This is a genomic window from Pseudoalteromonas sp. NFXS39 (genome assembly GCF_040148775.1).
Classification (GTDB): domain Bacteria; phylum Pseudomonadota; class Gammaproteobacteria; order Enterobacterales; family Alteromonadaceae; genus Pseudoalteromonas; species Pseudoalteromonas apostichopi.
Map to the genome: position 1 here is coordinate 1 of NZ_JAGDEC010000007.1, position 57,671 is coordinate 57,671.

At 41.9% G+C, this 57,671-nt stretch carries 58 protein-coding genes, 1 tRNA gene and 1 rRNA gene (1 of these 60 running past the window's edge); 24 read left to right on the forward strand and 36 right to left on the reverse strand.

The genetic code is table 11. From position 1 onward, the window contains the following. From J3455_RS13695 to rph, 3 genes are all read right to left on the reverse strand, one after another. Window positions 1-85 (reverse strand): 16S ribosomal RNA (locus J3455_RS13695); the annotation flags it as partial. Between the two features lie 605 nt (window positions 86-690). Beyond that, the gene (gene pyrE, locus J3455_RS13700) at window positions 691-1,335 is read right to left on the reverse strand and encodes an orotate phosphoribosyltransferase (protein WP_054554229.1); all 645 of its coding nucleotides are present in this window, start codon (window positions 1,333-1,335) and stop codon (window positions 691-693) included. Window positions 1,336-1,357: 22 nt separating this feature from the next. Then, window positions 1,358-2,071, reverse strand: a complete 714-nt coding sequence (gene rph, locus J3455_RS13705; RefSeq protein ID WP_130049721.1) for a ribonuclease PH — start codon at window positions 2,069-2,071, stop codon at window positions 1,358-1,360. Between the two features lie 181 nt (window positions 2,072-2,252). Between rph and J3455_RS13710 the strand changes: the two genes are divergently transcribed. From J3455_RS13710 to J3455_RS13735, 6 genes are all read left to right on the forward strand, one after another. After that, entirely contained in the window at window positions 2,253-3,113 is an 861-nt protein-coding gene (locus J3455_RS13710; RefSeq protein ID WP_286257082.1) for a YicC/YloC family endoribonuclease, read from the forward strand. Window positions 3,114-3,280: 167 nt separating this feature from the next. After that, on the forward strand, window positions 3,281-3,901 hold the full coding sequence (gmk, locus tag J3455_RS13715; protein WP_349561932.1) for a guanylate kinase: 621 nt from the start codon (window positions 3,281-3,283) through the stop codon (window positions 3,899-3,901). A 101-nt stretch (window positions 3,902-4,002) separates the two neighbouring features. After that, entirely contained in the window at window positions 4,003-4,278 is a 276-nt protein-coding gene (rpoZ, locus tag J3455_RS13720) for a DNA-directed RNA polymerase subunit omega (protein ID WP_054554225.1), read from the forward strand. 130 nt (window positions 4,279-4,408) lie between these two features. Beyond that, window positions 4,409-6,514 carry a bifunctional GTP diphosphokinase/guanosine-3',5'-bis pyrophosphate 3'-pyrophosphohydrolase gene (gene spoT, locus J3455_RS13725; RefSeq protein WP_349561933.1) on the forward strand — a complete coding sequence of 702 codons (2,106 nt, stop codon included), beginning with the start codon at window positions 4,409-4,411 and terminating at the stop codon, window positions 6,512-6,514. A gap of 11 nt (window positions 6,515-6,525) precedes the next feature. Beyond that, window positions 6,526-6,918, forward strand: coding sequence for a deaminase RidA (gene ridA / locus J3455_RS13730; protein WP_054554223.1), 393 nt, complete (start codon window positions 6,526-6,528; stop codon window positions 6,916-6,918). A gap of 153 nt (window positions 6,919-7,071) precedes the next feature. Further along, window positions 7,072-8,676, forward strand: coding sequence for a flagellar assembly protein A (locus tag J3455_RS13735; protein WP_349561934.1), 1,605 nt, complete (start codon window positions 7,072-7,074; stop codon window positions 8,674-8,676). A gap of 55 nt (window positions 8,677-8,731) precedes the next feature. Here J3455_RS13735 and asnA read toward each other — a convergent pair whose 3' ends face one another. Continuing rightward, window positions 8,732-9,727, reverse strand: coding sequence for an aspartate--ammonia ligase (gene asnA, locus J3455_RS13740; RefSeq protein ID WP_349561935.1), 996 nt, complete (start codon window positions 9,725-9,727; stop codon window positions 8,732-8,734). A 197-nt stretch (window positions 9,728-9,924) separates the two neighbouring features. On the opposite strand from asnA, the gene asnC reads away from it, so the two are divergent. Genes asnC through recG form a run of 3 tightly spaced genes read left to right on the forward strand, consistent with a single transcriptional unit; the run spans window position 9,925 to window position 13,265 of the window. Then, window positions 9,925-10,383, forward strand: a complete 459-nt coding sequence (gene asnC, locus J3455_RS13745) for a transcriptional regulator AsnC (RefSeq protein WP_054554220.1) — start codon at window positions 9,925-9,927, stop codon at window positions 10,381-10,383. 44 nt (window positions 10,384-10,427) lie between these two features. Beyond that, entirely contained in the window at window positions 10,428-11,144 is a 717-nt protein-coding gene (gene trmH, locus J3455_RS13750; RefSeq protein ID WP_167659150.1) for a tRNA (guanosine(18)-2'-O)-methyltransferase TrmH, read from the forward strand. A 39-nt stretch (window positions 11,145-11,183) separates the two neighbouring features. After that, a complete protein-coding gene (recG, locus tag J3455_RS13755; RefSeq protein WP_349561936.1) occupies window positions 11,184-13,265 on the forward strand; it encodes an ATP-dependent DNA helicase RecG in 2,082 nt (693 codons plus the stop codon). A gap of 104 nt (window positions 13,266-13,369) precedes the next feature. On the opposite strand, the gene J3455_RS13760 is transcribed toward recG, so the two are convergent. Together J3455_RS13760 and J3455_RS13765 are read right to left on the reverse strand one after the other, a co-directional pair. Then, on the reverse strand, window positions 13,370-14,302 hold the full coding sequence (locus J3455_RS13760) for a porin (protein ID WP_054563416.1): 933 nt from the start codon (window positions 14,300-14,302) through the stop codon (window positions 13,370-13,372). Between the two features lie 196 nt (window positions 14,303-14,498). Beyond that, on the reverse strand, window positions 14,499-15,353 hold the full coding sequence (locus J3455_RS13765) for a LysR family transcriptional regulator (RefSeq protein ID WP_054554216.1): 855 nt from the start codon (window positions 15,351-15,353) through the stop codon (window positions 14,499-14,501). 90 nt (window positions 15,354-15,443) lie between these two features. On the opposite strand from J3455_RS13765, the gene J3455_RS13770 reads away from it, so the two are divergent. Together J3455_RS13770 and J3455_RS13775 are read left to right on the forward strand one after the other, a co-directional pair. Further along, the gene (locus J3455_RS13770) at window positions 15,444-15,818 is read left to right on the forward strand and encodes a MaoP family protein (RefSeq protein WP_130049734.1); all 375 of its coding nucleotides are present in this window, start codon (window positions 15,444-15,446) and stop codon (window positions 15,816-15,818) included. Between the two features lie 78 nt (window positions 15,819-15,896). Further along, window positions 15,897-17,132 carry a GGDEF domain-containing response regulator gene (locus tag J3455_RS13775; protein ID WP_130049735.1) on the forward strand — a complete coding sequence of 412 codons (1,236 nt, stop codon included), beginning with the start codon at window positions 15,897-15,899 and terminating at the stop codon, window positions 17,130-17,132. Between the two features lie 2 nt (window positions 17,133-17,134). Here J3455_RS13775 and rarD read toward each other — a convergent pair whose 3' ends face one another. Next, window positions 17,135-18,058: an EamA family transporter RarD gene (gene rarD, locus J3455_RS13780; protein WP_130052203.1), complete on the reverse strand. Its 924-nt coding sequence runs from the start codon at window positions 18,056-18,058 to the stop codon at window positions 17,135-17,137. Window positions 18,059-18,283: 225 nt separating this feature from the next. Here rarD and recQ point away from each other — a divergent pair, with 225 nt between their 5' ends. The 4 genes from recQ to J3455_RS13800 all read left to right on the forward strand — a co-directional run bounded on the left by recQ (window position 18,284) and on the right by J3455_RS13800 (window position 22,820). Next, window positions 18,284-20,107, forward strand: a complete 1,824-nt coding sequence (gene recQ / locus J3455_RS13785; RefSeq protein WP_130049736.1) for a DNA helicase RecQ — start codon at window positions 18,284-18,286, stop codon at window positions 20,105-20,107. Window positions 20,108-20,114: 7 nt separating this feature from the next. After that, a complete protein-coding gene (locus J3455_RS13790) occupies window positions 20,115-20,411 on the forward strand; it encodes a DUF3630 family protein (protein ID WP_130049737.1) in 297 nt (98 codons plus the stop codon). Between the two features lie 67 nt (window positions 20,412-20,478). Further along, complete coding sequence (locus J3455_RS13795; protein ID WP_239977668.1) at window positions 20,479-22,194, forward strand: BamA/TamA family outer membrane protein; 1,716 nt, start codon at window positions 20,479-20,481, stop codon at window positions 22,192-22,194. Window positions 22,195-22,259: 65 nt separating this feature from the next. After that, window positions 22,260-22,820, forward strand: a complete 561-nt coding sequence (locus J3455_RS13800; RefSeq protein ID WP_349561937.1) for a mechanosensitive ion channel domain-containing protein — start codon at window positions 22,260-22,262, stop codon at window positions 22,818-22,820. A gap of 39 nt (window positions 22,821-22,859) precedes the next feature. Here J3455_RS13800 and J3455_RS13805 read toward each other — a convergent pair whose 3' ends face one another. Genes J3455_RS13805 through J3455_RS13815 form a run of 3 tightly spaced genes read right to left on the reverse strand, consistent with a single transcriptional unit; the run spans window position 22,860 to window position 25,337 of the window. Then, the gene (locus J3455_RS13805) at window positions 22,860-23,918 is read right to left on the reverse strand and encodes a succinylglutamate desuccinylase/aspartoacylase family protein (RefSeq protein ID WP_130049739.1); all 1,059 of its coding nucleotides are present in this window, start codon (window positions 23,916-23,918) and stop codon (window positions 22,860-22,862) included. A gap of 32 nt (window positions 23,919-23,950) precedes the next feature. Next, on the reverse strand, window positions 23,951-24,856 hold the full coding sequence (gene rimK / locus J3455_RS13810; protein WP_062567363.1) for a 30S ribosomal protein S6--L-glutamate ligase: 906 nt from the start codon (window positions 24,854-24,856) through the stop codon (window positions 23,951-23,953). A gap of 58 nt (window positions 24,857-24,914) precedes the next feature. Next, window positions 24,915-25,337 carry an ATP-dependent zinc protease family protein gene (locus J3455_RS13815; protein WP_130049740.1) on the reverse strand — a complete coding sequence of 141 codons (423 nt, stop codon included), beginning with the start codon at window positions 25,335-25,337 and terminating at the stop codon, window positions 24,915-24,917. 148 nt (window positions 25,338-25,485) lie between these two features. Here J3455_RS13815 and zntB point away from each other — a divergent pair, with 148 nt between their 5' ends. After that, window positions 25,486-26,457, forward strand: coding sequence for a zinc transporter ZntB (gene zntB, locus J3455_RS13820; protein ID WP_130049741.1), 972 nt, complete (start codon window positions 25,486-25,488; stop codon window positions 26,455-26,457). Here zntB and J3455_RS13825 read toward each other — a convergent pair. After that, complete coding sequence (locus tag J3455_RS13825) at window positions 26,452-26,673, reverse strand: Rho-binding antiterminator (protein ID WP_167659156.1); 222 nt, start codon at window positions 26,671-26,673, stop codon at window positions 26,452-26,454. The genes zntB and J3455_RS13825 overlap by 6 nt on opposite strands. Window positions 26,674-26,737: 64 nt before the next feature. Beyond that, a tRNA-Arg gene (locus J3455_RS13830) sits at window positions 26,738-26,812 on the reverse strand. Window positions 26,813-27,031: 219 nt separating this feature from the next. Between J3455_RS13830 and J3455_RS13835 the strand changes: the two genes are divergently transcribed. Continuing rightward, the gene (locus J3455_RS13835; RefSeq protein ID WP_054563404.1) at window positions 27,032-27,214 is read left to right on the forward strand and encodes a helix-turn-helix domain-containing protein; all 183 of its coding nucleotides are present in this window, start codon (window positions 27,032-27,034) and stop codon (window positions 27,212-27,214) included. On the opposite strand, the gene J3455_RS13840 is transcribed toward J3455_RS13835, so the two are convergent. The 3 genes from J3455_RS13840 to J3455_RS13850 are packed head-to-tail and all read right to left on the reverse strand — an operon-like array spanning window position 27,211 to window position 28,919. After that, entirely contained in the window at window positions 27,211-28,017 is an 807-nt protein-coding gene (locus J3455_RS13840) for a phosphotransferase family protein (protein ID WP_130049743.1), read from the reverse strand. The two genes, J3455_RS13835 and J3455_RS13840, sit on opposite strands and share 4 nt — an antisense overlap. Beyond that, complete coding sequence (gene pnuC, locus J3455_RS13845) at window positions 28,018-28,641, reverse strand: nicotinamide riboside transporter PnuC (RefSeq protein WP_130049744.1); 624 nt, start codon at window positions 28,639-28,641, stop codon at window positions 28,018-28,020. It abuts the gene before it with no gap. Window positions 28,642-28,661: 20 nt separating this feature from the next. Continuing rightward, window positions 28,662-28,919 carry a YkoF family thiamine/hydroxymethylpyrimidine-binding protein gene (locus tag J3455_RS13850; protein WP_054563401.1) on the reverse strand — a complete coding sequence of 86 codons (258 nt, stop codon included), beginning with the start codon at window positions 28,917-28,919 and terminating at the stop codon, window positions 28,662-28,664. A 115-nt stretch (window positions 28,920-29,034) separates the two neighbouring features. Between J3455_RS13850 and J3455_RS13855 the strand changes: the two genes are divergently transcribed. Further along, window positions 29,035-29,274: a DUF2960 domain-containing protein gene (locus J3455_RS13855; protein ID WP_062567354.1), complete on the forward strand. Its 240-nt coding sequence runs from the start codon at window positions 29,035-29,037 to the stop codon at window positions 29,272-29,274. Between the two features lie 5 nt (window positions 29,275-29,279). On the opposite strand, the gene alr is transcribed toward J3455_RS13855, so the two are convergent. The 17 genes from alr to radC all read right to left on the reverse strand — a co-directional run bounded on the left by alr (window position 29,280) and on the right by radC (window position 41,042). Continuing rightward, a complete protein-coding gene (gene alr, locus J3455_RS13860; RefSeq protein WP_130049745.1) occupies window positions 29,280-30,359 on the reverse strand; it encodes an alanine racemase in 1,080 nt (359 codons plus the stop codon). Then, complete coding sequence (gene dnaB, locus J3455_RS13865) at window positions 30,359-31,738, reverse strand: replicative DNA helicase (RefSeq protein WP_130049746.1); 1,380 nt, start codon at window positions 31,736-31,738, stop codon at window positions 30,359-30,361. The genes alr and dnaB overlap by 1 nt, the downstream gene beginning before the upstream one ends. A 265-nt stretch (window positions 31,739-32,003) precedes the next feature. Then, a complete protein-coding gene (locus J3455_RS13870; RefSeq protein ID WP_130049747.1) occupies window positions 32,004-32,945 on the reverse strand; it encodes a DUF4097 family beta strand repeat-containing protein in 942 nt (313 codons plus the stop codon). An 11-nt stretch (window positions 32,946-32,956) separates the two neighbouring features. Next, entirely contained in the window at window positions 32,957-33,442 is a 486-nt protein-coding gene (locus J3455_RS13875; protein ID WP_175580504.1) for a hypothetical protein, read from the reverse strand. Then, entirely contained in the window at window positions 33,429-33,980 is a 552-nt protein-coding gene (locus J3455_RS13880; RefSeq protein ID WP_054554197.1) for an RNA polymerase sigma factor, read from the reverse strand. The genes J3455_RS13875 and J3455_RS13880 overlap by 14 nt, the downstream gene beginning before the upstream one ends. A 142-nt stretch (window positions 33,981-34,122) precedes the next feature. Then, on the reverse strand, window positions 34,123-35,871 hold the full coding sequence (locus J3455_RS13885; RefSeq protein ID WP_240701294.1) for a DUF7305 domain-containing protein: 1,749 nt from the start codon (window positions 35,869-35,871) through the stop codon (window positions 34,123-34,125). Further along, window positions 35,864-36,388, reverse strand: coding sequence for a prepilin-type N-terminal cleavage/methylation domain-containing protein (locus J3455_RS13890; RefSeq protein ID WP_250661636.1), 525 nt, complete (start codon window positions 36,386-36,388; stop codon window positions 35,864-35,866). Before J3455_RS13890 ends, J3455_RS13885 begins: the two co-directional genes overlap by 8 nt. Continuing rightward, complete coding sequence (locus J3455_RS13895; RefSeq protein ID WP_349561938.1) at window positions 36,385-36,786, reverse strand: type IV pilus modification PilV family protein; 402 nt, start codon at window positions 36,784-36,786, stop codon at window positions 36,385-36,387. Before J3455_RS13895 ends, J3455_RS13890 begins: the two co-directional genes overlap by 4 nt. Continuing rightward, complete coding sequence (locus tag J3455_RS13900) at window positions 36,783-37,235, reverse strand: GspH/FimT family pseudopilin (protein ID WP_349561939.1); 453 nt, start codon at window positions 37,233-37,235, stop codon at window positions 36,783-36,785. The genes J3455_RS13895 and J3455_RS13900 overlap by 4 nt, the downstream gene beginning before the upstream one ends. A 5-nt stretch (window positions 37,236-37,240) precedes the next feature. Continuing rightward, window positions 37,241-37,672: a type IV pilin protein gene (locus J3455_RS13905; protein WP_233786784.1), complete on the reverse strand. Its 432-nt coding sequence runs from the start codon at window positions 37,670-37,672 to the stop codon at window positions 37,241-37,243. A 340-nt stretch (window positions 37,673-38,012) separates the two neighbouring features. Beyond that, on the reverse strand, window positions 38,013-38,465 hold the full coding sequence (rplI, locus tag J3455_RS13910) for a 50S ribosomal protein L9 (RefSeq protein ID WP_054554192.1): 453 nt from the start codon (window positions 38,463-38,465) through the stop codon (window positions 38,013-38,015). A 35-nt stretch (window positions 38,466-38,500) separates the two neighbouring features. After that, window positions 38,501-38,728 (reverse strand): 30S ribosomal protein S18, encoded by a 228-nt coding sequence (gene rpsR / locus J3455_RS13915; protein WP_002962753.1) that lies wholly within the window; start codon window positions 38,726-38,728, stop codon window positions 38,501-38,503. Between the two features lie 12 nt (window positions 38,729-38,740). Continuing rightward, on the reverse strand, window positions 38,741-39,043 hold the full coding sequence (gene priB, locus J3455_RS13920; RefSeq protein WP_036973732.1) for a primosomal replication protein N: 303 nt from the start codon (window positions 39,041-39,043) through the stop codon (window positions 38,741-38,743). Window positions 39,044-39,110: 67 nt separating this feature from the next. Then, window positions 39,111-39,452 carry a 30S ribosomal protein S6 gene (gene rpsF, locus J3455_RS13925; RefSeq protein ID WP_036973113.1) on the reverse strand — a complete coding sequence of 114 codons (342 nt, stop codon included), beginning with the start codon at window positions 39,450-39,452 and terminating at the stop codon, window positions 39,111-39,113. A gap of 239 nt (window positions 39,453-39,691) precedes the next feature. Further along, window positions 39,692-39,847, reverse strand: a complete 156-nt coding sequence (gene rpmG, locus J3455_RS13930) for a 50S ribosomal protein L33 (protein ID WP_022946036.1) — start codon at window positions 39,845-39,847, stop codon at window positions 39,692-39,694. 11 nt (window positions 39,848-39,858) lie between these two features. Then, entirely contained in the window at window positions 39,859-40,095 is a 237-nt protein-coding gene (rpmB, locus tag J3455_RS13935; RefSeq protein WP_036973115.1) for a 50S ribosomal protein L28, read from the reverse strand. Between the two features lie 272 nt (window positions 40,096-40,367). Then, window positions 40,368-41,042, reverse strand: a complete 675-nt coding sequence (gene radC, locus J3455_RS13940) for a RadC family protein (protein ID WP_130049753.1) — start codon at window positions 41,040-41,042, stop codon at window positions 40,368-40,370. 143 nt (window positions 41,043-41,185) lie between these two features. Between radC and coaBC the strand changes: the two genes are divergently transcribed. The 5 genes from coaBC (at window position 41,186) to J3455_RS13965 (ending at window position 50,311) form a co-directional block, all read left to right on the forward strand. Next, entirely contained in the window at window positions 41,186-42,379 is a 1,194-nt protein-coding gene (coaBC, locus tag J3455_RS13945) for a bifunctional phosphopantothenoylcysteine decarboxylase/phosphopantothenate--cysteine ligase CoaBC (RefSeq protein ID WP_130049754.1), read from the forward strand. 112 nt (window positions 42,380-42,491) lie between these two features. Next, window positions 42,492-43,079 (forward strand): nucleoid occlusion factor SlmA, encoded by a 588-nt coding sequence (gene slmA / locus J3455_RS13950; protein WP_054554189.1) that lies wholly within the window; start codon window positions 42,492-42,494, stop codon window positions 43,077-43,079. Between the two features lie 234 nt (window positions 43,080-43,313). Next, complete coding sequence (locus J3455_RS13955; RefSeq protein WP_348708867.1) at window positions 43,314-46,076, forward strand: S9 family peptidase; 2,763 nt, start codon at window positions 43,314-43,316, stop codon at window positions 46,074-46,076. 189 nt (window positions 46,077-46,265) lie between these two features. Then, window positions 46,266-48,479, forward strand: a complete 2,214-nt coding sequence (gene katG / locus J3455_RS13960; RefSeq protein ID WP_130049756.1) for a catalase/peroxidase HPI — start codon at window positions 46,266-46,268, stop codon at window positions 48,477-48,479. A gap of 134 nt (window positions 48,480-48,613) precedes the next feature. Then, window positions 48,614-50,311: a sensor domain-containing diguanylate cyclase gene (locus J3455_RS13965; protein ID WP_130049757.1), complete on the forward strand. Its 1,698-nt coding sequence runs from the start codon at window positions 48,614-48,616 to the stop codon at window positions 50,309-50,311. A 53-nt stretch (window positions 50,312-50,364) separates the two neighbouring features. On the opposite strand, the gene J3455_RS13970 is transcribed toward J3455_RS13965, so the two are convergent. Continuing rightward, window positions 50,365-51,630, reverse strand: a complete 1,266-nt coding sequence (locus tag J3455_RS13970) for a sensor domain-containing diguanylate cyclase (RefSeq protein ID WP_349561940.1) — start codon at window positions 51,628-51,630, stop codon at window positions 50,365-50,367. A 244-nt stretch (window positions 51,631-51,874) separates the two neighbouring features. Next, entirely contained in the window at window positions 51,875-53,059 is a 1,185-nt protein-coding gene (locus J3455_RS13975; RefSeq protein WP_130049759.1) for a BaiN/RdsA family NAD(P)/FAD-dependent oxidoreductase, read from the reverse strand. A gap of 323 nt (window positions 53,060-53,382) precedes the next feature. Between J3455_RS13975 and J3455_RS13980 the strand changes: the two genes are divergently transcribed. Then, window positions 53,383-55,518, forward strand: coding sequence for a S8 family peptidase (locus tag J3455_RS13980; protein WP_349561941.1), 2,136 nt, complete (start codon window positions 53,383-53,385; stop codon window positions 55,516-55,518). 88 nt (window positions 55,519-55,606) lie between these two features. Here J3455_RS13980 and J3455_RS13985 read toward each other — a convergent pair whose 3' ends face one another. Both J3455_RS13985 and J3455_RS13990 read right to left on the reverse strand, forming a co-directional pair. Continuing rightward, window positions 55,607-56,080 (reverse strand): peroxiredoxin, encoded by a 474-nt coding sequence (locus tag J3455_RS13985; RefSeq protein ID WP_250661630.1) that lies wholly within the window; start codon window positions 56,078-56,080, stop codon window positions 55,607-55,609. Window positions 56,081-56,186: 106 nt separating this feature from the next. Continuing rightward, window positions 56,187-57,671, reverse strand: partial view of a methyl-accepting chemotaxis protein gene (locus J3455_RS13990; RefSeq protein WP_349561942.1) — the 3' portion only. It continues 441 nt past the right edge of the window; only the last 1,485 of its 1,926 coding nucleotides appear in the window; the start codon falls outside the window, past its right edge — the gene reads right to left on this strand; it ends in the stop codon at window positions 56,187-56,189.

Here is a 57,671-nt window from a genome sequence, read left to right on the forward strand (position 1 = left end):
AAGCACCTCTTCGTTTCCGCTCGACTTGCATGTGTTAGGCCTGCCGCCAGCGTTCAATCTGAGCCATGATCAAACTCTTCAATTAAAAGTTTTTTCTGTCCCGAAGGACATGCTCAATGAATTCTGATTTTGATTCTTTCGAATCGAATTGACTGTGCTGAAACAAGTAAACTTGTTTCCGTTGGTCACTCAGTTCAATTGAGACTCTAAATTTGTTTGCGTCATCTAGCGAACTAGAATCTGCTGTTAGAACTCAATCTGTACGAGTGCCCACACAGATGATTGCTTTATATTGTTAAAGAACGTTTGAGATACTTTCGCGTCTCAAGGGCTGTGCATTCTACGCAAGCCGTTATTTTTGTCAACACTTAATTTTGAGAAAAGTTTATTTTTTCAAAACTCAGTTTTACTTGACTCAACCAACTCGTCGTTTTGCTTTTTTGTAAGCAGTCCGCCGTGTCGGTGGATGCGCATTATAGGGATACGGCGAATTAACGCAAGCACTTTTTTGAGAAAACTTTAAAAAAACTACCTTTTGAGTTCTTTTCAATCTAAACAGCACAAAAGAGAAACTTTATTAACGCTTCAGTAACTTTTTAGCCGTATTTAAGGCTATAAAAGCACAAATGTCCATAAACAAAAAAGCCCAGCAACATAGCAGGGCTTTTTATATAGTTTGCATTTTAGCTGTTATGCAATGCCGTATTGATCACGGTATGCTTTTACTGCAGCTAAATGCTCATCCATTGTGCCTTTCGCTTCTAGGTAACTAATTAAGTCAGCTAGTTTTACTATCGAGATAACTTTAGTGCCGAAGTCACGCTCTACTTCTTGAATAGCAGATAACTCAGCTTTACCTTTCTCTTGACGGTCAAGTGCAATTAAAACACCACTTAAGTCTGCACCATTATCTGCAATAATTTCCATAGACTCACGAATAGCTGTACCCGCAGTGATCACATCATCGACTAACATGATCTTACCTTTAAGTTCAGAACCAACTAATGTGCCACCTTCACCGTGTGCTTTTTTCTCTTTACGGTTGAAACAGTAAGGTACATCTTTGTCGTGGTGATCAGCTAAAGCCACGGCTGTAGTCGTCGCAATTGGAATACCTTTATAAGCAGGGCCAAATAACACATCGTAATCAATACCTGCATCTTCAAGTGCAGCTGCATAGAAGCGACCTAAACGTGCAAGGTCACGACCTGTATTAAATAAACCAGCGTTGAAGAAATAAGGACTAGTGCGACCAGACTTTAAAGTAAACTCACCAAACTTAAGCACCTGCTTTTCAAGTGCGAATTCAATAAACTCTTTTTGATAATCTTTCATAACTAATAAACCTACTTCTTTATTATGCTAATGCTTGCTTTTGAACGTCGATAATTTCACGAATTGAGTGCTTAGCTAATGTAAGTAGCTCATCTAGTTCCTCGAATGAGAAAGGTTCGCCTTCAGCTGTACCTTGGATTTCGATGATTTTGCCAGTTTCAGTCAAAATCACGTTCATATCTGTTTCGGCTTCAGAATCTTCTAGATACTCAAGGTCACTAATTGGCTGACCTTTATATACACCTACAGAGATTGCCGCAATCATATGCTTAAGTGGGTTTGAATTGATCATACCTTTACTACGCATATAAGTTAGCGCATCGACTAATGCAACGCACGCGCCGCTGATTGATGCTGTGCGCGTACCACCATCAGCTTGAATCACATCACAATCGATAGTAATGGTATTTTCGCCTAACGCTTTTAAGTCAACCGCTGCACGCAGTGCACGTGCGATTAAGCGTTGAATTTCCATAGTACGACCGCCCTGCTTACCGCGCGCTGCCTCACGACCATTACGAGTATGTGTTGAACGAGGTAACATACCGTATTCAGCCGTAACCCAACCTTTACCTTGGCCTTTCATAAAGCGTGGTACACCTGCTTCAACAGTTGCTGTACACAAAACTTTAGTGTTTCCAAACTCTACTAATACTGAACCTTCAGCATGCATAGTGTAATTACGTGTAAATGTAACCGGTCTAATTTGGTTAGGTGTTCTTTCGCTTGGACGCATTAACGATCCCCTTAATTCTGAATTTGCCACATTATAAGTCGATGTGGTGCTAGATGCCATGTTCATTTACATAATTAACTACATCAGAAAAACACATTTCAGAAAATTTACGCTAGAGGTTAAAAGCTGATTCGGTATAATCAGTCAACTTTGTAAATTCAATAACACTAGGAAATCATCCATGATCCACAGCATGACAGCTTATGCGCGCCGCGAAATTAAAGGCGAATGGGGCACTGGCACTTGGGAAATTCGTTCAGTTAACCAACGTTACCTTGAGACTTTTATCCGCGCACCTGAGCAATTTCGTGGCATGGAGCCAGTTATTCGAGAGCGTTTACGTAAACATTTACAGCGCGGTAAAGTTGAAGTTTTCTTAAAGTTTGCTGCAAATCCAGCGCATGTTGGTGAGTTAACGATTAACGAATCACTCGCAGAGCAATTAATTAAAAGCGCACAATGGGTGCAAAGCCAAAGTAACGGTGACATCAACCCCGTTGATATTTTACGTTGGCCTGGCGTTATGGAAGCCGAAGAGCTAGATATGGATAGCGTAAATACAGCACTGATTGCTGGGTTCGATGAAGTCATTGAAGATTTCAAACAAGCTCGCGGCGATGAAGGTGCGAACTTACAAGAAATGATTGCGACTCGCCTTGATGCAATTTTAGAGCAGGTTGCTATTGTTGAAAGCCACTTACCAGAAATCGCTAAATGGCAACGTGAAAAACTAAACCTAAAGCTTGAAGAACTAAAAACAGACATCGACGAATCTCGCCTTGAGCAAGAACTTATTTACCTTGCACAAAAACAAGATGTTGCTGAAGAACTTGACCGATTAAAGTCGCATGTTAAAGAAACCAAAAAAATCTTAACTAAAGGCGGCGCATGTGGTCGACGTCTTGATTTCATGATGCAAGAGTTTAACCGTGAAGCAAACACGTTAGCATCAAAATCTATCAACAGTGACATCACTAACGCCGCAGTAGAGCTAAAAGTGTTAATTGAGCAGATGCGCGAACAAATTCAGAATATAGAATAAACGCGTGATATAGCTTTTTATAAGACCCAGCACCTGCTGGGTCTTTTTTTCATGAGGCTAAAAGCAGGCAAACTTGAGCACTTTTAGCGAAATAAAGTACAATAGATGAATTAAAGGCTTGGATTAGTGATAGTCCGAGCCTGTTTATTTTTTATTAGAGACAAATCATGGCGCAAACTCGCGGAAATTTATTTATCTTGTCAGCTCCATCAGGGGCTGGTAAATCAAGCTTAATTGGTGCTTTATTAAAGAAACACGGCGATATGAAAGTATCGGTTTCGCACACCACTCGCTCACCTCGTCCGGGTGAAGAAAACGGTGTGCACTATCATTTTGTTTCTGTGGATGACTTCAAAGCGCTAATTGAGAAAAATGACTTTTTTGAATGGGCGCAAGTTTTTGATAACTACTATGGTACGTCTAAGCAAGCAATCGAAAGCCAACTTGCTGCAGGTATTGATGTATTTTTAGATATTGATTGGCAAGGTGCTCAGCAAATTCGTAAATTAGTAGATGATGTTGAGACTATCTTCATACTTCCACCATCAAAAGAAGAACTAGAATCACGTTTAAATAACCGTGGTCAAGACTCTGCTGCGGTAATCGCAGGAAGAATGGCGAAAGCACAATCAGAAACATCACACTATAATGAGTATGACTATGTTGTTGTGAACGATGACTTTGATACTGCGCTTGCTGAAATCGAAACCATTGTCATGGCTAAACGTTTATCGTTAAAAAGCCAAACTTTGCGCCATCAGGCGTTATTAGAGAACTTACTTAAATAATACTTTTAAGAATAAGATAAAAATTAACCACAAGCTATTGGCGAATTTAACTTGGTACAGTAAACTACGCCTTTGCTTAAGAATTTATTTGGAGTGCTGAGATGGCTCGCGTAACTGTTGAAGATGCAGTAGATGCAATTGGTAATCGTTTTGACTTAATTTTAGTTGCGGCTCGTCGTGCCCGCCAAATCGCGGTTGGTGGTAAAGATCCACTCGTTGATGCTGAAAATGACAAACCAACGGTTATTGCTTTACGTGAAATTGAGAAAGGGCTAGTTGATAGCTCTTCTATGGACTTAATTGATCGTGAAGAACAACAACATCAAGAAGCAGCAGAAATGGCTGCTGTGGCTGCTATCGTAGGTGGCAACCAGTAATCAAGCTCCCCGCTTTGATTTAGCTATACGGCTAGTATTTCTACACTAGCCGTTGGCAAGCCCTTCTTTTCATCGTATATTCTATTCATACCGTTACCGATTTACTTCATTTGCGCATTGGAGTGTGACTTTGTATCTATTCGAAGGCCTCAAAAAGAAAATATCCGAATACTTACCACCAGCAGAGATTGAGCTGGTACAAAAAGCATACGTGGTAGCTCGCGAAGCCCACGAAGGCCAAACTCGCTCAAGTGGCGAGCCTTATATCACCCACCCTGTCGAAGTGACACAAGTACTCGCTGGCATGCACCTAGATCACGAAACGCTGATGGCTGCCCTGATGCATGACGTGATTGAAGACACCGACTTTAGCCAACAAGACTTAGCTGAGATTTTTGGCGACACAGTTGCTGAGCTTGTTGAAGGGGTGAGTAAGCTAGATAAACTTAGCTTTAAAGATAAAAAAGAATTCCAAGCCGAAAACTATCGAAAAATGATCATGGCGATGACCCAAGATATTCGCGTGATCTTAATAAAACTGGCTGATAGAACCCATAACATGCGCACCTTAGGCGCGCTGCGTCCAGATAAACGCCGCCGAATTGCCCGTGAAACGCTAGAGATTTATGCACCAATTGCGAACCGCCTAGGTATTCATGATATTAAAAATGAATTAGAAGATTTAGGTTTTCAAGCCCTTTACCCTATGCGTCATCGCGCATTAAGATCAGAAGTCGTCAAAGCACGTGGTAACCGAAAAGAAGTTATCAGTAATATTAAAACTGAAATTGAAGCGCGCTTAGAAGAATCTGGCATCGAAGCGACTATATCTGGCCGTGAAAAACACCTATATAGCATTTATAAGAAAATGCTCAATAAAGAGCTGTCGTTTAACGAAGTAATGGATATCTACGCATTCCGTATCAATGTTGATAATATGGATACCTGTTACCGCGTATTAGGTGTTGCTCATAACCTTTACAAGCCAATCGAAACCCGTTTTAAAGATTATATTGCAGTACCAAAAACTAATGGCTATCAGTCACTTCATACCTCACTAGTTGGCCCTCATGGTATTCCTGTAGAGATTCAAATCCGTACCCACGATATGGATCACATGGCAGACAAAGGGGTTGCTGCTCACTGGATGTATAAAAAAGCCGGTGATAATGCAGGTAATACAGCACAGCAGCGTGCTCGCCAATGGATGCAAAGCTTATTGGAACTTCAACAAAGTGCAGGCTCATCTTTTGAGTTTGTTGAAAACGTTAAAACAGAGCTGTTCCCTGAAGAGATTTATGTATTCACGCCAGATGGCCGTATAGTTGAGCTCCCTATGGGCGCAACAGCTGTCGACTTTGCGTACGCAGTGCATACTGATGTTGGTAATACTTGTGTGGGTGCACGTGTTAATCGTAAACCTCACCCTCTGAGCAAGCCTCTTGATACAGGACAAACGGTCGAAATCATCACCAGCTCAGGCGCACACCCGAATGCAACTTGGTTAAACTTTGTTGTTACAGGTAAAGCGCGTTTAGGTATTCGCAATTACCTGAAGAGTCAGCAGCATGAAGAAGCAATGTTGCTCGGTAGACGTTTACTCGACTCAGCTCTAGGTGAAACCAAACTGGATGATATTCCAGATGAAAACATTCGCCGAGTACTTCAAGAGCATGAACTAAATACAGTGCTTGAGCTATTAGTTGAAATTGGTTCTGGTAACTTAATGAGTGTGCTGATAGCGAAACGCTTGATGCAAGTTGATGCCGGCGATCTTGATGACCTAGCGCAAAAAGCAAAAGCAACCATCATCGGCACTGAAGGCATGTTGGTTAACTACTCTAAATGCTGCCGCCCAGTGCCTGGCGACGCTATAACAGCTTATATTAGCCAAGGTAAAGGCCTTACTGTCCACCGCCAAGAATGTAAAAATATTCGTGGTTGGGAAAAAGAGCGCTCAAAATACCTAGTTGTAAAATGGGACGATAACCCAGAGAAAGAATATATTGCAGCCCTTCGTATTGAGGTTATCAACCACCAAGGTGCGCTAGCTAAATTAACCAATGTTGTTGCCTCAACCCAAGCCAACATTGTTGAGATAGCGACTGACGAAAAAGAAAGTAATTTATACATGATAGATTTAGGCATCACGGTAAAAAACCGCGTTCATGTTGCTAATATTATGCGCCGCATTCGCGTTATGCCTGATGTGCAAAGAGTCTATCGTAAAAAGTAACAAGGATAATCATGAACAAATCTTTTATTTCTACTGATAATGCACCTGCTGCTATCGGTACTTATAGTCAAGCTGTTAAAGTAGGCACGGCTGTTTATTTATCAGGTCAAATTCCACTTGTACCAGAAACAATGGAAGTTATCTCTGAAGATTTTACTGAACAAACCCACCAAGTATTCAAAAACCTAACAGCTGTTTGCCAAGCTGCTGGCGGTCAAATTCAAGACATGGTGAAAGTAAATATCTTTTTAACTGACTTATCTAACTTCGCTATCGTTAACGAAGTAATGAGTCAGTACTTTAAGCAGCCATACCCTGCTCGCGCAGCAATTGGCGTACGTGCGTTACCAAAAGGCGTTCAAGTTGAGATTGACGGTATCATGGAGCTTCCGTCAACAAACTAATAGCTCCTTGCCAGCAACGCAATGTTGCTGGCGCTATTTTAGAAAAACTTACCACTTTCCTCATCCGAAATTCTTGACTCATAAGCAATTCTCTAGCACTCTGTTGTTATAATTAATAAAACCTTTAGCTAGAGTAGTAAAAAAGGATTACAAGTGTTTAAGCTCGCTCACAACGGCAACGTTTTATTAGATGTTCATGAAAACTCGCCTCCTAGTGCTGCGTTTATTATCGAAGCATTAGAAAAGTCACCATTTTGTGAATGCAGAGTGGATCATGAAGCTATCAATAATTTCTTCAAAAGTGACTCTAATGAGCGCATGCTTGTGGTCGCTTCTAAACATGATGCAAGCTTAGTTGTAACTTTGAGCGATGATAAAATGCTGGCTACAGGCGAGCTAACCGTCGCTGAAGGCGGTAAAGTAATGAGCCTTGAAGAAGCGAAGAAAGAGCTTATCAAAGCTGGGGTAGCCCGAGGTTACAAACAAACCTTTTTAGAACAATTACTACAGAAGCAATTTGAATTACCCGCAGGAGAAATAGCTAAAGGGGTGCTAGCAAAAGGTCGCTTGCCTATTGATGGTCAACCATCCAAATTTGTACCACAAGTTGAGACCTTAAAAGATCGCCTAAAAAAACCAAAGCTACGAGAGGATGGCACTGCCGATATGCGTGACTTTGGTAAATTAGCGAGCGTAGAGCCTGGCGTATTACTAGTTAAACAAATTCCGGCAACTCCTGGTAAAGAAGGCTTTACTGTCACCGGTGATGTACTGCCAGCCAAACCAGGTGAGAGCAGTACATTAGTTGCTGGTGAAGGTACCGAAATATCTAAAAATAATCCACTTGAACTCATTTCTGTCATTGCCGGTGTCCCTGTTGATATTGCCAATGGCATGCGTGTTGATGATATTTTTACTATTGCCGATGTAAACGTAAAAAGTGGTCACGTAGACTTTGAAGGCAGCGTCATTGTGACTCATAACGTTGAACCAGGCATGCGTATTAATGCCAAAGGCGATATAACTGTTATGGGTACTGTAGAGTCTGGTCATTTATCAGCGGCTGGCGATATCACCATAAAACAAGGCGTGATTGGCCACCAGCTCGAAGATAAAAAGTTATCATGTAATATCATCAGCCAAGGTGACATTCACTTATCACATGGTCAATACTGCTATCTTGAAGCCAATAATATTCTCATTGAGCGCCAAGCCAGCCATTGTACGATGAAAGCCACTAAGCTGTTGCAAATAGGCCAAGAAGATAATCCGCAAGGCAAGCTATTCGGCGGAGAAATCTTAGATGCACAAATGATTATTGCTGGCGAAATTGGCAATGAATCGGGTGCTAAAATGGTGATTAACTTAGCCGCTTCAGGTGCTGATGTAACCGCGCAAACAGATCAGTGCTTAAAAGACTTAGCACAAACAGATGCGCAACTTGATACCTTACAAACTGCTATTGAAAAGGCAGATCAAGTAAAAGATGCCGAAAAGAAAAAGCAATTACTCGCAAAAATTGGTGCCACACAAATGCACTATTGCGAGCAAGCTGAAACTCTTGAGAAAAAGCTATCAAGCTTAGAGCATCATTTGCATGATTTACTGGAATATGCGCAGTTAGTAGTTAATAAAAAACTACACTCCGGCGTCGAAATTCATATTTTCGAAAAAGTACTTTTAACTAACCGCCAATATCCACCTTGCAAAGTGAAGCTCGAAGAAAACAAGGTCGAGGTTGAGTTTAAAACTAGTTAATAAAAAAGAGGCTTTAAGTTAAAGCCTCTTTTTACCAGGGTCTTTAAATCTTAATTTAAAGAATTCCTTCCACTTGCTGTTTTAGCTGCTCAGGCCAAACACCTACTTGTACTTGCCCGATATGCTGTTTTTGTAACAGCAACATAGCGAGTCGTGATTGACCAATACCACCACCTATCGTTTGCGGAAACTTCTTCGCGAGTAGCTGTTTATGCCAATCAAACTCCAAACGAGCTTGGTCGCCTGTAATCGCTAATTGAGTAGCTAAGACATCAGGACTTACTCGAATCCCCATTGAAGAGATTTCAAATGCATCTTCAAGCACTGGGTTCCAAACTAAAATATCACCGTTTAAACCAGCAAATTTACTACAGGTTTGTGTTGACCAATCGTCATAATCTGGCGCTCGTACGTCATGAATTTTACCATCGGCAAGTGTGCCGCCTATACCAATTAAAAATACCGCACCGTATTCTTGTGCGACCGCTTTTTCACGTTGTTTCGCTGTAAAGTCAGGATACATCTGACGTAGCTGTTCACTGTGTACAAAGGTGATTTGCTCAGGCAAAAACGAGGTTAAATCAAACTCACTAGCCACAAAGCGTTCGGTTGCTTTAATCGCCTGATAAAGCGACGTTACGGTTTCTTTTAGTTTGTCTAAGGTACGCTCTGTACTCTCGCAAATCACTTTTTCCCAATCCCATTGGTCAACATACACCGAGTGGATTGGGCTTAAAGATTCTTCATCAGGGCGAAGCGCTTTCATATGCGTATAAAGTCCTTCACCTACCGAAAAATCGTAATCAGCCAAGGTCTTACGTTTCCACTTTGCTAAAGAGTGGACCACTTCAAATTGGCTACCCGGAATTGTTTTCACTGCTACCGATACAGCATTTTCAGTACCGCTTAAGTTATCTTGAATACCATCGCCTACTTTTGCCAAGATCGGCGCTTGTACTTCAACTAACCCTAATTGTTGTTCTAATTGGCTTGAAAAAAACTGTTTTACTTTACTAATTTGCTGCTGTTGCTGCAGGTAGTGTGAACTCATAATAATTGGCCTCATTCCCAGTTATTGTTACTTGCTTAATTAGAGAAACCCGCTGCTTGGCTCCTCCTGTTAAAGCAATCCTCAACCAAACAAAGATTATTTTCAATAACCCGCAATAAAAAGAACTTAACATTGAAATATCCATAAAAATAATGCTATAAAAACTATTGATTCAACAATTAACACTAAGAAATACCATGGAAAATTATCAAATCGATAATCTCGATAAAAACATCCTTAACGCTTTAATGGAAAATGCCCGAACAGCGTATGCAGAACTTGCTAAACGCTTTGCTGTAAGTGCCGGCACCATTCATGTTAGGGTCGAAAAGATGAAACAAGCGGGTATTATTACAGGTACCCAAGTCAGTATTGATGCCAAGCAGCTTGGTTACGATGTTTGCTGCTTTATTGGCATTAATCTCAATAATGCCCGTGATTACCCGCAAACTTTACTGCATTTAAAAGAGCTAGAAGAGGTTGTCGAAGCCTATTACACCACAGGTAATTACAGTATATTTATCAAAGTGATGGCGCGCTCAATTGATCATCTACAAGATGTGTTAATTAACAAAATACAAGCCATCGAAGCCATTCAATCAACCGAAACACTGATTTCACTACAAAACCCAATTAGCCGTGCTGTTGTTCCCTAGGGTATAATCAGCGCCAATTAGAATCCGTCAACGAGCACACAACTATGGATACAACTCGCTTTGAGCGTGTTAAGCGCGTATTAGATCGCCGCCAAACGGACCTAACGGTTTGTTTAGAAGAAGTACACAAGCATCATAATTTATCTGCTATTGCCCGCACAGCAGATGCAACGGGCTGCCATCACGTACATGCTGTATGGCCAGAGAATCAAAAATGGTTAACCAACAATACCTCAGGCGGTAGTAAGAACTGGCTAGAAACCCACTTACATCGTAATATCGATGAGGCCGTTGCCATGATGCGTGCTCACAACCCTGAAGTACAAATTTTAGCAACTCACTTAACAGATGATGCAGTCGACTTTCGCGAAATCGACTACACCAAACCAACAGCTGTCATTGTTGGCCAAGAACGAGACGGTATTTCACCGCGCGCCCTCGCTCACGCTGATAAAAACATCATCATCCCAATGCAAGGGATGGTGCAATCTCTTAATGTATCTGTTGCAGCAGCACTTATTTTATTTGAAGCACAGCGCCAACGTGAAGAAGCCGGACTTTACAACCGCGATATGCTTGATGCGAAAATTAAGCATCGTATCTTGTTTGAAGGCTGCCACCCTATCATTGCTGAACAATGCCGTGAAAAAGAGCTGCCTTACCCTGAGCTTGATGAAAGTGGTGAAATTGTTGCTGATGAAACGTTCTGGAACATTTTAAAACACACGCAACCGCTTGAAGCCACTAACGAGTGCAAGTAAACTGAAAAACAGTCTACTAATTAATAATTTGAGTCACCTTTGAGTCATCCTAGCTTAGCGTTATACCCAATTACAGAATTAAAAGGCGTCGGCCCGAAAATGGCCGAGCGTCTTGCTAAGCTAAATATTGAGACGGTGCAAGACATGCTGTTTCATTTGCCTCACCGCTATGAAGACCGCACCCGCATTCACCCAATCTGCGAACTCCAACCTCATAGTCATGTTAGTGTTGAAGCCACGATTGAAACCAGCCAAATCACCTTTGGTAAAAGACGCATGCTGGTTTGCCAAGTCAATGATGGTACAGGCCGTTTAACACTCAGGTTTTTTAACTTTAGTGCGGCTCAAAAAAACGCTTTAAGTACAGGTAAAATCATTCGCTGCTTTGGTGAGATCCGCCGTGGTCGTGTTGGTTTTGAAATGACACACCCAGAATACAGCTTATCGGATACCCCATCTGAGCAACCAACGAACACAACGCTGACACCAGTATACCCAGTTACTGAAGGTCTTAAGCAGTTATCTATTCGTGCACTTAGCGATCAGGCGCTTGCTCTATTACGTAAATACCCAGTAGAAGAACTACTGCCAGAGCAGTTTCAGCCAACTGGAATGCGCTTAGCCGATGCACTTATGACCTTACATCGCCCACAAAACGATATTGATTTAACAGCTCTAGAGCAAGGTATGCACCCTGCCCAACAACGTTTAGTCTTTGAAGAGTTACTAGCCCAAAACTTAAGCCTATTAAAGCTGCGGCAGAAAGGGCAAACCGTAAAAGCAGTTGCATTAAAGCCTCATAATCAGCTTGAGCAGCAATTTTTAGCTAATTTAGCCTTTAGCCCAACCAATGCACAAAGTCGTGTCGTGGCAGAAATAAAAGGTGACTTGCAGCACCCATTTCCAATGATGCGCTTAGTGCAAGGCGATGTAGGCTCTGGTAAAACCTTAGTCGCAGCGCTCAGCGCACTGACCGCGATAAGCGAAGGGTACCAAGTAGCTTTAATGGCACCAACTGAGATTTTATCAGAGCAACATGGCATCAACTTTAGTCAATGGTTTAATCAATTAGGAATTGAAGTCGCTTGGTTAGGTGGCAAAAGTAAAGGTAAAGAGCGCGCAACGACTCTTGAAAAAATTGCCTCTGGGGAAGCGCAAATGATTGTTGGCACCCATGCATTATTCCAAGAGCAGGTTGAGTTTAACAACCTGGTATTAATTATTATTGATGAGCAACATCGCTTTGGTGTTCATCAGCGCTTATCACTGCGTGAAAAAGGCCGCTTTGGTGACTGTTATCCACACCAATTAGTAATGACTGCAACACCTATCCCGCGAACATTAGCAATGACGGCCTATGCAGACTTAGAAACCTCAGTGATTGATGAGTTACCACCTGGTAGAACGCCTATTACCACAGTGGCTATTCCTGATACCCGTCGCGACGAAATTATCCAGCGCGTTAGAACAGCCTGCACAGAGCAAGGTCGGCAAGTGTATTGGGTTTGCACCCTGATTGATGAATCTGAAGTTCTGCAATGCCAAGCCGCCGAAGATAGCGCTGAGCAATTAAAAGCTGCATTGCCAGAATTAAACGTTGGCTTAGTGCACGGGCGGATGAAAGCAGCAGAAAAACAAGCCATTATGAGTGAGTTTAAAGCCGGGAATATTCATGTACTCGTTGCCACAACAGTGATTGAAGTGGGTGTTGATGTGCCCAATGCCAGCCTTATTATTATAGAGAATCCTGAGCGGCTAGGGCTCGCACAACTCCACCAGCTACGTGGCCGTGTTGGTCGAGGAGCTACGGCTTCACATTGTGTTTTACTCTATCATTCGCCATTATCAGCGACAGCGCAAAAACGCTTAGGTGTGCTGCGTGAAAGTAATGATGGCTTTGTTATCGCTGAGCGAGATCTCGAAATTCGTGGCCCTGGTGAAGTACTTGGCACCAAACAAACTGGCTTAGCTGAATTTAAAATTGCCGACCTCAACCGCGATAAACAAACACTCGATCATGTTAGACCAATAGCCTTCAAAATTTTAAACGGCTACCCAGAACTAACCGATAAACTTATTCAGCGCTGGCTTGCTGGCAAATCAAACTACGCACAAGCTTAACCATTCAAGCAAGCTAACTACGGTATAAATTTTATTTCTAGAGCAATAAAAAAGCCCAGCTAATTAGCTGGGCTGACAAGTTAGGGAGTTATCCAAGGGTTGGATTAGAACTTGTATTCAATACCAACACCTAAGTAATCTTGGTCAACTTGATTGTCTGTATCAAACGTCGAGTAGAAACCAAATACTTTAGTATTTTTGCTTAGCTTGTGATCAACACCTGCAGAAATAGCTGTTTTCTTATCGCCTTCATCAAAGTCAATTACTTGGTATTGTACTTTGAAAGTGTTGCTATTCATTTGGTAAGCAGCATTTACTAAGTAACCATCAGCTTCTGCACTACCATCCACTTTTTCTTGTGTTTGGTACATAGCACCTAGTTTGAAGTCGCCTAGTTTACCTTGTACTGTTGCACGAACAATGTCGTAGCCTTTTACTTCGCTGTCAGCTGCAACTGATGCATAAAGTTTGCTTTCTTTAAGTTTTGCATCGCCGTAAGTTAACGCTACTGAGTAACCGTTATCAGCATCTACATCATCTTCAGCTACATAAGTTGCTAATACTTTGAAGCCACTGAAGTCTTTAGAAGCATAAGAAATTGTGTCGCCTAAACGGTTTTCACCTTTAAATGCGTTCTTGATATCTCCTTCAAGGTCATTGAATAAATCAACTTTACCTTGAGATTGCTTCATTGCTGTATCGTTACGGCCGATAACAACTTGACCAAAGCTACCTTTCACACCCACATATTGGTTACGAGCAGTAATGTTATCGTCATTGTCGCCTTTTGAATCAGCGTCAGATACGTCTACACCAAACTCAAATTTATAAACAGCTTCTAGGCCTTCAGAAATTTTTTCTGAACCTTTTAAGCCAAAACGTGAGTTATTGCTTTTAATTTCAGTGAAAGACCCTTCGCCATCATCTGATGATTGAACAGTCACGTTTGCTTTACCATATACATCTACATCAGCTAATGCAGAAAAAGATAAACCACCAAATAAAGCTAGGAATAAGCTAGACTTTGCAAATTTCATGTCGTTTCCTCAATAATCGCAACAAAAAACACATATTGTGTTTCAATGCGCGCAGTGTGACAGCAAAAAATGACAAAAAGATGACAATTGAAACAAAAACGTCAATTTACCTTCATGAAATATAATTATTTCTGAAATAAAAACGTAACCTACTGTTGCGGCATTAAATTTTTATAAAAGCTAAGTTAAATTAATTTTAAGCCTTTATTTGCAGCTCAGTTAATAATGTCACTAATTTCTCTAATAGAGGGGTTTGTTCATTATCTCTGTGGTAAGCAACAAATACATCTCGCGAGGTATGTGCAACATCTTCAACATGATAAAGCTCACCAGATTTAAGCTGCTCTTCGACTAATAATTGTGGAATGAAGGCACTACCGCCGCATTTTAATATTAAATCGAGTGCAATACGCCCGGTGCTGGTTCTGAAATAAGGGGGAGCATGGCCATTAAACTCTCGGGCATGCCATAACGAAAAGGTTGTTCCCCAATCAACATAAACATATTGATTATCGAAAAAGTTTTCGCTGTTTGCAGTTTCAAAAGCGCTCACAGGAATAATAGGGAGTTCACAAATTCGTTGAACAACCAGCTCATCAACTTTAGGGGGATCAAATAATACCGCTAGATCTAATGTACGTTCAAGCAATAAGCGAGTACTCTCTTGCTGTGCTTTTACTTCAGCGACTAGCGATACACCCGGCATAGCAGATACAATGTTAGTAATACCAAACTGCAAAAAAGCATCCCAAATATTAGGTGTGCCCGCTAAACTAATTTGCTTATGCATATTATCAGCAAGTGCCACATCAACTTTTGCTCGTTGCATCCCCGTTATGATCATTTGTGCGTGTGGCAGTAGTCGCTCACCCGGTGCCGTTAACTGAATGTTGTTTCGTTGACGAATAAATAAGTTAACGCCTAAACCTTGCTCTAATTGTCGGATCCGAAAACTTACCGCAGACTGTGTAATATATAAATTTTCAGCTGCTTTACCGAAATGGCGAGTACGTACCACTTCAACAAAAGTCTTCAATAAATCGATATCCATTTTTTACCCTTACGATAAAAATAATTTGTTTAATAAAATCGACAACTTGATCAATACTCCAGCAAGAAATTAGGGCATGAGGATAAAGCCATGAGCAATGACATTTCATCACTTCGTCAAGCATTTGCAAGCCAACGTCAATTCTATGATGATCAAAATTTCCCACGCGGTTTTGGTCGTAGTGGTCACTTCACTTTGCTAGAAGCCGACATTCTCGAGCAGCATGGTGTTGTTCTAAAGGGTTTATACAACAAAACCCTAGAACCACAAAATGAATTTCAAACTCAATTTGTACAAGTTGTTACCGGTAACCTTGAAGCGACCAATCCAATTGAGCGCGCTTGGATCAAATACCTTAAGCAAACAACCTGCAAAACTAAGTTTCATACCTTATTTGGGCGCTCTCGTATTGCGAGCCCAACAACACAAAGTGTTGAATATTATTCTGAGTCAGATAGCCTATAACAATTTGCTTTTTTACCCTTTTAGGGTTAAAACTTGTAATAACTTTTGTTTCGCCAGTAAGTTATTTCAAGGCAAGTTGTGACTCGAAGAATATTAATAATTGAAGATACGCCAACCATTGCGCGAGTGCAAAAGCACATTGCACAAAAGGTTGGCTATGAAGCCGACATAGCCGGTAGCTTAGCTGAGGCAAAAGAGCTTATTAGCAAGCACAATTACTTTTGTGCCGTAGTAGATTTTATTTTACCTGATGCGCCAACCGGTGAAGCAGTTCCTTGCACCATCGAAGCCGACATTCCTACCATTGTAATGACCGGCAATCTTGACGAAACAACGCGTAATATTGTTGAAAAACACCCCATCATTGATTACATTACCAAAGAAAATAAACAAGCCTATCAATACTTAGAAAAACAACTTGCTCGATTACCTCGTAATGAGCAAATATTAGTATTAGTAGTCGACGATTCAGCGGCAACACGCCACCATATTTGTAATTTATTAACCCGTCATAAATACCAAACCATTGAAGCGGTTGATGGTGTTGATGCTTTAAAAGTACTGGCTGAAAACCCAAAAATATCGGTGATCATTACCGATAACGAAATGCCGAATATGAATGGGGATGAGCTCTGTGTTGAAATTCGCCGTTTATATTCTAACGATGAAAAAGCCATAATCGGCATTTCTGCACTCGATACTCTGCATTTATCAACGCGCTTTTTGAAATCTGGCGCAGACGATTACCTTCGCAAGCCATTTAATAATGAAGAGTTCTATTGTCGGCTAAGCCAAAACGTCGACATGCTTGAAAACATTAAAACAATTCGTTTGCAGGCAAACACTGATTACCTCACTAAACTCCCTAATCGCCGCTATTTCTTCGGTGAAGCAAACAATCACCTAAAAGCTGCAAAAATGTCAGATACCTCAGTCTCTTTAGCCATGATTGATATTGACCACTTTAAATCAATTAACGATAACTATGGTCATGATGCAGGTGATGAAGTACTTAAAGGTTTATCACAATGTATGGCGAAGTATTTTGGAGATAATTTAGTAGGCCGCTTCGGTGGTGAAGAATTTGCGGTGTACTTTGCGGATCAAGATCCACAAGAATCGTTACAGCGTTTAGAAAAATTCCGTTTGTTTGTCGAAAAACACAGCTCTGAATTTAGCAAAGACCACATCAAGTTTACGCTGTCGATTGGTTTTCATAATGGGCCTATTTATAGTTTGGATGAACTAATAAAACAGGCCGATTTAAAGCTTTATCAAGCAAAAGACTCTGGCCGCAACAAACTAGTAAGCTAAGCCTATACAGGCTTAGTCACTGCCTCTAGCTGCGCTTTGCGTTGCTTTCGACTTTGACGATACGAATCCCAGCTGAATAATGCTAAAGCACTCCAAATACACGCAAAAGTCACCACACGCTCAGCATCAAATACTTCACCGTAAAACGCCACGGCAAGCATAAACATTAAACTTGGGCCTATGTACTGAAAGAAGCCAAGCGTACTGTATTGCAGGCGCTTTGCGGCACCGGTAAAACATAACAGTGGTAAAGTTGTCACCACACCGGCACTAATGAGTAATAAGTTAATGTGCCAATCATTTGCAGTTAAATCAGAGCTTGCTGATGGCGCCATCAACCACCAATAAATAAGTGCAACAGGTAATAAAATAAGCGCTTCGAGCAATAATCCTGGTAATGACTCGATTGGTAACTTTTTACGTAATAGACCATAAATAGCAAACGAGCTAGCCAGCGAGAAAGCAACTACAGGGAATGAACCAAAGCTCACCAGCTGAAGTAACACACCACAAAGCGCTAGACCAACCGCAACACCTTGCCATTTACGCAGTCGCTCTCCTAAAAACAACATACCCAATAACACATTGAGTAATGGATTTATGTAATAACCTAAACTGGCATCAAGCATATGATTATTGTTCACTGCCCAAATAAATAAGCCCCAGTTAAAGCCTAGTAAGCTTGCTGTTATCACCAACATCAACAGTAATTTAGGCTGTCCAAGAACCACACGAATACGCTGCCATTGATGACGAGCAGCAATGATAAGAAGTAAAAACAACACCGACCAAATAACACGGTGCATTAAGATTTCAAAAGCAGAAATCTGCTGTAGAAACTTAAAGTAAATGGGCGCAAGACCCCACATAAAAAAGGCTAAACAAGCGAAAATAACGCCTTTTCGCTGCTCAATGTTGGTAGGCATAAGTTTGGCTTTATAGTTTAAAAACGCCATTTTACGCCCCCTCAGCAGTGACGCAACTAAAACGCGCTAAATAAACCCATGTATTTACTTCTTAAAAGGGACTGCCATTGTTGCAAAGTAACGCCTTGATATTAAGCACCTGTGAAACGCTGAATTCTGCATTTTAAGGTCGTTTGGGTATATTGCTAAAGACATCGCAATAAAAAACCACTAAAATGCTCGGCGATGAATACCAATACCGCAACGTCCAACACACCCGTTCGATCACCACAAGCCGTACTCAAACAAGTGTTTGGTTACAAGGATTTTCGTGATGGCCAAGAAGCGATTATAGCCGCTGCGCTAGACGGACAAGACTCGCTTGTACTCCTACCAACGGGTGGGGGCAAATCATTATGCTATCAAGTGCCTGCTTTGATCCTCGATGGTGTGACTGTGGTTATCTCGCCGCTTATTTCCTTGATGCAAGACCAAGTAGCCCAACTAAGAGCACTCGGCGTACAAGCGGCATACATCAATAACAGCCTGCCTTTTGAAGAGCAACAAGCTGTCTATCAACAATTGCACTACGGGCAAATTAAGCTGTTGTATGTAGCACCTGAAAAAGTACTGCAACACGAATTTTTAGAGCGTTTAAGTCATTTAAAACTCGCACTCTTTGCGATTGATGAAGCTCACTGTGTGTCGCATTGGGGTCATGACTTTAGACCGCATTACTGTAGACTCAACGAATTAAAGCAACGCTTTACACATGTGCCTATGATGGCACTTACAGCAACGGCAGATAAAGCAACTCGTTACGATATTATTGAACAACTTCAGCTTAACCACCCTTACGTGCATACTGGTAGCTTCGATAGACCTAACATTCGTTACACCATAGAAGAAAAATTCAAACCTATGGTGCAACTACTTCGTTATTTAAAAGAACAGCAAAATCAAAGTGGTATTATTTATTGCACCAGCCGTAAACGGGTTGATGATGTAGCCGAAAAACTTGCTGATGCAGGATTTAATGCCGCAGCCTACCATGCAGGTATGAGTAACGAGCAACGCCAATTTGTGCAATCAGGCTTTGCCCGTGACGATATTCAAATTGTGGTTGCAACTGTTGCCTTTGGCATGGGAATTAATAAACCTAACGTACGTTTTGTGGTGCATTACGATATTCCAAAAAGTATCGAAGCTTATTACCAAGAAACCGGTCGTGCTGGTCGTGATGGTTTGGCTGCAGAAGCCATTATGTATTTTGACCCGGCAGACATAGGCCGCGTACGCCGCTTTTTTGAAGATATCGAAGACGAACAACGTCGTCGTGTTGAAGAACAGCGCTTTAATGCTATGGCCAGCTTTGCGGAAGCGCAAACATGCCGTAGACAAATTTTGCTCAATTATTTTAGTGAATATAAGCGCGAAACCTGTGGCAACTGTGACATTTGCTTAAACCCACCCACTAGCTTTGATGGCACACTTGTCGCACAACAAGCTTTGTCGTGTGTGTATCGTGCTGAGCAACGGTTTGGGATTGGTTATATCGTTGAGCTGCTGCGCGGCGCAAACACTAGCCGCATTCGTGATAACAATCACCACCAGCTTAGTACTTATGGCATAGGAAAAGAGCACAGTGTGGAATTTTGGCTCAGTATTTTAAGGCAACTCATCCATCAAGGGTTATTAAGCCAAGACATTACCCAAGGTTCTTCATTACGCTTAACAGAAGCCGCCCGTGCGGTTCTTAAAAGTGAATATGCACTGCAACTTGCTGAGCCTCGATTACAGGCGAAACATGTATACCAAGATAAACTCGCTCAGTTTAATTACGACAAAAAGCTGTTTGCTAAATTACGCGCCTTACGTAAAGAGTTGGCAGATGCCGATGATGTGCCACCTTATGTGGTATTCAATGATAAAACCCTTGCAGAAATGGCGCAGTTAATGCCAACCAACGACAGTGAGTTTTTAAAGGTATCAGGAGTTGGTTTTACTAAACTAAATAAGTACGGCGCACCATTTTTAAATACCATTCGCGACTATCTTGCCGCTAATTAGGACTGCTATGACTGAACTAACGTATGATGCCGAGCATGAAATTATTCTCGTAACGTCGAATGAGCTGCCACACGACGAAGACTTTGAACTTTGGGCTACGCTTTTCTTACACGCTCCTGCAATAACAACCGCTGATTTTGATGCTGGCGCTGATCGTCATCAATTACGCTTTCACTTTACAGATCATAGTTTTAATCTAAACTTTGAACATTACAGTGAAAGTATTTGGATTAATGCTGAGGGCATAGAAGCCAGTGCAGCTTTACCACAACTTCATCAGTATTTAGTCGCGCAATTACAATAATAAGCTAGACTTTTTACCTCGCTTAGTATGTAGTAGTTGTATAGGACATACTCAACTAAGGGTGTAAATGGGATTTAAGAAGTCGCACTTTGTTGCTAGGTTAATAACACTATTACCAATCTGCATAGCAGCAAATGTTCATGCAGAGCAGTTATTTACTGACGATAGTAATTATTGTCAAAACCAACGCACACTTAAATCACAAGATAATAACTTACGCCGCCAGCTCGATGCCGACAACCCACTCCCCGATGCTGCTCATAACCGTAAAATAGTCTCCATTGAACTTGAACAACTAAACGTCTTTAACACTGAGCTTGAAGAAGAAAATAACTTTTTATTCCGCTTTGCCAATCGGGCTCACATGACTACGGAACCTAATGTAATACACAGCGTTTTATTGTTCGAAGAAGGTGATGTGTATAACCCACGTAAATTGCTAGAGTCTGAGCGATTGCTGCGTAAACAAGGTTATCTCTATGATGCACGTATCAACGCAAAGCTTGATTGTGATGGCAACGTACATGTAAAAGTAATTACTCGCGATCTGTGGACCTTATTACCAGAAATAAGCTTTAGCCGCAGTGGCGGAGAAAATGAGTCGAGTATCGGGTTTCGTGAATCTAACTTTTTGGGCTGGGGTAAGCGGGTCTCGTTTAGTCGCACCCGTGATGCAGACCGAACAGGTTACCTATTTGTTTATGACGATCCGCATATTTTCTCGAGCCGGTACCAAGGCCGTTTTGAATACTCAGATAACGACGACGGTAAGCGTCATTACCTCGATGTAAGCTACCCGTTTTTCTCAATAGATACGCCATACAGTTACGGTGTTACAAGTTACTCAGATCAACGTCGAGAGTCACTTTATTACCGAGGTGATGTGGTCAATGAGTTTGAACAAAAAACGGTATTAAACCGCGCTTACTTTGGTCACTCATCACAACTTGGTAATAGCTGGACTCAACGTATTAAGCTTGGCATCGAAAACCGCGAAGAAACCTTTAAAGAAACGCCATTCACGCGCTTCCCAATTGCTGAAGACCGTACCCTGAGTTACCCCTACATTAGTGGCCAATGGTTTGAAGATCATTACGTTAAGGTGAGAAACTTCGATAGCATCTACCGTACAGAAGATTTAAACCTCGGTTGGAATATTCATGCTTTATTAGGTTATTCAAGTAAAGATTTTAGCGACGATGCCAGCCGCACTATTTATTCGTTATCGTTATCAAAAGCGCATTACTCTGGAGACAACCAGTTATGGCGTTTTAAGGCAGACCTTGATGGCTACTGGAATGAAGAAACCGATGACGTCGAAAACCTGTTTGCCAGCACGCAACTACAATACTACCTAAATACCACACTTAGACAAAGCTGGTACGCCAAAGTACGCTTACAATATGCAGAAAACCTCACTGCTGATAAACAGCTTACTATTGGTGGTGAGAACGGCCTACGTGGTTACCCGCTAGACTACCAAGTAGGCGACCGTAGCTTTTTAGTGACTTTAGAGAAGCGCTACTACTGGGAGTATGACTTATTACAATTGTTCAAAGTTGGTGGTGCCGCGTTCTATGATATTGGTAGAGCTTGGTATAACGACAAAGATAATGGCACGAATGGAGGCGTGCTACAAAATGTGGGTGTAGGTTTGCGATTAGCACCAAGTAGAGCAAATGCCGGTACTGTTATTCACCTAGATATTGCCGCACCAATTAATAAACAAGATGACGATATTGACTCAGTGCAATGGCTAGTAACAGTTAAAAATACCTTTTAAGGTAGTGTTATTGTTAAGCTAAAAAGCTAGAATCGATATGAAAAATATTTAACTTAGGATCCCTTTTGGACTTCGTCGAATTCTTTAATGAGCAATACCACTTAATCGTAACTATCATTGCGATCTTGCTCTACCCGCTACTGCGTAAAACCACTAAAAAACTGCTTTTAAAAGCAATTAAAGGCAAAGCTGATCCGCATCGTGAATACCGTGCCGAGCTGTTGCTCAATATCATTCTTGCTATTGTCATGCTGTGTTTAGTCTTGGTTTTTTGGGGTATAGAACTGCGCGGCTTGTTAGTACTAGGTTCATCAATTTTTGCCATGCTGGGTGTCGCGCTTTTTGCTGCCTGGTCGTTGCTGAGTAACCTAACAGCTTTCTTACTCATGTTTATTCAAAACGACTGTCGGGTTGGCTTTTGGGTGAAAGTGATTGACGGTGCAAACTTCTTAGAAGGCCGCATTATCGAAATGGGCTTGATGAACGTAGTGCTTGAGCATGTTGATGGCCACAAAGTGATTTACCCAAACAACATCTTTGTTACCCGCCCTGTGATGGTGTTAAAAAACCCACCTACGGCAACTAAAGCGCCAACCATAAAACGTATTTTAGGGCCAAAAAAATAAAAGCCGCGATTGCGGCTTTTTAATATTTTGATTAAACGGCTAGTTATTTAACTCTGCCGTTTTTAACTCGTCTTCAATATCGCTTATTTCATCAATAAAGTTTTCGAGTTGTTGCTCAACTAAGCTGTTTGCATGAGCAAAGTAAGCAAGGTGGAACACGGCATCTCCCTCGTTGACAAGCGGCATGGTTTGCTGACCTATTACGATACCACTGCGTGGCGCCAGTAACTCAAGCTCAGCATCACCAAGTGGGCTGCTTATATAGGCAAGTACCTGCCCTTTCATTACTCGCTCACCCAGTGATACCTGTGCACGAACAATACCGTCAACTTCGGCACGTATCCAACTTGTTGAGCTTGCAATTACCGGTTCTGGCAGCTTTTTAGCTCGCTTGCCGCGCACCATTTTTAAATGGCGCATCACATAGTCAACACCTTGCACACCTGCAGCAATTGCAATTGGGTCAAAGCGTAGCGCTTCGCCGGCTTCATAGGTAATAACGGGTATTCCTAAATTGGCCGCTTCACTGCGTAATGAACCATTACGAAGTGACGCATCAATCACCGCTGGCGTGCCAAAAGCTTTTGCCATCGCAGCCGTTGCAGGGTCACTCAAATTAGCGCGAATTTGCGGCAAGTTAGTTCGGTGAATTGCGCCCGTATGTAAATCAATAATATGCGTACAATGCATTGCAACTTGAGTAAAAAATGCATTCGCCATTCGCCCAGCTAACGAGCCTCGGGTTGAGCCCGGAAAACTGCGATTCATATCACGGCGGTCAGGTAAGTATCGTGACTTATGAATAAAGCCAAACACATTCACAATCGGTACCGCAATTATAGTACCGCGCAATTGCTCTGGGTCGATTTTTGCCAGTAACTGCCTAACAACCTCAACACCATTGAGCTCGTCACCGTGAATTGCAGCACACACCATTAATACAGGACCTTGCTGCACACCATTGACAACTTCTATCGGAATATTTAACGGCGAGTGGGTATAAAGCTTGGCAGCTTCAATCGCAAATGTTTTACGTTCGCCAACCCCCACCGTATCGCCTAAAATTGAAAACGGTGTATTTTTCTTAACCTTAGCCACGCACTTTTCCTTTTAATAGAGCGCTATATTACTTAACCTTTACCACGAGTTGCAGTTCTTTTTGATGCCGCTGTTTTTTCAATAAACTCGACAATCATGCCTGCAATGTCTTTACCGGTTGCAACTTCAATACCTTCAAGACCTGGTGATGAGTTTACTTCCATGACCAACGGACCACGTGCAGAGCGAAGTAAATCAACACCCGCTACGTTTAAACCCATCGCTTTTGCTGCTGCAACCGCTGTTTTTCTTTCTTCTGGAGTAATACGCACTAACGTCGCACTACCACCACGGTGTAAGTTAGAACGGAACTCACCTTCTTGCGCTTGACGCTTCATCGCGGCAATTACTTTATCGCCTAATACGAAGCAGCGAATGTCAGCACCGCCCGCTTCTTTGATGTACTCTTGCACCATAATATTGGCTTTTAAGCCCATAAACGCTTCAATTACACTTTCTGCAGCTTTGCGTGTTTCAGCTAATACCACACCGATACCTTGGGTACCTTCAAGTAGCTTAATTACCACTGGCGTGCCACCAACCATACTTAGTAAGTCTTTTACATCATCTGGTTTACTTGCAAAGCCTGTCACTGGCATACCTACACCTTTACGCGAAAGTAGCTGTAGTGAACGTAACTTATCGCGTGAGCGAGTGATCGCCACTGATTCATTGACAGGGAATACACCCATCATTTCAAACTGACGTAATACCGCACAGCCATAAAAGGTCACTGACGAACCAATACGCGGCACGATAGCATCAAAATCTTTTAAATTTTCACCACGGTAATGAATTTCTGGCTGCTCTGAATTGATGTTCATATAACAACGAAGTGCATCAATTACTTTCACTTCATGGCCGCGCTGCTCTGCAGCTTCAATTAAGCGACGTGTTGAATATAAATTTTGGTTGCGAGATAAAATACCAAGTTTCATAGTTAAAAACCTTAACTGATAAACTCATACACGTAGCAACGTGTGATAAGTCCTTTTTCTATAATAAATGAGATAAAGCCGGATCAACGACTATGCGATTTTCCATTGCTGTACGCCCTAACAACATTCTAAACTTCATTGTTGAACGGTTACTTAAAGTCACCCTTACAGGCCAGCTTTGGGTTCCTGCGACTAATTTTGTTTCAATAAAGTAGCGTAGCTCACGCTGACCGCTTGAACTGGTCACATACTTACGCTCAACTACTTTGGCGCGACACTCTACCGTTGTTTCTACATCGTCTTGTAGAGGATGGGTAGAAAATTTCACCCATGCTTCGCCATTTTCTGAAAATTCCTCAATGTCAAAAGCATGAATACATGAGGTTCTTGCTCCGGTATCAACTTTTGCTTTGATTTTTTCGATTCCCAGTTCAGGCAGACCAAGCCATTCTCGCCAGCCAACAATAATTTTTGCGCTCATTAATGTGCCCTCTTTAAAAAAGTGTCTTATACGCTACGGAGCTAGAAACACCAACGAAATATATTTATCCACTCGATAAGTCGATTTAATTGACGTAGGCTAAACTATCATCAACTATATCGCACTATTTGTAAAACGAGAGTTCAATATGATCAATGGGTTACTTCATGTCTTAATTTTAGACGAACAAGGCGGTGCACGTGCTATTGAAAATAGTACTGAGCTGCAAAATTGGCAACCTGAACACGGAAAACTTTGGGTGCACATGGACTATAGCCAAGCTGAGGCCGTTGAATGGCTTGAGCAGAGTAACTTATTAACAGATTTCGAGCTTGAGTCCCTGATTGCTGATGAGACACGTCCACGTTTAAGCAAAGTCACTCATGGTAATATGCTATTTTTGCGTGGGGTTAACTTAAACCCTGCGCAAAGCCCAGAAGACATGGTCTCGTTACGCTTATTCATTAACGAAAACATCGTGATCACAACGCGTAAGCGCCGTTTATTATCGGTGCAAGATGTTGTTGAGTCGTTCGATGGCAGCAATGGCCCATGTTCAATCTCTGAATTAGTTTGCCAATTGGCGCAAAACCTAACGTCGCGTATGCAAGCTGTTATTGACAGTTTAGATGACACACTCGATGGCTTTGAAGATGAAATTGACGAACCTAATAAAGGCTTTGATCATCAATCATTAGCACAAATACGCCGCCAGACAATCGCGTTAAAACGTTATTTAAGACCACAAAAAGAAGCTCTTATCACTTTATTAAACAATAAGTATAAGTGGTTAGATGAAGACGATAAGGCACGCTTAAACGAAACAACCAATATGTTGATCCGTTACTTAGAAGAGCTAGATAGCTCAATTGAACGTGCGCAAATTATTCAACAAGCAATTACAAGCCAAGTGTCTGAGCAACTAAATCAACGTATGTATGTAATGTCGGTGGTTGCAGCACTATTTTTACCACTCGGCTTCTTAACAGGTTTACTGGGTGTAAACGTAGGTGGTATTCCGGGCACTGAAAGCCCTTATGCATTTAGTTTGTTTATTATTTTCTTGGTGGTGCTTACCGTAGGGATTGGCATTTACTTTAAAAATAAGAAATGGCTATAGCTCGACAACCTTTTTAATTAAATCAAGGCGAACGGCATGTTCGCCTTTTTTGGTGCTCAAAATTAAGTGCTCGCCCTCTGGGTTAATTATTTTAAGATTCTCAGCCTTTCCCTCTAACGGTTCACCAGATACTAAGGTAATTCGTAATAGGGACTTATGCATGCACCATAATTCGTATTTATCGTAGTCGCCACAGTCGATAGGTTGATAAGTCATTGGCTTTTTTTGAGATTACTTAAGGAATAAATCGAGCTTAGAAGATATTAAAGTGAAGAGCAAATGGCGCTCTCGGCAGGGATCGAACCTGCAACTTAGCCTCCGGAGGGCCACGTGATATCCATTTCACCACGAGAGCACATTTGTCGTCGCCAATGCTAACTCGCGATATCAGCATGACAACCCGGCAATGATAATGGCATCTTGCCCTAAATGCTAGCATCGAGACCTTTATATGCACATAAATTCAGCAATTTGCATTAAAACACTTCACTTTCGTGCAGAACCAAGGTATTAACGTATACTTAATAAAATTAATAACAAGGTGGCTGTATAGCCATGTAAGGGGAATTTGATCATGAGTTTAATGTCTACAGAGCAAGTCGCGGAGTTTTTAGGTGTAAAAGTCGAACGCGTAAAACGTCTTGCTCGCGAACATTTACTGATCTCGAAATCACAAGATGACAAAGGTGAACCTTTGTTTGATCCAGAAGACGTAAAAAAATATAAAGAACTTGCCGAGCGAATTGGCGGTCTTTAATTTTTAACTTTTTCTATGAAGTGGTTAAGCTGTGTAAGCAGTGGCGCCACTTTATCCACCGCTCCACGTTGTTCATACCAACAAATACATAAAAGTAAAAACAGCGCATGAAACGCTGCCAGCTTTTCAACTGATAAGTTAAACGCGTGATGGTCGCACACTAACGCTTGATAGCGTTTAAGCAACGCTAGTTGCTGCTCATCATTTAACGTAAAGCTCACCACCAGCGCAGCCAAATCAAAATAAACATCGTTACTTTTGGCATATTCAAAGTCGATTAAAAACATACCCGATTCATTCACAATGATATTTTCTTTCACTAAATCATTATGACAAAAGCCCATGTCTTTAGGTGCACCATCAATATAAGCCAGTGACTGCCTAATTAACTCAGCATGTTGCTGGTACCGAGGTGTTTGCTGGTAGTAGTTAATTTCGTACGCAATATCCATCGGCTCGGTAAGCACAGGGTAACGATGTAAATTAACTAAATCGGGTAGTAAGCTATTACAAAATTCACCGCTGGCAATGTTCCCTGCCACGTATTCGAAAATAACAGTATCGGTTGCTTGTTCTAACCAAAGTGGTGCTGGGCAGCAACTTTGCTTTGCAAAATGGGCTTGCGCAGCAAGACCAATCGCCGGCCAGTGGTCTCGATAATGCTTAACCAAGAAAGCTTGATTTGATGTTTTTACCAAGTAGTTGTCATTGCTTAGCCCCTCAACCAGCGGACTGATTGAGGTAATTACTAAATTTGAGTTGAAGCGCGTAAAAAGCGCGTGAATTTGTTGCTCAGTTTTCATCTATAACTGTGCAAGCGGTTTAGCCTGATGCTGCTCGTACTCTTCATACCATGTTTTAAAGCCCCACGCGGCCATAATGGTGTAAAACACGAAAAGTACTAAGGTTGGGTAATACCCTTTTTCAAAGTATAAATACATGGACGCTGCATCAATCACAATCCAGTACAACCAGTTTTCCAGTACCTTCTTAGCAACAAGATAAGTCGTCACCACCGCAAAGCACGTAGTAAAGCTATCTAAATAGGCAAAATCAGCGTGAGTGTAATTGGTCATCACGAAACCAATAGCAACTGAGGCCACAGAGGTTGCAAACAAAATCACTGCATGACGCTTTAAAGACCATGAAATAATGGGCAGTTGATCTTTATTGTTTATACCCCGACGCCAAACCACCCAACCATACACTGCCATATACATATAATAAAAATTCAGTAGCGACTCCATTAACAGTGCGCCATTCCAGTACATTACGGTATAAATAAAGGTGCTAACAAACGCGGCTGGCCAACACCATAAGCTTTCTTTAATCGCTAAAAGTAAGTACGCCATCGACAATGCAACGGCAATATATTCCCAATGCGACATGGCAGTAAAGCCAGAGAAGGTTTCGCTCAAAAATTCCATAACACGCGCTACTTTAGATTTTAGTCTTCGCTAGGCGACAAGTCACCATGCAAGAATTTACAGACAAAAATAGCTTTACCAAACTCTTCATAAGAACGTTTGATTTCAGTATTAAGTACAGACATCACTAAATCATAATCACCGAAAATCTGAGTTGATAAGGTATTGGTGATCACTTTAAGACCTTCGTAACTGTTTACGCGGTCAATAAAACCTTTGATAAACGGAATGTAGTCTTGATGTAGTGGGTACTTACTGATCTCTACTGAAAGTTTCATTATGATTTACCGAGTCTTTGAAAAGTATTGCATTGTAACCCGCTTATACTAACAAGTCATGGCTATGGCTATTTTTTAGTGTAAAATCAGCCGCGATAAACATTGAGGATTCATTATGGCACGCCGCATCACTTACAAATTTAAAAACCAGCCTCGCGAAATCAATTTTGCAAAAGATAAATACCGCGATATGTACCATGCGATCGCTGCAGCTGAAGGCATTGATTTAACCAACTATTTAAAGATGGAGCAGCAAGTAGAAATGACTTCAAAAGGCTCTTCAGCAGTACGTAACTTTCGTGACCAAGAATTCGCACGAATGGGGTTCAGTGACGTGTATTTTATTAAAGAGTAACAAACTTACTCTTGATACTCGTAACTTACTCGTGGGGTGATATTACACAGTAACTCGTAAGGAATGGTTGTCGCACACTGGGCAATCTCTTCAACGGGAAGCTCTGGCCCCCACATGATCACTTCATCACCGACTTTGATGTTGTCGCTGTTATCACCAATATCCACCGTGATCATGTCCATCGCCACACTACCAACAATGCCATAGCGTTGTGATTTAATAACCACTGGTGTGCCTTGCTCAGCATGACGTGGATAACCATCACCATAACCCATCGCGACCACAGCAAGCTTAGTGGGTTTATCGCTATGCCAACGACCACCATAACCAACACATTGATTAGCATCGACATCGCGTATTGCTATAACACGCGTAGTTAAGCGCATAACCGGCTCTAAACCATGCTGTTGACCAATGCTATTTAGCATTGGTGATACACCATACAACATCAACCCAGGGCGTACCCACTCGCCATGCCCTTTTGGCCAAGCAATAATTCCCGCTGAATTTGCAAGACAATGCTGCTCGCTTTTGCCATCAGCTAATGAGTCAAATAAAGCAATTTGCTGAGCGGTTTTTTCATCATTGATGTCATCGGCGCACGAAAAATGGGTCATTAGTTTAATGTCATCACGGGCATTCGAGCTTGCTTTTAAACGGCTGTAGAAAGACTCAAATTGTGATGGTGCAATACCAAGGCGATGCATGCCAGTATTAACTTTTAACCAGCAAGCAATAGGTGCATCAAGAGCTGTGTTTTCAAGCGTTGCGAGCTGATTTTCATCGTGAATGATGGTTTGAAAGTTATTAGCAAGCAAGATAGGTAAATCATCTTTATGAAAAAACCCTTCAAGCAATACAATAGGTTTTGTCAGCCCACCGGCACGCAGCGCTAACGCTTCGTCAATGCGTGCGACTGCAAATGCGTCTGCATCATTTAGGTATTGGGCAATTTTAACTAAACCATGGCCATATGCATTAGCTTTTAGCACCGCCATTACTTTGCAACCGGGCGCAAAGCGCTTCACCTGCGCTAAGTTATGAGCAAGCGCTTGTAGGTTGATTTCGGCAATGGCTAGGCGCATTAATATTCGTCGTCCATAGCTGGGCCCGCGTAGTTATCAAAACGCGAGAATTGGCCTTGGAAAGTTAAGCGTACTTTACCGATTGGACCGTTACGCTGCTTACCTATGATGATTTCTGCCACACCTTTTTCAGCACTATCTTCGTTATAAACTTCATCACGGTAAATAAACATGATTAAGTCGGCATCCTGCTCGATTGAGCCTGATTCACGTAAGTCGGAGTTGATTGGACGTTTATCGGCACGTTGCTCTAGGGTACGGTTAAGCTGAGACAGTGCAATAACCGGACACTGCAGCTCTTTTGCTAGTGCTTTTAATGAACGTGAGATTTCAGCAATTTCTAACGTACGATTATCTGACAAACTTGGAACACGCATTAACTGTAGGTAGTCGACCATGATCATGCTAATACCGCCATGATCGCGAGCAATACGACGAGCACGAGAGCGCACATCCGTTGGTGTTAGGCCCGATGCATCATCGACATACATCTTACCTTTTTCCATCAACAAGCCCATGGTTGAGGATAGACGCGCCCAGTCATCATCATCTAGCTGACCAGTACGAACTTTAGTTTGGTTAATGCGACCTAGCGATGCCAGCATCCTCATCATAATTTGCTCTGACGGCATCTCTAGTGAGTAAATAAGTACAGGCTTATCTTGCGTCATAGCAGCATGTTCAGCCAAGTTCATCGCAAAGGTAGTTTTACCCATCGATGGACGTGCCGCCACAATAATAAGATCTGAAGGCTGCATACCCGCTGTCATTTTATCTAGGTCGGTGTAGCCTGTACTCACACCAGTTACACCATCTTGCGGCGATTGGTAAAGCTCTTCAATTTTATCAACGGTTTTTTCTAAAATACTATGTAAGTTTTGAGGGCCTTCGGTACTTTTAGTACGCTGCTCCGCAATTTTAAATACTTTACTTTCAGCAAAATCAAGCAGGTCATGGCTATTTCGCCCTTCAGGGCTAAAACCCGCTTCGGCAATTTCATTGGCAACACCAATCATTTCTCGAATAACAGCACGCTCACGCACGATATTCGCGTAGGCATCAATATTTGCTGCACTTGGCGTATTCTTGGCTATTTCAGCAAGGTAGGCAAAACCACCAACACTACTTAACTGGTTATTTTTCTCAAGGCTCTCAGAAATAGTGATCAAATCGATTGGATCACCGCCTTCAGCAAGGCTTACCATAGCTTCAAAAATCAGCTTATGAGTGCGGGTATAAAAATCCTGGGCAACCACTAACTCAGCAACACGGTCAAACGCTTGATTATCAAGCATTAAACCACCTAAAACAGATTGCTCAGCTTCTATTGAATGAGGAGGGACTTTTAACGTATCGACTTGCTTATCTGGTTTGGCCATAACTTCACAAAACTAAAATTGAATGGCTCTATTCTATCGACTTGCTAAGGCTGTGCAAATAGTAAATACCAATCGACTTAAATATTTGGTCATTCTAGCGTGCTAAATAAAGCGTTAACTGCGTTAGAGATGTCTAAAGTAGAGTAACTACATGTCAAAATTTCTGCCTTGTTATCACTTCATTTATCTGTCGCTATTTAAGACCAATAACTCAACACGATTGATATAAGCGGGAAGTCTTCCCGCTTTATTGTAACTCTAATCGTTATTTCTGTTTACGAAGTTCAATGCGGCCGCTAATCGTATCCATTTCGATATCAGCATCTCCACCGTTAATACTAAATTCTAAGTCGCTTGATGGGCCATACTTCGCTTTTGTTGCTTTGTCGTCACTCAGTTCATTGACTATTTTACCATTAGCGTGAGCTTCAATTTCAAACTTTGCTGACACATTAGCAGGGAAGTAAAATTCAGCATCACCACTAACCGACTCAAAACGAATATTAGCATCATCAAGTAGCTTATTAATGTGAACTTCGGCTTCACCGTTTACCGTATTAATACGCAGTTTTTTAATTGCATCAAAAGCAAAGTCAATATCACCATTTACGTTCTCAAGACGAACATCTTGCGCTTTGGTCTTTGACTTAATGTCACCATTCACCGCGGTAAAGCGTAAAGCACCTTGCGAGTTTTTATCATTAATTTCGCCATTCACAGTTTCAAAGCGAATATCACCGTTCAGGTCATGGGCATTTACGTCCCCATTTACCGTTTCAAAGCTCATGTTGCCGCTAATATCTTGTACTGTAATATCGCCGTTGACAGTATCAATCTCTGCGCCTGCTTCAAGCTCTTTAGCACTAACTGTGACATTCACTCCAGCAAATTCAAGCTCACTACTTTTTGGCATGTAAATGGTCAATCGAGAGCCGTCACCGCTATTCCAGCCACCTAAGTTACGCGGCATTTTTACGATAAATTCAACACGGCTGCCTTCTACATCTAAACGATAGCCTTGTGCTTTATCGTCAAGCTCACCTTCGATTTTAAGTTGTGGTTTATCCCACCCTTCAATGCGTACATCACCACGTTGGTTTTCAATAAAAATGCGTTTATTTGCAGGTACATCAATTTGTTCATTAATGGTTTGTCCTGCCATTGCCATCAGTGGCAGTAATCCTAAAGTTAAGGCTAGTAATTTCATAATTGTCACTCCTAAATCGTTTGCCACTTCGGTGCATGCACCTTGTTAATTAAGTCCAGTTGTTGCTGATAAACCTGCGACAGCATTTGTAATAAAGCTGGGTTTTCAGGTTCATTCTCAAGTGCTTGCTTAATGGCACTTTCGGCTTCTTCTAACTCTTTTAGTTGTTGCTGCCAGTTATCGGTTAACGCAGGTTGATTTTGATACTGCACCAACAAACCTTGCTTTTGCTTGGTAAAATAATCGCTCATTGCCATCATGCTATTTGACTCGCCTTGGCCAACAAAAAGCTGCACAGTCAAAAGGGCTGCAATACAGCAAGCGGCAACAGCAGCGAGTTTATTCCAGCCATTAGTTGGCTTATCAATATGCTGTGTTTGCGGCCTTGCAATTGCTCGCTCAATTCCCGGCCAAAGGTCTTTTTCTGGACTAATATCTTGCTTTTGATTAAGCGAGTCATTTAAAAATTGTTCAAATTCTGGCTTACTCATTTTCATACCACTCTTTTAATAACTGCCTTGCACGGTGAAATTGCGACTTACTTGAACCTACAGCCATATCAAGCATGCTTGCTATCTCTTCATGGCGATAGCCTTCAATTGCATGAAGCACAAAAACCATACGTGCTCGCTCAGGTAGTCTCAGTACTAATTTGTCGAGGCCGTTAAAGCCGTCGCAATCTGCTGCGCTTTGCTCATCCATACCACTTTGTTCAAAACTCACTACTTTTTGAAACCAGCTTTTATGTTTGCGAATGTAGCTAATCGCAATATTGCTGGTAACACTATGTAACCAAGTCGAAAACTGTGAGCGTCCATCAAAGTTCGCGATTTTGTGCCACAACTGTACAAACACTTCTTGTGTTGCATCTTCTGCGTGCTCTTTATCTGCAAGCAATCGCAAACAAAGACTATAAACCCGCTTCACATGCAACTCATAAAGTGTTGCATAAGCAGCTTGATCACCGCTTTTTACGCGCTCTATCAAGGCATGCTCACTTTGCTGGGCGAACGCTTGTTCTGCATCTATCAACATCCTGGATGTTGTCCTTTATGATTATTGTTGTGAATTTAGTGTATTAGACGTAAGGAGGGATTCAAAAGGTTTAAATGAAATTAATTTTTTTTGTGTAAGCTACAAATAATTGAGCTTACACAATTTTATTTGGGGATTTGCGTTATTCGGCAGGGGATGATTCGTTTTCTTCTTCGGTTGTTTCTGTGGTTTTATAGCTCCAACCTAAAAATACGATGCGTGCTGGAGAGGCTGGTGTACCACCATTTTGTACTTGTAATAGACCAGCATCATAGTGAGCGCCACTGCCCCCCGATGCGGTAATTGTTGAGCCACGTACACTACCAAACAACTCACCACTACCTGACAATTTCACCGTAGTCAAAGGCGCATAAATAGCCGCATATAAATTAGCAGCGCCGCTAAATTGTACACCATTTACACCATTAAATGATGAGTAGAATGATAACGAAGGATGACCACTGGTGGTTAGCCCTTCTTGCTCAGTAATTACTTTTGCGCCTGCACCAATATTTACTTTTCCGGTTAATAACACCGTTAAGCTGCTATCTTTTTTTATTGTTAGACTGGTGTCCCCTTCCATCGAAAAGTCACCATCAATCAGTAAAATAACATCACCACCAGACACTTCCATTTTGCCGTCACTGGTCATCTTGAGTCTATCAAGTGAAAAAATATACTCTTTGCTATTACTACCATTGGCTTGGTTCTGAGCTTTAGAGTTAAACAAGAAAATATCAGCAAGGCTTGGTAAAATAACTTGGCTACCACCACTACTGTAATAACCCTTTTCGGTATTTAGCTTAAATTGTTGCGTAGGGCCTATAGCAACAGAACTATAACTGCTCACTTGATCCGTGATGTCTGCCATTTTCTCTGGCAATATCAAAGGATCACAACTCGTATCTGGGTTTGTAGGGTCATAATCTGGCGCAGTTGGGTCAGCAACGGTTATCGGTTCAACATTCGGGTTTACATTAAACTTGCTATCACTGTAGTGCACACCATCCTGTTGATTATTGTAGGTATCTTTAAAATCGCCTGAGCCACCATACATAATATCTAACGCTTCAGCTTGGCTATTCGTGATGAATGTTGACCACTGCATTTTTGCATCACCATTCGCTCGCACTACCCCCGAAACTGTCCCGCCACGATGCGTATAATAACCTCGGGTATATACATTACCGTCAACACGTAAACCGCTGCCTGGAGAAATATAAACACCGGTATTTGAATGGATGTTACCAATAATCGGTGATGAACCATTTAAGTAGATCACCCCGGTCGCTTTAACATCGCCTTTTATCGGTGAATGACCCGATAGCACCACATCTGAATCGCCAGCAATCGTTGAAACATCGCCATCATTTGACTTAGTTTCTTCGTAAGTGCCTTTGCTAGAGTCATAGCTGTCGATACTGCCACTGCCAGACAAGTTAACCCCTTTACAACCCACCATAGCATTCGTGAAAATCGAACTTCCCTTCGCGCCTTGCACTGCAAAACGAGCAACTAAGTTACTTTGTGCATCGCCATCAAATCGTTGTCCTAGGCTTGCAATTTCTAGCTCACCTGCAGCATTTTGACTTAAACTTGCATTAAAAATTGCATCATCAGCGATAACACCTGAACCAGATGCATGACTGGTTTTACTGATCAAATCTTCAACCGCTAATACACCTTCCTCATCCAAGGTTTGTTGTAATAACTTAGCTTGTTCAAAAACACCTTTTTCAGCCAATAAGCGACTATTTAATTTCTTTTGAAAGTTACCACTTAAGCGCTCTTGAACGACGTTCTCGCGCAGCGAACTAAGCACCACGATACTGGCCATACTGGTCAAGATCAAAACTGTAATTAGAGTAAAACCACCTTGCTTTTTATACACTACCTGCTCCGTATGCTTTAACTAATATTACATTTGTTAGAGCAATATCAATATTGATGCCATTGCCAAATTGCGCAGGTAAATCATTTGGCTTCACAGTTACTGTGACAAGCTCACCAGCGATATCAAATGATAAAGTTTCGATACCTGTGAGTAATCGCTCAGCAGTAGCGCCATCGAGTGAACACATTAAATTACTACCATTTAAGCTATAGACCTCAATCACTTGCGCTGTTGTCGCAGAGCCATCACAGGCAATAACACCACTAGGCTGAGTAATAGTAATCGTGCTTTTATCAGCACTTATGATCGGAGCTAACTGAGTTTGCTTAATGCTACGATTGAATACTTTACTGGTATAGCGAATCACCTCTTGGGCGTTTTCGAGTTCTTTACTCACTTCAACAGTGCTTTTAATCGCCGAGTAAGACAAACTCACTCCAGCTAGTAAAAAAGCGCCTGCAGCCAATGCCACCATAAGTTCAACTAAAGTAAAGCCCTGAGCGCGTTTATTCATGAGCATACCGCCGTTAAGTCTGGGAAACTGGCATTTAGACTAATTTGATTTTCTGCATTGTCTGTCATGCGCTTATCAACCCAAGCGACATTAATTTGCATATCATCACTGTAATTAGCTGGGATAGTCAGTTGATAATCACTGACTTGTGGTGCTAGCGAAGCTCTAAAAGTCGCGTCTTGAAAAAGTGCGGTATTAGTTTTTTGAATTTCACAAATGCGCGGCCACAAACGCTCAATAGTATTTTGGCCTTGAATGAGTGACACGGTGTAATTAAAGCTATTGGTTGCATATTGCAGCGATTTTAGCTGCGCAGCAGCCAACCCTAATAATGCGATTCCAGCAATCACCACTGAAATCATCACCTCTAATAATGAAAAGCCTGCCTGCTTATTCATGCACATCCTCGCTGTGAACTTTCAACTAACCAGTTTTGACCACTTTTAAGCACACACATTATGTAATCTATGGTATTTGTGTGCTCATCTTTAACTAAAATTTCAGCTTGTTTATCGACTTCGCCACTGGCGCTAATTGCCAGTGCCACCAAGTTGACAGTAACACCGCTTTTAGTGATCGAAAATTCTTTCAAAATCGTGTCTGCCCCGCCCTCATTGAGGGTCACTTGCCAGTTCTTATTGCTAACAACTAGGTTAATAGGTTTGTCACGCTTTACCGCTTCACTGCGTGCAAACTTATAGACACTATTTAATTGATTTGCAGTAGTTACAACGCGATCTTGCAAGATATGTTGACTAAATGACGGAAAAGCAAGGGCTGCCATAATGCCAATAACACTTAGCACAACCATTAACTCGATTAAGGTAAACCCTGCAATTCGACGCAACTTAGTTACTCCCAGCAATCACTAAATGAAGCGTTGTAACTACCATCATGTTTAATGGTTAAGTCACCACAGCGATCACTTGCTTGCGCCGAACCCGATTTAGGAGAGGCTTTTAAACTGTAGCCACGATTTTTAAAGTCGCTTACAGCACCTGATACTTTGTCAGTTGCTGTATAGGTAAAGGTGTAGTAATCAGTATTTTGGGTTGAAAATGCATTGGGGTAGCCGCCATTTCGTGAATAAATACGCTCAAGACTGGCACTGTATTGCAATAACTCTTGTTGAATATCTGCGCGGCGACTACGTTGCATATGCTCAGTGTAAGCAGGCAGTGCTACGCTATACAGAATGCCCAAAATAGCGATAACAATAAGAATTTCTACTAATGTAAAGCCAGTTTGTTTACCCTTTCCATATGGTAATAATGAACTTCTCAACTTCAACTCCTTACTACTTTTTAACCAGCACAATATAAATGACAGCGTTGTCAGTGTCAATTTTAACCAATTTACTCTTACTCATCCGATTATACTAATAAGATTAAGAAAATTAAGAAAAAAGAACGTTAGTTTGCAAAATAGGTAAGATTATAGGGTTAGTACTTGTGTGTTTAAAACCTAAAAAACTAATACTATTAGTATCTATACTGGTGATTAATGGAGGTACAACACGCTGAAATTAATAGTGTTTAGGCGAATGAATAACGTTGTTTATACAAAAATTTCAGGCACAAAAAAGCCGCACATAAAGCGCGGCTTTTTCTACTTAATATTGCTATTAAGCTTCAGCGATAACGATTACTTTGATAGTAGCCGATACGTCTGAGTGTACTGCGATTGCTACGTCAAATTCGCCAGTCTCACGGATAGTACCTAGAGGTAAACGAACTTCTGATTTAGCAACTTCAACGCCAACAGCTGAAATAGCTTCAGCGATGTCGCGAGTACCGATAGAACCGAATAACTTGCCTTCGTCACCAGCTTTAGAAACTAGTGTAACTTCAGCTAATGCTTCTAACTTGTCAGCGCGAGCTTGAGCAGCAGCTAGATCTTCAGCGATCTTAGCTTCTAAATCAGCACGACGTGCTTCGAAAGTTTCGATGTTAGCTTTAGTTGCAGGAACTGCCTTACCTTGTGGGAAAAGGAAGTTACGTGCGAAGCCAGATTTAACTACAACCTGGTCACCTAGGCCACCTAGGTTTGCGATCTTGTCTAGTAGAATAACTTGCATGTCTCTACACCTTTTAAAAACTGTTAATCCGCTGCTTACTTATGTAAGTCAGTGTATGGAAGAAGGGCTAAGTAGCGAGCACGCTTGATAGCAGTTGCTAGCTGACGCTGGTATTTAGCGCTAGTACCTGTGATACGGCTAGGTACGATTTTGCCACTTTCTGTAACATAGTTTCTAAGAGTAGCTAGATCTTTATAATCGATTTGTTGTACGCCTTCCGCTTTAAAGCGGCAGAACTTACGACGTCTGAAATAACGTGCCATGAGTAAAATTCCTCAAAAAATTCTTTCTATATGTTGAGCATGCAAGACTAACTGGCTTAAGCCGTTTCGTCCTTCGTGACGGTTTAAAAACCCCGTCACTTGCACTTGTTGCCCAACGTGCAATTGTTGAGTTTGTTGTTGCATTGGCGTGCCGCTGGCAACAACTTGAAGTCTGACATAACTATTACGGTTAAGGTCTGCTTCAACTTGCATCGATTTATGTTCAAGAACAAAAATACAATGCGGTATACCAGCAGGGCTTTGACTATATTTAGGTGTTTTACAAACAACCCCAGATAATGTCAGCTGATTCATATAAGGATTAACCGGTTGGCTCATCTTTTTGTCTCAACTGCAAGCGCCATGCTTGAACTCAAAACGATTAAGCAGCTGGTGCTTCTTTCTTCTCTTCTTTCGCAAGAGGAGATGCTTCAGTTACAGCGTCTTTAGTACGCATAACTAAGTTACGAAGCACTGCATCGTTGTAGCGGAAAGTAGTTTCTAGCTCGCTGATTACTTCAGTAGGTGCTTCAACGTTCATAAGAACATAATGAGCTTTGTGAAGCTTGTCGATTGGGTAAGCCAATTGACGACGGCCCCAGTCTTCAAGACGGTGGATAGTACCACCAGCTTCAGTGATAGAACCAGTATAACGTTCGATCATACCAGGTACTTGCTCACTCTGATCAGGGTGAACCATGAATACGATTTCGTAATGACGCATGGATATTCCTTACGGTTAATAGAGCCTTCTACCGTTTCGGCCAGTCGGTTTAAGGCAAGGAATTAAATTTAATAAGCCGAAATGAGCGCGCATTTTACGCTTAGATTGATAATTAAGCAAGATAAAACAGCAGAGCAAATAAGATTCTTGTGCTGATTGCTATTTTCTAAACTGCAAATCTAAGCTGAAAAACAAAAAACCCAGCCGAGGCTGGGTTTTTGAGATTCTGAAAACTAAAATTACTTGATTTTAGCTTCTTTGAAAATCACGTGTTTACGAGCTTTAGGATCGTATTTTTTGATTTCCATTTTTTCAGGCATGTTACGCTTGTTCTTGTCGGTAGTGTAGAAAAAACCAGTACCAGCAGTTGAAACTAAACGGATCTTATCGCGCATGATTCAGTTCCTTAAACTTTTTCGCCACGAGCACGGATTTCTGTAAGAACCGCGTCGATGCCTTTTTTATCGATAATACGCATACCTTTAGTAGTAGTGCGTAGTGTTACAAAACGTTTTTCACTTTCAACCCAAAAACGGTGAGTTTGTAGGTTAGGTAGGAAACGACGTTTAGTCGCGTTTCTCGCGTGTGAACGGTGGTTACCAACCGCTGGACGCTTACCTGTAACTTGACATACTTTAGACATGTCTATATATCTCCAATAACTTCGCTCGAGCTTAATTTTCCCTTAGGCCAGTATTTGTGCCCCGGGATAAATCGAAGGGCGCTCTTTATACAGCTTATACAGGCAAAGATCAAGTAACAGATCTTATCCAATCAGCTCATGTGTAAATTTGATAGCGGCTAATTATAATGATCGAATGCCCTTAGGGAAAGTAAAAACTGCATTTAAATTAAACTAATTTCTAAAATCGCCCTAAACTGCTCATTTTTAACACACTCCTGCCTTAGCTCCGCTTAAATTAATCCCCTTTCGGCAAACGATACACAATTTTCACCACCCACTATGATGTGATCCAGTACATTTATATCTATTAAGGCTAAAGCTTGTTGTAATTTTGTAGTGATCAATTTATCGGCCTGACTTGGCTCTGCTACCCCACTTGGATGGTTATGGGCAAGAATCAGTGCCGCCGCATTATTGCGTAGTGCAGCTTTAACAACTTCACGAGGATACACAGAGGCCGCATTAATAGTGCCATAAAAAAGCACTTCGTCTTTTATCAATTGGTTTTGACTGTCCAAGTACAGCACCATAAATACTTCTTGCTGTAAGCCACGCAACTGAATAGTTAAATAGTTATACACAGCCTGTGGCGAATTAAATAGTGCCTCGCGTTTACATTGCTCAAGCATATAGCGCCGGCTCAACTCAAGCACAGCTTGGAGCTGCACATATTTAGCGGCTCCTAACCCCCTTTGTGAACAAAACTCTTGTTCAGTGGCATTAAATAAATTGTGCAGGGTGCTATTTATATCTAGTAGGTGCTCGGCCAACTCAATGGCATTCATACCCGGCACGCCGGTACGTAAAAATATCGCTAATAGCTCAGCGTCTGAGAGTGCTTTTGCGCCTTGGGCGAGTAACTTCTCCCGCGGCCTTGCTGATAAAGGTAGATCGGTTAACGGCATTGCTTCATCCTTAAAACAACTATTCCATTTAATAAACTGTACTATAAAATCGCGTTTTTTCCTGTAAGAAAAAAGAAAACTTCATGCTATCGGTAAAGATTTGCTATCGTTAGCCCATATCGACAAAGGTTAAATTTCACGTAATGACAAAATCAGTAAATAAAAAAATCCTGCTAGGTATGAGTGGTGGTATTGCAGCCTATAAATGCGCAGAGCTTGTTCGCCGTTTAAAAGATAAAGGCTGTGAAGTAAAAGTCGTCATGACCGACTCAGCAAAACACTTTATTACTCCTTTAACTATGCAAGCGGTAAGCGGTGAGATTGTTTCTGATTCATTACTCGACCCTGCAGCAGAAGCCGCAATGGGTCATATTGAGTTTGCCAAATGGGCAGACCTTATTTTAGTCGCCCCTGCAACCAGCAATATTTTAGCGAAAATGGCGATGGGTATTGCAGATGACTTACTGACAACCCTACTACTAGCCACCCCTGCAAAAGTCGCGGTTGCACCTGCCATGAACCAACAGATGTACGCCCACCCAGCTACACAAGCAAATATTGCCACACTTAGTGAACGCGGCGTTGCTATTTGGGGCCCAGGTAAAGGTGAGCAAGCCTGTGGTGATGTAGGCGCAGGACGTATGTTAGAGCCTCATGAGTTAGTCGCGCTGTGTACACAACCTGAGGTTGAGCCTTTACTTGCAGGCAAAACCATCACGATCACAGCAGGACCAACCCGAGAAGCCCTCGACCCAGTTCGTTATATTTCTAATCACAGCTCTGGCAAAATGGGTTATGCCCTTGCTGAAGCTGCACTTGCGTTAGGTGCAAAGGTAAACCTGATTTCAGGCCCAGTGACAATTAAAGCACCTGCTAATGCCCTGCTTACTAATATAGAAAGTGCTGAGCAATTACTCACCGCCTCGATGGAGCTAGCCGCGCAATCGGATGCCTTTATCGGCTGTGCAGCGGTGGCAGATTACCGTGCAGCAGCGATTCATGAGCAAAAAATGAAAAAGCAAGGTGATGAACTAACCCTCACCTTAGTTAAAAACCCAGATGTCATAGCTAACGTCGCCGCGCTGAACGAAAACCGTCCTTATACAGTTGGTTTTGCTGCCGAAACCCAAGATGTTGCCAGTTACGCACAAGGTAAATTAAAGAATAAAAACCTCGATATGATCTGCGCAAATGACGTATCAAAAGAAGGCCTTGGCTTTAATTCTGATCATAATGCTTTAACACTGTTCTGGCACAATGAGCAACTAGATTTAGCAATGGGAAGTAAAAAAGATTTGGCCATGAGCGTAATGACTGAGCTTGCCAAGCGTTTGTAAAAATGCTGGAAAGAAACTGAATAAAACATTAACATAAGCCACTCATTTGCACAAAAAATGGCTTGTCTGACTCCCAACAGCGCAAGTAATAAATTATAAGAAAGGAATGGTCATGCCTGCGACAAAAAGAAGTAATCGCAAAGAGCAGATTCTGCAAGCACTCGCACAAATGTTAGAAACCAGCCCAGGTCAACGTATCACAACCGCAAAACTAGCGGCGGAGGTAGGTGTGTCTGAAGCTGCGTTATATCGTCATTTCCCGAGTAAAGCACGGATGTTTGAGGGCCTAATCGAGTTTATTGAAGATACTCTGTTATCACGCATTAATCTCATTTTAGAAAATGAGAAAGAAAGCCAAACTCGAGTCTACAATATTTTGCTGTTATTGTTAGCCTTTGCAGAGAAAAACCCAGGCATTACCCGTATTTTGACCGGTGATGCCTTACAAGGTGAACAAGAGCGTTTACGTGAACGAGTACAAGGCTTATTCGAGAAGCTAGAAACTCAATTCAAGCAAGTGCTACGCGAGCGCAAACTTCGCGAAGGCAAAGCATTCCAATCAGACGAAAGCACCCTAGCCAATTTCTTACTCGCCTATGTTGAAGGTAAGATGAACCAATTCGTGCGCAGCGACTTTAAAGCAAAACCAAGTGCACAATTTGAAAAACAATGGCCAGAACTACAGAAGATTTGGTTGTAGGAAATTAGCCGTAGGCGCGATCTCATATCGCGCAGCGGTGAAATTAAAATTACGCGGGATAAACCCGCTGCTACCCTTTTAACAAAACCTACCGACAACTTTTTTTAGCTTATGGCTGATAGCTTACAGCTATCAGCTCACCTCCCCAAACACGCCACTTATCGTATCTACTCGAATTGTTTATTAAAAACGCTACACTGGGTGCGTAAATTTTAAAAACAACGAGAAAGACTAATGAAAGCGCAATTATCACTTTTGAGCTTAGCCTTGGTGACAAGCCTTGGTAGTGCACATGTTAGTGCGAAAGAGGCTCTGCAATTTAAAGACGTGTTTGATTTTAAATACGCAAAAGGCACCCAACTTTCTGAAGACGGCCAAATTCTTAGCTTTAGTGCAGACCCTTATCGCGGTAATGCTGAAGGTCAGGTTTATACGTTAAACAATAACCACCTACTTACCAGCGTTGAGCGCGGTACTCGCCCTACTATTAATAAAGCGGCAAACTGGGTGGCTTTTACTCAGGTACCTACCCTACTTGAAAAAGAAACCACCAAGAAAAAAGACCAGCTGAAAAATAACCTTGTTTTAGTAAATACTAAAAATGGCGAGCAACAGACTTTTAACGATGTAAAAGACTATGCGTTATCGGATGATGGTATATGGCTTGCCTATCGACTAGATAAGAAAGCAGAAAAAGCAGATAAAAAAGACGGCGAAGAAAAAGACGAAAACAGCAGCGAAATCAAGCCAGATAAAAAAGATAAAAGCTTTGATTTAGTGCTTGTTAATCTTCAAGACAAAACCACTCACACTGTAAATAATGTATTTAGTTATGCAATGAGTAGCACTGGCGAGCAATTATTAGCAAGCCAAAGCTACAGTGATGGTGCCGACAACCAAGTTGTATTAGTTGATCTTAATAATGACTTTGCAACTAACGTGTTGATTGATGAGCCTGGTGTTGTTGCAAATAAAATTGCATGGCAACCAAACAGCAATACCGCAGCACTATTAATTGGTAATTATGTTAATGATGATACAAGACGTCGCGATCACAGCTTACAGCTTTTACAAAACGGGGCTCTTTCAACCATTAACTCAGCAGATAGCAGCTGGACTATCGGCAAAACAGCATCATTAAAATGGTCTGAAGATGGTGCTCGTTTATACTTTGAAAACCACCCTAAACTCGCCGCAAAATCTGTCTTGAAAGAATACAAAGATGAAGCCTCTTTATATGATTTCGATACCATACGCGACCAGAAGGGCCTAAACGTTTGGCACAATAAAGACGCTGAAATTAAGCCTCGCGAAGAGCAGCAATGGAACAAAGCGAATAAGCTTCGTCACTACCAAGCTGTGTATCATATAAATGGTCAGCACGTTGTGCAGCTAAGCACACCAAACATGCCAGAAGTTTCGCTTAACACTAATCGCGAAGCACTATTAGGCTATTCAGACCGACCTTACTTAGAGCGCGTTATGTATGGTGGTTTTTATGCAGATTACTTCAGTGTTGATGTTAAAACCGGTAAACAAACAGCTATCGTCAGCGACTATCCATTTAGACCAAGCCTTGCGCCAAATGGTCAATTTGCAGCATTTTTCCAAGATAGCCAAGTTCAGCTAAAAGATTTAGGTAGCAACAAGGTTTCGACCTTATCTAAAGCAATTAACGCTGTTTTTGCTGATGATAAACATGACTACCCATCACCTCAGCCGGGTTATGGTTTTGCGGGCTGGTTGAACGACAGCAGCCAAGTATTGGTTTACAGCAAATTTGATATTTGGGCTTTTGATGTCGCATCACAAAAGGCAACGCGCTTAACTCAAGGTAAAGAAACTAACACCCAATATCGTGTTATTAAACTTGATAAAGACCAAGTTGGTTTTGCCAAAGATGAAACATTATTGCTAAGCGCAACCAACGTGCAAGATAAGCAAACAGAGATTGCCAAACTTGACTTATCGAGCAATAAAGTCAGCAAAGTACTTTCGGGTAAAAAGCGCTATGACGTAGTGAAAAAGGCTAAAAATGCCGACAAATACCTATTTACTGCACAAACATACCAGCAATTCCCTGATTACTACCAAACTGATTTTAGCTTCAAAAAGCCACAACGTGTTACTAACCTAAACCCGCAAATTAGCAACTTTGCATGGGGTGAAAAACCTGAGCTTATTAGCTACAAAGGGTTTGATGGTGAAGATTTACAAGGCGTATTAATTAAGCCTGCAGGCTATAAAAAAGGCGATAAGGTTCCTGTAGTTGTGTACTTCTACCGCTATATGAGCCAACGCATGTATGACTTCCCGAAAATGGAGTTAAATCATCGCCCTAACTTCCCGATGTTTACCTCAAATGGCTATGCGATTTTCTTACCTGATATCCGTTTTGAGATTGGTCATCCTGGTAAATCATCAACGCAAACTATGATCAACGCAACTCAAAAGTTAATTGATTTAGGCATTGCTGATCCAGATAAAATTGGTTTACAAGGTCACTCTTGGGCAGGCTACCAAAGCGCCTTTATGATCACTCAAACAGACATGTTCAAGGCCGTTGTATCAGGTGCGCCAGTATCTAATATGACCAGTGCTTACAGCGGTATTCGCTTAAAATCAGGTCTTGCCCGTCAGTTTCAATACGAAACAGGGCAAAGCCGTATAGGCAAAACTTTATTCGAAGCGCCAGAGCTATATATCGAAAACTCACCGGTGTTCTTTGCCGATAAAGTGAATACCCCAATTCTGATTATGTTTGGTGACAAAGATGATGCAGTGCCATGGCACGAAGGGGTTCAATACTACTTAGCTCTTCGCCGTGCCGGTAAAGATGCAACCTTCTTACAATACGAAGGTGAACCACACCACTTGAAGAAATTCCCTAACCAAGTGGATTTTTCGGTGCGCATGATGGAATATTTTGATCATTACTTAAAAGGTAAACCTGCTGCTGAGTGGATCAAAAACGGCGTCCCTTTTATTGAAGAATAAACAATAAGCTGAATTTCAGCTTAATGTCCCCCTCCCCTAGAGCCAGCATTATTGCTGGCTTTGTTCGAAAAAATCAATCACACCATCTATTTTATCGATTTTATCAATCGATTTAAACCCCAGTTTGTAAGTGGAAAGTTAATCAGAACAACTCTATATTTCACCCAACTTCTAACTGGAGACAACACAATGTTAAAAAAATCAACTTCAGCTTTCTCTAAAGTCGCTGTTGCAGTGTCACTGTTGGTGGCAACAGGCGTACAAGCTACGAACGAAATAAAATCAAACCAATTCTGGTGGCCAGAGCAATTAGACCTTAGCCAACTTCGTGCTCATGGCGCAGAGTCTGATCCTATGGGTCCATACTTTAATTACAAAAAAGAATTCTTAAAATTAGATCTAAATGCGGTAAAAGCCGACATTGAGAAGGTACTGACTGACTCTCAAGACTGGTGGCCTGCTGATTACGGTCACTACGGTCCATTCTTCATCCGCATGGCGTGGCACGCATCAGGCACTTACCGTACATTCGATGGCCGTGGTGGTGCTGGCGGTGGTCAACAACGTTTCGACCCACTAAACAGCTGGCCAGATAACGCAAACCTTGATAAAGCGCGTCGTTTACTTTGGCCAATAAAGCAGAAATATGGCCGCAGTATTTCTTGGGCTGACTTAATGGCACTAACGGGTAACGTTGCACTTGAATCAATGGGCTTCAAAACTTTCGGTTATGCCGGTGGTCGTGAAGACGATTGGGAACCAGACTACGTATACTGGGGCCCTGAAGGCAAAATGTTAACTGACGAACGTCGTGACAAAAAAGGCAAACTAAAAGGTCCACTAGCGGCAGTTGAGATGGGCTTAATCTATGTAAACCCTGAAGGCCCACACGGTAATCCTGATCCACTTCTTGCAGCAGAAGATATTCGTTTATCTTTCGGCCGCATGGCAATGAACGATGAAGAAATCGTTGCCCTAATCGCCGGTGGTCACAGCTTTGGTAAAGCTCACGGTGCCAAAAAAGCGACCTGTTTAGACAAAGAACCTGCAGCAGCGGGTATCGAAGAACAAGGCTTAGGTTGGAAAAATAAATGTGGTAAAGGCCATTCAGAAGATACCATCACTTCAGGTCTTGAAGGTGCATGGACTGTGACACCAACACGTTGGTCAATTAACTACCTTCAAAACTTGTTCAGCTTTGAATGGGTTAAAACCAAGAGCCCAGCAGGTGCAACTCAGTGGATCCCTGAAAAGGGTCAAGCATCTAATCTTGTGCCAGATGCACACATCAAAGGTAAGCGTCATGCACCTATCATGTTCACAACCGATATCGCGTTAAAAGCGGATCCTGAGTTCCGTAAGATCTCAGAACGTTTCTTAAACGACCCGAAAGAGTTCGAACTCGCATTTGCTAAAGCATGGTTCAAACTAAACCACCGTGACATGGGCCCACGAGCTCGTTACTTAGGTGACTTAGTGCCAGAAGAAGTATTAATTTGGCAAGACTACATCCCTGCGGTTGATCACAAACTAGTAGACAGCAAAGATATCGCGTCACTTAAAGCTAGCATCTTAGATTCAGGTTTATCTGTATCTGAACTAGTGCGTGTTGCTTGGGCATCAGCAGCAAGCTACCGCGACACAGATATGCGTGGTGGTGCAAACGGTGCACGTATTCGTTTTGCTCCGCAAAAAGATTGGCCGGTAAACAACCCGAAAGAAGTGGCTAAAGTACTTAGCAAACTTGAGAAAATCCAAACTAAGTTCAACAAAAACGCATCTGGCGGTAAAGAAATTTCACTAGCAGATATGATTGTTCTTGGTGGTGCGGCTGCAATCGAAAAAGCAGCAAGCGACGCTGGTTTCTCTATCGCAGTACCATTCAAGCCAGGTCGTATGGACGCGTCATTAGAAATGACTGACGTTGAATCATTCGAAGTGCTTGAGCCAACGGCAGATGCGTTCCGTAACTACTACAGCTCAGCATGGAAATCACCGGCTGAAATGCTTGTAGAACGTGCTGATTTATTAAGCTTATCAGTACCAGAAATGACTGCACTACTAGGTGGTATGCGTGCTCTTAACGCGAATACTGACCAAACTAAACACGGTGTATTCACGAAAAAACCAGGCACATTAAGTAACGATTTCTTCGTTAACCTACTCGATATGTCAACGAAGTGGTCTAAATCTTCTGAAGAAGGTGTTTACGAAGGCCGTGACCGTAAGTCAGGCAAACTTAAGTGGACAGCAACACCTGTAGACTTGATCTTTGGCTCCAACTCAGAGCTTCGTTCAATTGCTGAAGTGTATGCATCTGACGATGCTAAACAAAAGTTCGTTGATGATTTCGTAGCAGCGTGGACTAAAGTAATGACGCTAGATCGTTTCGACCTACGTTAATATATTTTCGCAACCAACAAAGCCGCTAAGTTAGCGGCTTTTTTATTTTTCGTTAATAATTTACTCGACAAGCCAGCAGTTTACGTTAAAAATAAAACTTTATTACTATTTTTATTTGGATACAGGCACCAGGGATGATTACGCGCTTTATACTGCTTTTTGTTATCTACTCAATATGCCTAACTTTGGCTAATCAAAGCCGCGCCGATAACTCCCCCATTGTTAATATTAACCAACGTAGCATTGACCTCACCCAATTTGATATGAGCTATTTTATTGATGGCTCTGGCACTATGCCTCTTTCACAAGTTCAGCTGCAAAGTTTTATAAACAGTCAAAACAAGCTCACTTTAGGCACGAATGCCAAAACAACATGGTCAAAAATAGTTATAAAAAATACCTACAGCGACACCCTGCGCTTATTTGTACATAACCCAGATGCCTATCACTTAGAAGAAGTGAGCTTTTACGAAACGCAAGCAGGGCAACTGATAAACCAATCGGTCATTCAGCTTGATAAAGCAGGACCTAAAACCAACATGTTTGGTGGTAGTGCCGTATTTTCGTTTTATATTGCACCCAACCAGCAAAAAACAATTTACATAAAAAGCGTGACCTTTTCTCATCAATGGTTTGCACTCGCTATTTTTGATGAAGAGCACTCAAAACGTGCTCTTGTAGGGAATGGTAATTATATTGCTCTACTTGTTGGGATGATGTTAGCACTGATGATTTATAACTTTTTCTTGTATTTATCGGCACGTAAAATCGAGAACATCGTTTACGCCCTTTACCTTATTTCTGGCACAGTTTGGGTGGCGCTATCTTATGGTGTTGCCGCTAACTTTTTCGGTATTTTTAGTGCCGAACTATTACAACTCAATTCTAACTTGCTAAGTATGCCAAGCTTTTTAGTGATCTTTGTAATGCTTATTTTCGAAACCAAAAAGCTCTACCCTAAAGAGCATATTGCACTTTCGATTATTTTGTTCTTACTCGTTGCGGACTTTGTTTATAGCTTGTTCGATATTGTAGGTGCATTAAAACCTGCCAGCAGCTTGGCTGCATTAATGATGACTGTGACATTTGGAGTATCTATTTCGCTGTGGCGCAAAGGTAACGCGCTGGCAAAATACTTTTTGCTCGGCCACTCTATGTTCGTTATTTTCAATATGCTGGCGGTGCTTTATTACAAAGGGATCAGCGACGCAAACGTGATTAATAGCCACGGTGTTGGCATAGGTATTTTGCTCGAAGCGTTAATGATGGCGTTTATTCTTTCCTATCGAATTAAGAGCCTCGAAAAAATTAAAGCACAGCAAACTGAGCTCAACCGCTTGGTCGATACAGACCCAATGACAGGCCTGTATAATCGCCGTTACTTTGACAGAAAAAGTGAAGAACTGATTGCCGCGATGGCAACCAATCAGCAAGAGTTTACCCTCCTAATTGCTGATCTCGACCACTTCAAAAACATTAACGACACATACGGCCACGATGTTGGCGATAAAGTTATTATCGCATTTGCCAACATACTCACCTCAGAACAAGGCCTTGCTGATATAGCCTGCCGTTACGGCGGCGAAGAGTTTGTGTTACTACTCAATTGTAACCTACTTGATGCAAAGCTAGTTGCCGAGCGAATTCGCCAAAAGGCGCAAGAAACCTACATCACTATTGATGAAGTGCAAACCGTGCAGTTTACCGTGAGTATTGGTATACACAGCGTAGCTCACTCTTCAACAACCGTGAAAGAAACCCTCACCGTTGCCGACAAAGCATTGTATAAAGCGAAAAGTAACGGCCGTAATTGTGTTGAAGTGGCTGCTTAGACGGGAAAAGTTTCAAGTTTCAAGTTTCAAAGTAACTTAAGGCTTTAAAACGATTAGCTAAAGTGAATAATGGTTGTTCCAGGTTGCTTTTTAGCTTGGTACATAGCCGCATCGGCTTCTTCAATTAACTGGTTCGCGGCGTACACACCATCTCCTAGAAAATGCGCTGTCACACCTATACTCGCTGTAACCTCAATTGATATACCTTTAGAACTAAATGGTTTTGTAAACTGAGCCGCAATTTTATGAGCTAAGCGATTCAAAATCATCGTATTAGTTACTCCTGATATAGTCACTAAAAACTCATCGCCGCCCATTCTTACTACATAGTCGGTACTTCTAACGGCGGCTTGAAGTTGCTTTGCAACCCATACTAAAACTTCATCACCTAGTGCATGGCCATATTGATCGTTGATTTGTTTAAACTCATCTAAATCGATATAAATAAAGCCCATTCCCTCAGCCACATCACCATTTTCACTAAATACATCATTCAATAATTGCTCTAGATAACGACGGTTCGGTAATTGGGTAAGCGGGTCAAGGTTAGCAAGCTCAATCAACGCCTGTTCTTTATTTTTTCGAGCTGAAATGTCACGCACAATCGCGAGAAGATAACTTTTTCCTTGATGGTCGATATAACAAACACTCACTTCAGTTGGAAAAGTATGACCATCTTTATGTTTTAAGCACGACTCAAAAATAGTGGTTTCTTGGGCTTTTATTCGCGCTACCCTATCCAGCCATTTGCTATTCGTATCATAGTCTGGGTTAATATCTGGCACAGTCAGTTTTAGTAGCTCTTCTTTTTCATAACCTAAGCACTTGTAAGCTAATTGATTACAGTTAAGAATTTGACCAAACTGAGGGTCTGCAATAAACATGGCATCATTTGATTTATCAACCAAATATGTCAGTAGAATATCTGCTGCCGCCTCTTTATTGACCGTTGTTAAATCAATTATCTGTGAAATATAACGAACGACATTACCGTCATTATCTACCTCTGCGACAATGTTCAGCTGGCAATAAATAGAATGCCCAAGCTTATGCTTGTAACGCTTTTCGATTTGTAATGGCTGCTCAGGGAACTGATTAAGCTTGGCACGAATAGTTTTATTTAACTCCCTGTCATCAGCATGAGTTATAACAACATCATCTGCGTACACTTCATCGCCTTCATAACCTAATAATTGTTTTAGTGCCGGGTTTGCATATTCAAGTTTACCGCTAGGCGAAGAAACAGTAACGGGGATAGGTGTAATTTCTATTAACCGATAAACAGGGTTAATAAACATCTGTGCGTCGTTAAGCTTCATGGGCAACTCGAGTCCAATACATTATTACTACTCAGCAAAATGAAATAATAGACCATAAATCGGAACTTGGCTGTATGGGAGGAGCTGTAAGCTAAATTATTAAGGCCGTCATATGGCGTTATAAAAAAACGCTAAAGCACGACCTCCAAACAAGTGCTAACCTAGCACCTAGTTCCTAGAGCCTAGCTCCTGGCTCCTAGCCAGTAATGTCTTTCCCCTAGCAACTAGCAGCTAGTAACTTAGCTCAACAATACTGCCCTGCTGCAAAGCCGCAGCTCCAAGCATATTGGAAGTTGTAGCCGCCTAACCAGCCGGTGACATCGGTTACTTCGCCGATGAAATAAAGGCCCGGTGACTTTTTCGCTTCGAAGGTTTTTGAGCTTAACTCGTCGGTGTCTACACCGCCAAGCGTTACTTCGGCTGTTCTATAACCCTCTGTGCCGTTAGGTTTAATTTGCCAATTATGAACGTAGTCATGTAACGCGTCGATTTGCGCATGGCTTAGCTGGTTTACATTGCAATCTGGAATAGCCTTGGTGTCGTGCAGCATTTCAACAAAACGCTTTGGTAAAATTGTCGCAAGAGTATTTTTTAGTGACTTTTGCCCTTGGCTTTGACGCCACTGCTCAAGCTGCTGTTTTAAATCAAGCTCGGGTAACAAGTTGATGTACACAGTTTGCCCTGCACGCCAAAAAGAGCTGATTTGCAAAATCGCTGGGCCCGAAAGGCCACGGTGAGTAAACAGGATGTTCTCTTTGAACTGGGTGCCATCTTCACTGCTAACCAGACAAGGAATACTGATCCCCGATAAACCTTCAAAGCGATCTTTATCGTGCTGATGCAAAGTAAATGGCACTAATGCCGCCATGGTTGGTAACACTGTTAAACCAAATTGATCTGCAATTTTATAACCAATTGGTGATGCACCGAGCTTAGGCATGGTTAACCCACCGGATGCAACAACTAACGACTCGCATTGATAGCTGTCTTGCTCGGTAATAACTTCATAACCAGCATCTGTTTTGGTCACACTGAGTACTTCGTTACGCAGCGCTATGTTAACTCCCGCCCACTCGCACTCAGTTAAAAGAATATCGACGATATCTTGTGCGCTGTTATCGCAGAATAACTGGCCCAGCGTTTTATGGTGATAAGCCAAACCGTGACGGTCCACCAGCTCAATAAAGTCATGTTGGGTATAACGGCTTAAACACGATTTTACAAAGTGAGGATTGCCACACAAGTAATTGTCTGGGCTTGCGTTTTCATTGGTGAAGTTACAACGACCACCGCCGCTGATTAATATTTTACGGCCCGGCTTTTTGCCCATATCAAGCACAGTAACATTGCGACCACGGTAGCCTGCTTGTGCAGCACACATCAAACCTGCGGCACCGGCGCCAATCACAATTACGTCTACTTGGGTCATTACTCATACTCACTAAAAAAATTTAGCTGATTATAACAAGTTATTTTCGCTGCTGTGTTAACAGTACGGTGTTTTTACAAAAAAGATAAAACCAAAAAACGAAATAAAGTAAAAACTCAAAACTAAAAATTTATAACTTTATTATGAGAAAAGTATCAAAAAACACCATAAAAAGACTGATTTAGACGTCTATACATTCGGTTATAACCAAAATAGAGACAACCATAATAAAACGATATTTTAACTAAATTTACATTTATTTTACCTTTGTCCCCCTTCGCGAAAAATACCGTGAAGATTTACATAACAATCTAGGGATCATTATGACAACTAACAACAACTTGAAGAAGTGCGCAATTGCACTGAGCTTGACTGCGTTGTTTGGAACAACAGCAGCAATGGCTACTCCAAACCAACTTATGTCGCCATCTATGCAGGAAACTGCAGCAAAATTACAAGGTCAGGAAGGCTTTGGTACGCAATTCATCATCAAATATAAAAATAACAATGATGAAATGATGACTATGTCGGCAGCAGAACAATCGCCAACTATGATGAACAAAAAAGCAAAAGGCTTTGTTAAAAACTTCACCAGTAAGAAAGGTAAAGTAAAAACACAATATGTTCGTGCAATGGCGATGAATAATCACCACGTAATGCGTGCTGATAAAAAACTTTCTGCTCAAGAAGCACAAGAGTTCATGCAAGAGGTGCTTGCAACAGGTAATGTTGAATACATCGAAATTGACCAAATGTTAAAGCCATTTGCAACGCCTAACGACCCTCGTTATGACGACCAATGGCACTACTACGAGCAAGCAGGTGGTTTAAACCTTCCTACAGCTTGGGATACAGCAACAGGTAGCGGTGTGGTAGTTGCGGTACTTGATACAGGTTACCGTCCTCATATTGATCTAAACGCAAACATCCTTCAGGGCTATGACATGATCTCTAACGTGTCTGTAGCAAACGATGGGGGCGGTCGTGATAGCGATGCTCGCGATCCAGGTGATGCAATCAGTGCTAACGAGTGTGGTTACACACACGGTGCTCAAGACTCTAGCTGGCACGGTACGCACGTTGCCGGTACAGTTGCAGCTGTTACTAACAACGGTGAAGGTGTTGCAGGTGTTGCTTACGATGCGAAAGTAGTTCCTGTTCGTGTACTTGGTAAATGTGGTGGTTTAACATCTGATATCGCTGACGGTATTATCTGGGCTTCAGGTGGTTCAGTTTCTGGTGTACCAGCAAATGCTAACCCTGCTGATGTTATTAACATGAGTTTAGGCGGTAGCGGCTCATGTAGCTCTACAACACAAAATGCAATTAACCAAGCCCGTAACAACGGCACTGTAGTCGTTATCGCAGCAGGTAATGACAACGATAACTCTGCAAACTACAACCCAGGTAACTGTAATGGCGTAGTAAACGTTGCATCAGTAGGTCGTAACGGTGGTCGTGCATACTACTCAAACTACGGTAGCAACATTGATGTTGCAGCACCGGGTGGCGCGCAAAGCTTTGCTAATGATTCTGAAGGTGTGTTATCAACTCACAACTCAGGCTCAACAGGCCCAAGCAGCGATTCATATCACTACTCGCAAGGTACATCGATGGCAGCACCACATGTTGCGGGTGTCGCTGCGCTAATCAAGCAAGCTAAACCTTCAGCAACGCCTGATGAAATCGAAAACATTTTAAAATCAACAACCCGTTCTTTCCCAGCAACATGTACTAGCTGTGGGACAGGTATTGTGGATGCGGCAGCAGCAGTTGCAGCTGCATCAGGTACAACTCCGCCACCACCAACGGGGAATGTGTTAGAAGATGGTCAAGCACTAACAGGTTTAAGTGGCTCTGCTAGCAGCCAAACTTTCTACACAATGGAAGTACCTAGTGGAGCTACTAACGTAACTTTCACTATGAGTGGCGGTACAGGTGATGCTGACCTTTACGTTCGTGCAGGTAGCGCACCAACAACGTCAACCTATGATTGTCGTCCATACAAAGGCGGTAACAATGAAGTATGTTCTATCGATAACCCAACAGCAGGTACTTACCATGTAATGCTGAATGGTTATTCTGCCTACTCAGGTGTTAGCTTAGTGGGTGATTTAACTGTATCAGGCGGAGGTTCAGGCTCAGGTTCACCACAAGCAGGTGGCGGCACAGTGACTGATATCTCGGCAAGTGCAGGTCAGTGGAAACATTACACATTAGAAGTACCAGCAGGTATGGCAAGTTTCACAGTAACGACTTCTGGTGGCTCGGGTGATGCTGACTTATTCGTTAAGTTTGGTAGCCAACCAACGTCATCAAGCTATGACTGTCGTCCGTACAAAAACGGTAACGCAGAAACATGTACATTCAGTAACCCACAAGCAGGTACTTGGCACTTAAGCTTAAATGCTTACAAGACTTTCTCTGGTGTGACATTGGATGCACAGTATCAACCTTAATAGTTGATCTCCCCAGTTCCCCCCTGGGACTTTCAGCCGGACTTACGTCCGGCTTTTTTGTATTTACTTAATTAAGCACGAATTACTATTAAAGTTTTTCTAGCACAGCTTCAGCGCGGCTCACAACAAAATCTTTATCTTGTTCAACAAAAAGCCCTGTTACTATTTGGTTTTCAACGATCATCGCGTAACGCTTTGAGCGCACACCACCAAAACTTGCCGTATCTTTATCTAAACCAAGTGCTTTAGTAAAGCTGGCATCACCATCAGCCAACATACGAATGTGCTCAGCATTGTGCGCTTCACCCCATGCTTTCATTACAAATGCATCGTTTACCGATACACAGTAAATTGCATCAACGCCTTTGGCAGTAATTTTATCAGCTAAGGTGATAAATTCTGGTAAGTGAGCATTAGAACAGGTTGGTGTAAATGCGCCAGGCACGGCAAATAACACCACTTTTTTATCTGCAAATAATGCCTCTGTTGATAAGGTTTGCATACCTTCACTAGTTAATTCGCTAAGGGTTGCTGCAGGTAAAGTTTGGCCTTGTTCGATCATCGTGATTCCTTGAAAGAAAATAAGAGTACAGAGTATATACCCAAAAAATTGAATACCGCATGATTTAAGGGCAAACAATGCAAAACATTGCTCGCCCTTTGAAGTGTTATAAACCTAAGCTGGTTTTAATAGTGTGCATTTGCTCTTGTAGGCGCAGCTGAATATCACTAACCAGTGAGTTCGACTCGCTTACTTGCCCCTTCATGCTTTGCATTGATTGGCTAAAGTTTTCTAGTAAAGCATTTTGTTGCTTTGCCAGCTCCATGGCATCAAACGCGACTTTATTAGCATCTTGCGCGTTATCGGCAACACCTTCTGAGTTACGTTTAAGCTCTTGAGCATTTTGTGTTTGCAGCTCGGCATCATTAGCCAACGCACTAATTTGCTCTGATACCATGGTTGAATTTTCACTTAAGCGGTTTAGCTGACTATTAATATCATCAAGCGAACCTTGTGTTTGTCTGGCAAGTTTTCGGACTTCGTCCGCTACAACCGCAAAACCTCGACCATGTTCACCGGCACGAGCCGACTCAATCGCTGCATTCAGTGCCAATAGATTTGTTTGTTCAGCAATGTTTTTGATCACCTCTATGACTTGGCCAACATCATCAACCCCTTTTAATAGCTCTTTTAAGCTATCAAGACCTTGTTCAACGCGCTCTTCAGTTCGAGAACTTGCGGTTAACATGCTGTCGGCAAAGCCTAGGCTCTGCTCCATCGCATCAAAAGTTTGTTTGGCGTTATCAGCAACTTGACCATTAATATTATTGACCTGCTCACCAATGTGTTGAATATCAGAAAGTAAACCTTGGTTTTGTTCAACCTGAGAATGACTGGCATCTGTTTGCTGAGCAATGGTATGTAAGTGCTCGCTCATCTCTAGCATAAAGTCATTAATAACCTTCAGCATTTGTGCTCGTTCTTCTGCCTCACCACGCTGACGCTCAATCAGTTGATTAAAGTAATGGGCAATTTCACCTATTTCGGTTTTCGGGTTTTTACTCTCGATGTTTTTAAGCTCATTACTTTCAATTAAGAAAGCAAAACCATCACGTAATTGGCGCAATGGGTTAAGCACTTGGTTACGCTGTACAAAGTAAACACCCGCCGCTAAAACCACCAGCATGCTAATAGCCACACAGAACACGATAAACACTTGTTGCTTAAGATTACTTTGTTCATCTTTTAACTGTTGCTCAGCACCAAGCACCGTCGCAGATAGGGCTTCAATCTGTTCTCGAAGTGCTTGCATGCCAGTTTGACGTTGCTCAGCTTGCTCAAGAGTGGATGCTAAATCACGTGGGAAACGTTTAGGCCAGCTACTTAGTTCAGCTTTAATATCACCGGCTAAGTCTTCAGCTTCTTCACCAAAAAACAAAGCGTCTTCATCCACTTCGCTCATAACACCTAGGTTTTCAAGTCTATCGATTTTAGCAGCAAGGTCATTTAGGTTTTCAACACTTTGATTGAGGCTATTTTTAGTGTCTTGATCATAGTTAAGCACTAACTTGTATGTATACAAAGCGAGTGATGTAACTTCGCTGTAGTAGTCAGCAGCAAGTTGATAATACTCAAGTGCAAGCACTGTTTG

What these genes read in the sequence shown, in the direction of transcription:
- pyrE (WP_054554229.1), bottom strand. Translation starts at nt 1,335, where the DNA reads ATGAAAGATTATCAAAAAGAGTTTATTGAATTCGCACTTGAAAAGCAG.
- rph (WP_130049721.1), bottom strand. Translation starts at nt 2,071, where the DNA reads ATGCGTCCAAGCGAAAGAACACCTAACCAAATTAGACCGGTTACATTT.
- J3455_RS13710 (WP_286257082.1), top strand. Translation starts at nt 2,253, where the DNA reads ATGATCCACAGCATGACAGCTTATGCGCGCCGCGAAATTAAAGGCGAA.
- gmk (WP_349561932.1), top strand. Translation starts at nt 3,281, where the DNA reads ATGGCGCAAACTCGCGGAAATTTATTTATCTTGTCAGCTCCATCAGGG.
- rpoZ (WP_054554225.1), top strand. Translation starts at nt 4,003, where the DNA reads ATGGCTCGCGTAACTGTTGAAGATGCAGTAGATGCAATTGGTAATCGT.
- ridA (WP_054554223.1), top strand. Translation starts at nt 6,526, where the DNA reads ATGAACAAATCTTTTATTTCTACTGATAATGCACCTGCTGCTATCGGT.
- asnA (WP_349561935.1), bottom strand. Translation starts at nt 9,727, where the DNA reads ATGAGTTCACACTACCTGCAGCAACAGCAGCAAATTAGTAAAGTAAAA.
- asnC (WP_054554220.1), top strand. Translation starts at nt 9,925, where the DNA reads ATGGAAAATTATCAAATCGATAATCTCGATAAAAACATCCTTAACGCT.
- trmH (WP_167659150.1), top strand. Translation starts at nt 10,428, where the DNA reads ATGGATACAACTCGCTTTGAGCGTGTTAAGCGCGTATTAGATCGCCGC.
- J3455_RS13760 (WP_054563416.1), bottom strand. Translation starts at nt 14,302, where the DNA reads ATGAAATTTGCAAAGTCTAGCTTATTCCTAGCTTTATTTGGTGGTTTA.
- J3455_RS13765 (WP_054554216.1), bottom strand. Translation starts at nt 15,353, where the DNA reads ATGGATATCGATTTATTGAAGACTTTTGTTGAAGTGGTACGTACTCGC.
- J3455_RS13770 (WP_130049734.1), top strand. Translation starts at nt 15,444, where the DNA reads ATGAGCAATGACATTTCATCACTTCGTCAAGCATTTGCAAGCCAACGT.
- rarD (WP_130052203.1), bottom strand. Translation starts at nt 18,058, where the DNA reads ATGCCTACCAACATTGAGCAGCGAAAAGGCGTTATTTTCGCTTGTTTA.
- recQ (WP_130049736.1), top strand. Translation starts at nt 18,284, where the DNA reads ATGAATACCAATACCGCAACGTCCAACACACCCGTTCGATCACCACAA.
- J3455_RS13790 (WP_130049737.1), top strand. Translation starts at nt 20,115, where the DNA reads ATGACTGAACTAACGTATGATGCCGAGCATGAAATTATTCTCGTAACG.
- J3455_RS13795 (WP_239977668.1), top strand. Translation starts at nt 20,479, where the DNA reads ATGGGATTTAAGAAGTCGCACTTTGTTGCTAGGTTAATAACACTATTA.
- rimK (WP_062567363.1), bottom strand. Translation starts at nt 24,856, where the DNA reads ATGAAACTTGGTATTTTATCTCGCAACCAAAATTTATATTCAACACGT.
- J3455_RS13815 (WP_130049740.1), bottom strand. Translation starts at nt 25,337, where the DNA reads ATGAGCGCAAAAATTATTGTTGGCTGGCGAGAATGGCTTGGTCTGCCT.
- zntB (WP_130049741.1), top strand. Translation starts at nt 25,486, where the DNA reads ATGATCAATGGGTTACTTCATGTCTTAATTTTAGACGAACAAGGCGGT.
- J3455_RS13825 (WP_167659156.1), bottom strand. Translation starts at nt 26,673, where the DNA reads ATGACTTATCAACCTATCGACTGTGGCGACTACGATAAATACGAATTA.
- J3455_RS13835 (WP_054563404.1), top strand. Translation starts at nt 27,032, where the DNA reads ATGAGTTTAATGTCTACAGAGCAAGTCGCGGAGTTTTTAGGTGTAAAA.
- J3455_RS13840 (WP_130049743.1), bottom strand. Translation starts at nt 28,017, where the DNA reads ATGAAAACTGAGCAACAAATTCACGCGCTTTTTACGCGCTTCAACTCA.
- pnuC (WP_130049744.1), bottom strand. Translation starts at nt 28,641, where the DNA reads ATGGAATTTTTGAGCGAAACCTTCTCTGGCTTTACTGCCATGTCGCAT.
- J3455_RS13850 (WP_054563401.1), bottom strand. Translation starts at nt 28,919, where the DNA reads ATGAAACTTTCAGTAGAGATCAGTAAGTACCCACTACATCAAGACTAC.
- J3455_RS13855 (WP_062567354.1), top strand. Translation starts at nt 29,035, where the DNA reads ATGGCACGCCGCATCACTTACAAATTTAAAAACCAGCCTCGCGAAATC.
- alr (WP_130049745.1), bottom strand. Translation starts at nt 30,359, where the DNA reads ATGCGCCTAGCCATTGCCGAAATCAACCTACAAGCGCTTGCTCATAAC.
- dnaB (WP_130049746.1), bottom strand. Translation starts at nt 31,738, where the DNA reads ATGGCCAAACCAGATAAGCAAGTCGATACGTTAAAAGTCCCTCCTCAT.
- J3455_RS13870 (WP_130049747.1), bottom strand. Translation starts at nt 32,945, where the DNA reads ATGAAATTACTAGCCTTAACTTTAGGATTACTGCCACTGATGGCAATG.
- J3455_RS13875 (WP_175580504.1), bottom strand. Translation starts at nt 33,442, where the DNA reads ATGAAAATGAGTAAGCCAGAATTTGAACAATTTTTAAATGACTCGCTT.
- J3455_RS13880 (WP_054554197.1), bottom strand. Translation starts at nt 33,980, where the DNA reads ATGTTGATAGATGCAGAACAAGCGTTCGCCCAGCAAAGTGAGCATGCC.
- J3455_RS13890 (WP_250661636.1), bottom strand. Translation starts at nt 36,388, where the DNA reads ATGAATAAACGCGCTCAGGGCTTTACTTTAGTTGAACTTATGGTGGCA.
- J3455_RS13895 (WP_349561938.1), bottom strand. Translation starts at nt 36,786, where the DNA reads ATGAATAAGCAGGCAGGCTTTTCATTATTAGAGGTGATGATTTCAGTG.
- rplI (WP_054554192.1), bottom strand. Translation starts at nt 38,465, where the DNA reads ATGCAAGTTATTCTACTAGACAAGATCGCAAACCTAGGTGGCCTAGGT.
- rpsR (WP_002962753.1), bottom strand. Translation starts at nt 38,728, where the DNA reads ATGGCACGTTATTTCAGACGTCGTAAGTTCTGCCGCTTTAAAGCGGAA.
- priB (WP_036973732.1), bottom strand. Translation starts at nt 39,043, where the DNA reads ATGAATCAGCTGACATTATCTGGGGTTGTTTGTAAAACACCTAAATAT.
- rpsF (WP_036973113.1), bottom strand. Translation starts at nt 39,452, where the DNA reads ATGCGTCATTACGAAATCGTATTCATGGTTCACCCTGATCAGAGTGAG.
- rpmG (WP_022946036.1), bottom strand. Translation starts at nt 39,847, where the DNA reads ATGCGCGATAAGATCCGTTTAGTTTCAACTGCTGGTACTGGTTTTTTC.
- rpmB (WP_036973115.1), bottom strand. Translation starts at nt 40,095, where the DNA reads ATGTCTAAAGTATGTCAAGTTACAGGTAAGCGTCCAGCGGTTGGTAAC.
- radC (WP_130049753.1), bottom strand. Translation starts at nt 41,042, where the DNA reads ATGCCGTTAACCGATCTACCTTTATCAGCAAGGCCGCGGGAGAAGTTA.
- coaBC (WP_130049754.1), top strand. Translation starts at nt 41,186, where the DNA reads ATGACAAAATCAGTAAATAAAAAAATCCTGCTAGGTATGAGTGGTGGT.
- slmA (WP_054554189.1), top strand. Translation starts at nt 42,492, where the DNA reads ATGCCTGCGACAAAAAGAAGTAATCGCAAAGAGCAGATTCTGCAAGCA.
- J3455_RS13955 (WP_348708867.1), top strand. Translation starts at nt 43,314, where the DNA reads ATGAAAGCGCAATTATCACTTTTGAGCTTAGCCTTGGTGACAAGCCTT.
- katG (WP_130049756.1), top strand. Translation starts at nt 46,266, where the DNA reads ATGTTAAAAAAATCAACTTCAGCTTTCTCTAAAGTCGCTGTTGCAGTG.
- J3455_RS13965 (WP_130049757.1), top strand. Translation starts at nt 48,614, where the DNA reads ATGATTACGCGCTTTATACTGCTTTTTGTTATCTACTCAATATGCCTA.
- J3455_RS13970 (WP_349561940.1), bottom strand. Translation starts at nt 51,630, where the DNA reads ATGAAGCTTAACGACGCACAGATGTTTATTAACCCTGTTTATCGGTTA.
- J3455_RS13975 (WP_130049759.1), bottom strand. Translation starts at nt 53,059, where the DNA reads ATGACCCAAGTAGACGTAATTGTGATTGGCGCCGGTGCCGCAGGTTTG.
- J3455_RS13980 (WP_349561941.1), top strand. Translation starts at nt 53,383, where the DNA reads ATGACAACTAACAACAACTTGAAGAAGTGCGCAATTGCACTGAGCTTG.
- J3455_RS13985 (WP_250661630.1), bottom strand. Translation starts at nt 56,080, where the DNA reads ATGATCGAACAAGGCCAAACTTTACCTGCAGCAACCCTTAGCGAATTA.